The following is a 52,506-nucleotide window of genomic DNA, read 5'->3' on the forward strand; positions in this document are numbered from 1 at the left end:
CCGACCGCGCCGATCTCGACCACACCGTCGCCTGGCACCGCGGCGGGCGAACGGATGCCTCGAACCTCGCCGCCCTGTGCCGACATCATCATCGGCTGAAACACGAGAGCGGTTGGCGCGTCGAACACGAGCCGGGCGGCGTGATGCGATGGCACTCCCCCGCAGGTCATGTGCTGCGCACGCTGCCCGAGCGGCCGTTCGACAGCACCGCGTTCGCGAACACGCCAGAGCCTGCCCGCCTGTCGTGAACACGAGAACCCCCGGCGATCAGTGCCGGGGGTTCTCGGTGACGTGCCTCGGACGCAGCGGAGGCACGTCAGGCTCAGCGGGGGTACTTCGAGACGGTGGTGAACCCGGCCCCCGCAGCGGGCTTCTCCACGTAGCAGCCGGCGTCGTAGGCGGCATTCCACGCAGCCTTCATCTTGGCGGGCGAGTTGTACTCGATGAACGAGCGCACGCCCACGTACCGGCAGAGCTGGTTCCAGGTGATCGGTCCGACGATGCCGTCGGAGACGAGACCGAGGTAGCTCTGGAAACGCTTGACGTTGGTCTTCGTGTTCGCTCCGAAGCTGTTGTCGACGGCGAGCTGGTAGCCGCCGTACGACGAACCCCGGGAGGTCGCGAGTCCGTTGAGCATCGTCTGGATCTTTCCGACGCAGGTCGCGTAGCCGCCGGACGCGTACGTGTACGACGTACATCCGTGGCCGGTCGATCCGGCGGCGTTGGCCGCGGTCGCGGGAATGACGGCACCGAATCCGGCGATCGCGAGCGCGAGCGCTCCCGCAGCGAGCCGGCCCTTGAGTGATTTCACCTGGTGGTTCTCCGATCAGGTCGTGGAGTCGTGCATGGCGTGCACGCGGTCAACCATAGGAGCGGAGAATCGCCTCCGGAATCGGCAGGACTCCCCATTGACCGAGCGTCGCCTTCAGCGCCCGAGCGAGGCGACCGGACGGGGTCCTGGAGCGGGGGGACTTCCAGGCCCGCGCCGCCCGGTCGCGCGCTGCCGAAACCCGTGGGGGGCCGGGAATCGGCGACGCGGGGTCATCCACGACGATGACGGGACCGCAGCACGCCCGATAGGGACGGACGCCGGGGCGTTCCCTTCGGTTCCGACCGCGTCGACTCCCGGAACCCGGGCGGTTCAACGGGAATGCACGGTTCGCAACCTCGTGATTCCACCGTACGACGGCTCGCCCGGGAATGCGAGACGTCTGTGGTCTGACCACAAGGGAGCGCCGAATTCTCGCCGGAACCTGTGGTCTGACCACAAAGCGCGCATCGGCGCGGGCACCGCTACGGCGCGAGCAGGAAGATCGGCGGCCACCCGGTGTGCGCGTACACGATCACCGCGAACACGACCGCGTCGAAGAGCATGTGCACGGTGAACACGTAGCCGAGCGACTTCGTGAGCTTGAACGTGTACCCCTGGATCAGCGCGAACGGGATCGTGAGCAGCGGCCCCCACGACTGGTAGCCGAGCTCCCACAGGAACGACACGAACACGATCGTCTGCAGCAGGTTCGCCTGCCAGGTCGGGAAGTGCCGGCGCAGCAGCACGAACACCGTGCAGATGAAGAACAGCTCATCCCACGTGCCCACGGCGATGACGCCGACGAGCAGCCGCCCGATCTCGTCGGGCTCGGTGACCGTCGGCCAGTTCTGATACACGCCCGACGTGATGAAGTAGAACGGCAGGATGAGCCAGCCGGCGAGCGTCACGAAGATCAGGTAGAGCCACTGCGTGCGGTTCCACCGCCGGCCCGTGCGCCACGGGAACCGGATGGTGCGTTCGCGGTACACGAACCGCGAGATGAGGAACGGCACGAGCACCGCGAGCCCGAGCACCACGGCGAACCGCACCATGCCCGCGTCGCTGAGGTCGGCCTTCATCGAGGCCGTCGAGATGACGACCTGCCCGACGGCGATGAGCGCGAGGTCGGCGAGCAGGCGCTCGGTGCGGCCGGAGCGATCGCAGAGCCACGCGGCCAGCAGGCCCGCGGCGAGCATCGCGTAGCCCGCGATCGGCAGCAGGAACCCGAACAGGAGCACGGCGGCGCCGCAGACGAGCACCGCGGGGATCAGGGCGATCGGATGCGTCCGCAGAGCGGGGGCGTCGGATGCCGCGGCACGGCCGGGCGGCCCCGGATCCTCGTTCGTGCGCGGCATCCGCCGACCTACTCGTCGTCGCCGAGATCGCCGCGACGCGACGCCTCGACCCAGCGCGAGAGGAACACCGCACCCGCGTGATCGTGGATCAGGTCGCCCGCGGTGAGCACGGGGTACCCCGTGTCGGGCACGCCGTCGGCGGGCCGCACGTCGACGTGCCGCACCGCTTCGCCGCGCGCGTGCAGCCAGTCGGCCATGTGGTAGTCGCCCCGCGAATCGCCCATGGTGCGCCAGTGCTGCGGGCGGATGCCGCGGGCCCCGAGCAGTTCGACGGCCCGCGCCGCGCCGAGGTCTTTACCGAGGCGTACCGACTCGACGTCGGTCGAGATGATCGTGGGGTCGATGCGCCAGTGCACGCGCCCCGCGGCATCCGGTCGCTCGGCGCCCTCGCGCACCGTGCCGTACCCGAGGGCGGCGAGCGTCTCGCGGGCGTGCTCGTCGAACCGCGGCTGCGCCTCGAGGTAGTCGGCGGATGCCACGTGCACATGCTGCTCGACCGAGACCATCGCCCGCTTCGTCTCGTCGAAGAACCCGAACTCGTCGAAGTACTCGCCGACGTACGCGCGCATGGCGTCGGAGAACTCGGCCGGCATCGCGAGCGCGTCGTCGACGTGCACCTCGCCGAGGCCGTTCACGTCGATCTCGGCCCAGACCGCGCCCTTCTCGCAGATCGCCCAGACCGGGGCGCCGGGCTCGAGCCCCGCGGCGACGAGCGGCGGAACGACCTGCTCGGCGATGAACGCGTCGGAGCGCCCCGTGTTGAAGACCACGGGGTTGCCCGCGTTCGCGAGGGCCGCGAGATCGCGGGCGATCGACGGGATCGAGATCGAGCGGGTCAGCGGGCTCGCGATGGGCCCGTCGACGTCGAGCAGGAGACCGAGCAGCGGTGCGGCGTTCGGGGACGAGGTCACCGTCCCAGCCTATTCGCCCCCGCGTGCCGCGCGCCGCGCCGCCCGATGTCACCGGCAGGTGCCAGCATCGACGCATGCAGACGATCGTTCCGCCCTACCTGCTCGACCGCATCGCCGAGGCCGCCGACCCGCGGTTCCCGCTCGCCGCCGACGCCGCACGGCGTGCGCTCCTGCGCGAGCCGCCCGCGCGGGTGGGTCCGCTCATCCTGCCCGACGAGCCCGACCAGCCGAGCGCGCTGCCCGACGCCCCGTCGACGCCCGACCGGCGCATCTCCGACGCCCAGGGCCGGGAGACCCTTCCGGGGCGTCTCGTGCGCCGCGAGGGCGAACGAGACACCGGCGACGAGGCCGTCGACGACGCCTACGACGGCCTCGGCGACACGCATCGCCTGTTCGACCGCGTGTTCGGGCGCGACTCGATCGACGGCGCCGGCATGCCGCTCGAGGCCACGGTGCACTTCGGTCGGGCCTACGACAACGCCTTCTGGGACGGCGAGCGCATGGTGTTCGGCGACGGCGACGGCGAGGTGTTCCGGGGCTTCACCGACTCGCTGAGCGTCATCGGCCACGAGCTCGCCCACGGCGTCACCGAGCACACCGCGCGCCTGCGCTACCAGGGCCAGTCGGGGGCGCTCAACGAGCACGTCTCCGACGCGTTCGGCGCGCTCGTCGAGCAGTACGCCCTCGGTCAAGACGCCACGGCCGCGAGCTGGCTCATCGGCGAGGGCATCTTCACCGACGAGGTGCAGGGCCGCGCCCTCCGCTCGATGCTCGAGCCCGGCACCGCCTACGACGACGACGTGCTCGGGCGCGATCCGCAGCCCGCGCACATGCGCGACTACATCGAGACCGACCAGGACAACGGCGGCGTGCACCTGAACTCCGGCATCCCGAACCGGGCGTTCGCGCTCGCAGCGCGGCAGATCGACGGCTTCGCATGGGAGAGCGTGGGGCGCGTCTGGTACGACACGCTCACCTCCGGAAACCTCGACGAGAACGCGACCTTCGAGCAGTTCGCCGCCGAGACCGTGCGGCAGGCCGAACACCGCTTCGGCGCGGGTTCCGGCGAGGCCGCCGCGATCCGAGAGGGCTGGCAGCAGGTGGGGGTGCCGACGGCGGAGTAGCCTTCGCTGCATGGACGTCTTCGTCTCCCGAAGCGGCGGCCTCGCCGGCCTCCGCCTGACCTGGCATGTGCGCGTCGACGAGCAACCCGACGCCGACGACTGGTTCCTGCTCATCGAGCAGATCCCCTGGAACGAGATGCCGCCCGAACCGGCCGAGCCCGACCGCTTCACGTGGGACATCCGGTGCGAGGCGCCGCAGACCGACGGCGCGACGCACCCCGACGGCGCGACGCAGGCCGCGGGCGCGACGCAGGCCGCGGCACCGGCTCCCCCAGCCGCCGAGGTCCAGGAGGCGACGCTCGCCGAACGTCAGCTCACCGGGCCGTGGCGGCGCCTCGTCGATCGGGTGCAGGAGACGGCGGAGCCGCAGCGCGCCGCCCCCGGGTCGGGCCGCACCTGACCGACCTGTCGATGCGTCGAGCACGACGAAGGCCGCCGGCTCTCGCCGACGGCCTTCGCTTCGTGCGCGGGTGTGCCGCCCGGCTCAGCTGACGCCGAGCAGGTCGATCACGAAGATCAGGGTCTGACCCGAGAGGCGGTGTCCGCCGCCGGCGGGGCCGTAGGCCTTGTGCGGGGGCACGATGAGCTTGCGACGACCGCCCACCTTCATGCCGGGAATGCCCTCCTGCCAGCCGGCGATGAGCGCCTGCAGCGGGAAGTTGATGGACTGGTTGCGGCTCCACGAGGAATCGAACTCGTCGCCGGTGTCGTACTCGACGCCGAGGTAGTGCACATCGACCGTGGAGCCGGGCTGCGCCTCGGCGCCGTCGCCCACGACGATGTCCTCGATCACGAGATCTGCGGGGGCGGGGCCCTCGGGCGCGTCGACTTCGGGCTTGCTGTTCGTGTCAGTCATGGTGTCCATCCAACCCGACGGGGATGTCGCGGACAACCGTCCACCGCCCTCTTGCGCTGACCGCGAACATGACGCACGCTGGTCTCCTAAGAAACTCGTCGTCCCGCAGAGTCGTCGGCATTGCCACACCGCAGGGCGGCGAGTTTCTTTGCGTCCGGGCGGCTCTCCGCGGCGTCCTGCAACTGCTCACTCCTCGATGAGCCGCGACCTGATGAGGAACCGCACCCCCTCCGGCGCCTCGACTGAGAAACCGCTCCCCCGACCCTTCACCACGTCGACCGTCAGGTAGGTGTGCCGCCAGTAGGCGAACTGCTCGGCCGACATCCAGAACGGCACGATTCGCGGCGAGCCCGCGACATCCGCCTCACTGGAGGCGCCGGGGTGTCCCGAGACATCCGTTCGCCCTGCGTCCGCCGGCCCGAGGTCGAGTTCGCCGAGCAGCACGTCGGCGTCGCTCGTGATGAAGTCGCCGGCCGGGTAGCACATGGGCGAACTCCCGTCGCAGCATCCGCCCGACTGGTGGAACATGAGCGGCCCGTGCTCGCCCCACAGCATCGCGAGCAGGTCGGATGCCGCGGGCGAGAGTTCCACCCGCGGCATCCGCTCCCCCGCGACCGTGATCGAGCCGACGATCCGGCCGAGCGCCCCCACGCCCGTCCTGTCGATGCTCATCTCGGTCGTCCCCCGGATCAGAAGAACCCGAGCGGGTTCTCGTTGTAGCTGACCAGGAGGTTCTTGGTCTGCTGGTAGTGATCGAGCGCGGCCTTGTTGTTCTCGCGGCCGATGCCCGACGACTTGTAGCCGCCGAAGGCCGCGCCCGCGGGGTACGCGTGGTAGTTGTTCACCCACACGCGACCGGCCTGGATGTCGCGGCCGGCCCGGTACGCCTCGTTGCCGTTGCGGCTCCAGACGCCCGCGCCGAGCCCGTAGAGCGTGTCGTTCGCGATCTCGATGGCGTCGGCGTAGTCGGTGAAACTCGTGACGGCGACCACCGGGCCGAAGATCTCCTCCTGGAAGAGCCGCATGCGGTTCTGGCCCTCGAAGATCGTGGGCTGCACGTAGTAGCCCTCGCTCAGGTCGCCGCCGAGGTCGGCCCGTTCGCCGCCGAGCAGCAGCTTCGCACCCTCCTGCTTGCCGATGTCGATGTAGCTCAGGATCTTCTCGAGCTGGTCGTTCGAGGCCTGCGCGCCGACCTGCGTCTCGGTGTCGAGCGGGTTGCCCTGCTTGGCGAGCTTCGTGCGCTCGATCGCGTCGTCGAGGAACGTGTCGTAGATGGACTTCTGGATGAGCGACCGGCTCGGGCAGGTGCAGACCTCGCCCTGGTTGAACGCGAACAGGCTGAAGCCCTCGAGCGCCTTGTCGTAGAACGTGTCGCGCTTGTCGGCGACGGACTCGAACACGATGTTCGGGCTCTTGCCGCCGAGCTCGACGGTCGACGGGATGATGTTGTTCGACGCGTATTGCAGGATGAGGCGGCCCGTCGTGGTCTCGCCGGTGAACGCGATCTTGCGGATGCGGTTCGACGACGCGAGCGGCTTGCCCGCCTCGACCCCGAAGCCGTTCACGACGTTCAGGACGCCGGGCGGCAGGATGTCGGCGATGAGCTCCATGAGCACGAGGATCGACGTCGGTGTCTGCTCGGCGGGCTTCAGCACGACGGCGTTGCCCGCGGCGAGCGCGGGCGCGAGCTTCCACACGGCCATGAGCAGCGGAAAGTTCCACGGGATGATCTGGCCGACCACGCCGAGCGGCTCATGGAAGTGATAGGCCACCGTGTCCTCGTCGAGCTGCGAGAAGCTGCCCTCCTGCGCGCGGATCAGGCTCGCGAAGTAGCGGAAGTGGTCGCTCGCGAGCGGCAGGTCGGCGTTCAGCGGCTCGCGGATCGACTTGCCGTTGTCCCACGTCTCGGCGACCGCGAGCAGCTCGAGGTTCGCGTCGATGCGGTCGGCGATCGCGTTGAGCACGGCGGCGCGCTTCGCTGCGCTCGTGCGACCCCACGCGGGAGCAGCCCGGTGCGCGGCGTCCAGCGCCGCGTCGATGTCGGCCGCCGTGCCGCGGGCGACCTCGGTGAACGGGCGACCGTTCACGGGCGAGATGTTCTCGAAGTAGGCGCCCTCCTTGGGCTTCACCCACTCGCCGCCGATGAAGTGCTCGTAGCGCGGCTTGAACTCGATCAAAGCGCCGGCGGTGCCTGGCGCGGCGTACACGGTCATCGTGTCTCCTCGTGACGTCGTTGTCTGGTTGCCCTGGTGTCTGGTTCCCCCGCACCGGGCAGGCGCACGGTGCGGGGGTTGCCAGTCACGGTAGGCGCGGGCCCGTTGCGACCCGGTTGCCCGAGGGTTGCAGGTGCGTTGCAACGCACGCATCGAGCAGGGCAGACGTTGGCTCGGGCGAGCGGATGCCCGGCGCCTCAGCGCTGCGCGGCCTCGAGCCGTTCGAGGTGCGCCACGACGGAAGCCCGCCGCGGGGATCGCGGCGGCAGCACGCCGAGGAGGGCGCGCCACACGTCGGCGTCCTGGCGGTTCTCGTCGCGGTCGGCGTAGGCGGCCAGGACGTCGGGCGCGGCATCCGACAGCATGGACTCGCGCAGGCGACCGGCGAGCTCCTCGCGGATCTCGACGATGCCGGGGGCGGTCGATGCCGGCAGCACGGGGCCGGTGTAGCGCTCGGCGGCCCGGCGCAGCGATCCTCGCGCGAGCAGTGCCGCGACCGCACTCGCGTCGAGGTCGACCTCGCGGGCGAGCCGATAGGGGCGCGATTCGAGTGCCGGCTCGCCGGCCGACTCGAGCACGCGACGCAGACGCACGAGCTCGGCGCGGACCGTCACGGGCGAGACGTCCCGCTCGGACAGCAGCGCGGCGAGGCGTTCGGCGCCCAGGCCCCGAGGATGCCACGCGAGCAGGGTCAGGATCTCGGCGTGCCGGGGGCTGAGCACGGTCGCGCCGAGGCGCGGGCGCCGCTCGCCGAGCACGGTGAGGGGTGTCGGCAACGCCTTCGGTGGTGCGACCGCGCGCACGCGGGAGCGACGGAGGGTCGACTTCACGGCGGATTCGAGCCGGGCGATGCGCAACTCGGCCTCGACGGCAGCGACCGTCGCCGACACGAGCGAGAGTGCATGCGGCGCGACCGCGAGGTCGGTGCCCGTGATGTCGATGACCCCCAGCATCTCGCCCGTCGCCGGGTCGTGCACGGGCGCCGCGGTGCAGCTCCACGGGTGCACGATGCGGTTGTAGTGCTCGGCGCCCCGGATCTGCACGGCGCGGTCGAGCGCGAGCGCCGTGCCCGGTGCGCTCGTGCCCACGCTCGCCTCCGACCAGTCGGCGCCTGCGACGAAGAGCATGTCCTCAGCCCGGCGTCGCAGTCCGGCGTCGCCCTCGACCCAGAGCAGCCTGCCGTGAGCGTCGCCGATCGCGATCACGAGCCCCGACTCGTCGGCGCCCTCGACGAGCAGTCGGCGGATGACGGGCATGACGGGCGCCAGGGCGTGCGCGGCACGGTAGTCGCGGAACGCGTCTTCATCGAGATCGACCCGCGGCAGCGCCCGGTCGGGATCGATCGCCCCGCGGATCGCGCGCTCCCACGACTCGCGGACGACGGGCCGCAGCACGGGCGGGACGGATCCGGCCGCGATCGCGTCTTCCTGCAGGTGCAGCAGCCGATCGCGCAGCATCGAACTCTGCGGGTACTGCGGCACGGGCATGCCGACTCCGATCGCCGTCAATCTGGATGCCGCAATCCTACGTCGCGGGTGCCCGGAACGGCAGAGCAGTCAGGCCCACGGTACGGCGGCGTTCAGGCGCCGGGCCCCGCGATCGCGCGCCGGTCGGCCGCCACCAGGTCGAGGAGCTCGCGCTCGTCGGCGAGGCGTCTGGCATCGGCCCGCCCGGTGACGATGGCCTGGCGGGTGAACGCCAGCCTCGTGGCATCCGCGATGAACCGACGAACCTGATCGGTGCGGGGCGGCCGCTGCGCACGACCCCACGCGAGCGCGGCGCTGCGGCCGGCGGGCGACGCGAGCCCCTCGACCTCGTCGGGGTTGAACCATCCGGCCGCCGCGTACTCGAGCAGGCGGGCGCGCGTGATGCTTCGCTCCTGGCGCCGGAGCAGCACGGTGACGACGATCGCGGCGACGAAGATCGGCACCTGCACGAGGAGGTACAGCACGACCGCGTCGGAGGCGAACGTGAGCGATCCGTTCCAGAGCGCGTGCAGTGCGACGGCGCAGACGAGCCCGAGAAGGAACCACCAGAGGATGCCGGGACCACGCGTGCGGCGGGCGCCGAGGCCGATCGCCACGCCGGTGCACGCGGTGAAGAGCACATGCGCGAACGGCGAGAACAGGCCGCGGACGACGAAGGTGGCGCCGAGCGCCGCGCCGCCGCCCTCGAGAAGCGAGGAGCCGAAGTAGAGGATGTTCTCGGTGAACGCGAAGCCCGCCGCGACCGTCGCCGCGTAGACGAGCCCGTCGACCGGGCCGTCGAAGTGGCTTCGCGAGAACGTGAAGAGCAGCAGCACGCCGAGGCCCTTCGCCACCTCCTCGACGAGCGGCGCCTGCACCACGGCCTGCATGGCGTCGTCGGGGCCCGCGGCGATCGCGAACGCCATCGCGAGCTGCACGCCGGTGTCGACGATGAGCGCGATGGCCACCGACACCGCGGCGCCCCACAGGAACGCGAACCAGAGCGCCCAGCGGGGCTCGGGTTCCCAACGGTCGATCCAGCGCACCGCGAGCAGCACGATCGTGAGCGGCACGAGCGCGAGGAGGCTGCCGATGACGAGGGTCGACGTGCCGAGCGCCCACGCGAGGTACGCGAGCACGACCGCCCCGACCAGCGCGGCCGCCGCGATGCCGATCGGGCCGAACAGCCCGACACCCGAGCGGCGGCGCGCTGGTGCGGAGAACTGCGCGAGCACGTGCGGGCTCGGGCCGGGGTTCAGCACCGGGCCGGTCATGCGTCGGTCCCGAACATCACGCCGGGGTTCAGGATTCCGGTCGGATCGAACACGGCCTTGATGCCGCGCTGCAGCGCATAGGAGTCCTCGCCGAGCTCGTCGGCGAGCCAGCGCCGCTTCAGCACTCCGACGCCGTGCTCCCCTGTGAGGGTGCCGCCGAGGGCCACGGCCTCGCGGAACATCGCGTCGGCGGCGGCCCACACGTGCTCGGGCACCTCGCCCGGCTCGCCGTCGAAGACGAAGTTCGGGTGCAGGTTGCCGTCGCCGGCGTGCGCGAGCGTCGGGATCTCGAGGCCGTGCTCGGCGCCGATGCGCTCGATGGCCCGGAACATCTCGGGCAGCCTCGACCTCGGCACGGCGACGTCCTCGATGAGCACCTGCCCCCGTGAGGCGAGCGCCGGGTGCATGCTGCGGCGGATCGCGACGAGGCGGTCGCCCGAGGCGGCATCCGTCGACGTCGAGACCCGCCCGCCGACCCCGGCGAAGATCGCCGCGATCGCCTCGGCCTCGGCGGCCGCGCCGGCGGCATCCGTCTGTGCGAGGAGGAAGGTCTCGCCCGGCGCAAGGGTCGCGAGCGGGGTGCCGGCCAGCGCCGCCGCGCCGAGGAACCCGGCCACCCTCGCGAGGCCGGCCGCGTCGATGAGCTCGAGCATCGCCGGACGCAGTCGGGCGGCCGTGACGGCAGCGGATGCCGCGGCCGCCGTCTCGACGTCGGGGAACATCGCCGCGACCGTGACGACCTCGCCCGTGACGGCGGGCCGAAGCCGCACGGTCGCCTCGACGATGACGCCGAGGGTGCCCTCGGATCCGGTCATGAGGGCCGTGAGGTCGTAGCCCGTGACGCCCTTGACCGTGCGGTGGCCGGTGCGGAGCAGGCGCCCGTCGGCGAGCACCACCTGGAGCCCCAGCACCGACTCGCGCGTCACGCCGTACTTCGCGCACAGCAGGCCGCCCGCGTTCGTGGCGATGTTGCCGCCGATCGACGAGATCGCGCGGCTCGCCGGGTCGGGTGCGAACCACAGGCCGAGCGGGGCGAGCAGGTCGTTGAGGTCGCCGTTCAGCACGCCGGGTTCGACGACCGCGAGCTCGTCGGCCTCGCTGATCTCGAGGACGCGGTCCATGCGCGAGACGTCGAGCACGATCGCGCCGGTGCTCGCGATCGCACCGCCGGCGAGGCCCGTGCCGGCGCCGCGCGGCACGACCGGCGTACCGGTGGCGTGCGCGATGCGCAGCACCGACTGCACGTCGTCGACGGAGGCGGCGTGCACGAGCGCGAGGGGCGCGACGGCGCTGCGCCAGCCCGAGCGGTCCTCGCGCGTGGCGTCGAGCGCGGCGGCATCGGCGGTGACGGCGGTGCCGAGGGCGGCGGTGAGCTGGGCGAGGACGTCGTGCGGCATGCCGCCAGCATATGCGTCCCGGCTCGTGTCCGATTTCCGCTGGTCGCGGTCGGCGGCGCGTGCAAGGGTGGAGGCATGGCCCGCCCCGATGCCCGCACCGCAGACCCCTCGTTCGCCGAGCGCTACCGCGCGATGCAGGCCCGCGACGCCCGGTTCGACGGCCAGTTCATCACGGGCGTGCACTCGACCGGCATCTACTGCCGTCCGAGCTGCCCCGCGGTCTCGCCGAAGCCGTCGAACGTGACGTTCTACCTCACGGCGGCCGCGGCCCACGAGGCCGGCCTGCGGGCCTGCAAGCGCTGCCTGCCCGACGCGGTGCCCGGCTCCCCCGAGTGGAACCTGCGCGACGACCTCGCCGCGCGCGCCATGCGCCTGATCGCCGACGGGCTCGTCGAACGCGAGGGGGTTCCCGGGCTCGCCGCACGTCTCGGCTACACCCCGCGGCATCTCACCCGCGTGCTCACGGCCGAGCTCGGCGCCGGACCGCTCGCGCTCGCCCGAGCGCATCGGGCGCAGACGGCCCGCTCGCTGCTCACGTCGACGACGCTGCCGGTGGCGGATGTCGCGTTCGCCTCGGGTTTCGGCAGCATCCGGCAGTTCAACGACACGATCCGCGAGGTCTACGAGCGCAGTCCCCTCGAGGTGCGCGCTGCTGCCCGTGGCCCGAGACGCGGCGGCGGCCGGGGCGACGCTCCGGGCGAGGCGGATCCGGGCACCGTGCACCTGCGTCTCCCCGCGCGGGCGCCGTTCGACGCCGACGGCGTCTTCGCCTGGCTCGCCGCACGCACCGTCGCGGGCGTCGAGACGACCTCGATCTCCGACGACGGGCGTCCCGTCTTCGTGCGGACGCTGCGGCTCCCCGGCGGGCCGGCGCTCGTCGAGCTGACCCCTGGCGACGACGCCGCCGACCCGAGCATCCTCGTGCGGGCCCGCCTCGCCGACCTCGCCGACCTGCCGCCCCTCGTGGCGCGGGTGCGACGCCTGTTCGACCTCGACGCCGACGCCGTCGCGATCGACGCTTCGCTGGCATCCGATCCGGCGCTCGCGGCCTCGGTCGCCGCCGTGCCGGGAATGCGGGTGCCCGGATGCCTCGACCCGCACGAGCTCGTCTTCCGCGCGCTCATCGGGCAGCAGGTCTCGGTCGCGGCGGCGCGCACGGCGCTCGGGCGGCTCGCGGAGGCCCTCGGCGAGCGCGCGGTGTTCGCCGCGACGGAGGCGTCTCCGACGGTGCTCTTCCCGACGGCCGCCGCCATCGCCGAGCACGGCCACGAGGTGCTCCGCGGCCCCGCCGCCCGCATCCGCACGATCCTCGAGGTCGCGGCGAGGATCGCCGGGGGCGACCTCCCGGTGTCGGCTGACCGCGAACGGCACGACCTCGAGGCGCAGCTGCTCGCCATCCCCGGCATCGGCCCGTGGACGGCCGGCTACGTCGCCATGCGCGTCACCGGCGCCCCCGACGTGCTCCTCACGGGCGATCTCGCGCTCCGCAACGGCGCCGCGAACCTCGGGCTCCCCCGCGCACCGCGCGAACTCGCCGCGCTCGGGCTGCGATGGGCGCCGTGGCGCAGCTACGCGTCGATGCACCTCTGGCGCGCGGCCTGAAAGATCCGATGTCTCCGGCTGCGGGCGCTACGATCACGGTATGGCCGTCACCGACGAAGCGATCCTGAAGATCAAGGACATGATCCTCACCGGCGAGATCGGGCCGGGCGACCGCCTCCCGCCCGAGAAGGAACTCAGCGAACATCTTGGCCTCAGCCGCTCCTCCCTGCGCGAGGCCGTCAAGGCGCTCGAGGTCATCCGGGTGCTCGACGTGCGCCGCGGCGACGGCACCTATGTCACGAGCCTCGAGCCTCGACTCCTGCTCGAGGCCATGTCGTTCGTCGTCGACCTGCACGACGACCAGTCGGTGCTCGAGATCTTCGCGGTCCGACGCATCCTCGAGCCGGCCGCGGCCTCGCTCGCAGCGCGCAACGTCGACCCCGAGATCCTCGAACGCCTGCGCACCGTCGTGACCGGCGTCGACGACGCGACCGACGTCGAGGGGCTCGTGAGCCACGACCTCGAGTTCCACCGCGGCATCGCCGAGGCGACCGGCAACGCGTACCTCGCGAGCCTCATCGACTCGATCTCGGGCCACACGGTCCGCGCCCGGGTGTGGCGCGGCATCACCGAGGAGAACGCGGTGGACCGCACCCTCCACGAGCACCATGCCATCCTCGACGCGATCGCGATCGGCGACGCCGACCTCGCGCACGCGCTCACCCTGACGCATGTGAGTGGCGTCGAGCACTGGCTCCGCTCGGCCCTCTGAGCCCGACGCCGCTCCCGCGCCGGGGCACGACGAAGGGGCGCCGACCGCGTCGACGCCCCTCCGTGCACCTGCGGCCTACTCGTAGAGCACGGCCTGGATCTCCTCGTCGTCGATGTTCGCCCCGTCGTACCAGTAGTAGCCGGTGTCGATCGTCTCGGGCAGGTCCTTGCCGTCGATGGCTTCGACGGCCGCCTTCACGGTCTCGTAGCCGATGCCGACCGGGTTCTGCGTGATCGCGCCGAGCATGAGCCCGTCGCGGATCGCGTCCATCTGCGCCTTGCCCGAGTCGAAGCCCACGACGGCGAGCGACGCCGGGTCGATGCCGAGCTCCTTCACGGCCTGCACGACGCCGATCGCCGAACCCTCGTTCGAGCCGTAGATGCCCTTGAGGTCGGGGTTGGCGGCGATGATCGCCTTCGCGAGGTCGGCCGACTTCGCCTGGTCGCCGCCGCCGTACTGGATGTCGACGATCTCGATGTTCGGCTCGTTGTCCTCCATGTACTGCACGAACCCGTCGCGGCGCTCCTGACCGGTGACCGAGGTCTGGTCGTGCACGACGAGCGCGACCTTGCCCTCGTGGCCGACGGCGTCGGCCATGTGCTTGGCGGCCTCGGCGGCCGCGGCGAGGTTGTCGGTCGCGGCGGTCGTGAGCGGGATGTCGCTGTCGACGCCCGAGTCGAACGCGATCACCGGGATGTTCGAGTCCTTCGCCTGCTGCAGCAGCGGGCCGGCGGCCTGGCTGTCGAGGGCGGCGAAGCCGATGGCGGCCGGGTTCTTGTCGAGGGCCGTCTGCAGCATCTGGATCTGCTGGTCGACGTCGGCCTCGGTGTCGGGCCCCTCGAACGTGATCTCGACGTCGAACTCCTCGGCGGCCTGCTCGGCGCCCGACTTCACGGCCTGCCAGAACTGGTGCTGGAACCCCTTCGAGACGAGGGCGATGTACGGCGTGTCGCCGCTGCCCCCGTCGGAACCGGATCCGCTGTCGCCGCCGTCGCTCGCGCAACCGGCGAGGACGAGTGCGGTGATGGCGGCGCCGACGACGGCTCCGACCATGCGCTTCTTGAACATGTGATCACTCCCTTGTGTCTGTTTCGGTCTGTGTTTCGGGTGGTGCAGGCTCCGGGTGCCCGGAGTGGTCGATGATGCGGGGTGGTGCCGGTCGGTGCGGCGTGCGGCCCGCGGCGTGCGGCCCGCGGCGTGCGGCCCGCGCCTCAGGCTCGCCGGCGGCGGAGCATGTCGAGGTAGACGGCGACGAGGATCACGATGCCGACCGCGACCGACTGCCACTCCTGCGGGACGGAGATGATCCGAAGGCCGTTCGTGAGCACGGCCATGATGAGCGCGCCGATGACGGTGCCGATGATGGAGCCCTTGCCGCCCTGGAGGGACGTGCCGCCGATGACGACCGCCGCGATCGCCTCGAGCTCGAGCCCCATGCCGCCGGTGGGCTGCGCCGACGAGAGTCGCGAGGCGCTCAGCACGCCGGCGAGGCCGACGAACAGCCCGGCGAGCGTGTAGATGATGATCTTCCACCGGCGCACGTTGACGCCGGAGAGCGCGGTGGCCGCTTCGTTCGAGCCGATCGAGAAGGTGTACCGGCCGAGGATCGTCTTCGACAGCAGCACCGCGGCGATCACGATCATCACGATGAAGATCGCGACGCCCATGGGGAACCGGATGCCGGGGATGATCGACAGGTTCATGATCTGCTGGAACTCGGGGGTGTCGTTGAAGTAGATCGGCTTCGTGCCCGAGATCACGAGCGAGAGTCCGGCGGCGATGAGCATCATGCCGAGCGTCGCGATGAACGGCGGGATGCCGAGGACCGAGACGTTGATGCCGTTGATGAGCCCGATGAGTCCGCCGAACAGGATCGTCGCGAGCACGCCCGCCCACAGCGGCCAGCCCAGGTAGGTGAGGAACACGCCCGCCATGACGCCCGAGAGCACCATGCCGGTGCCGATCGAGAGGTCGATGCCGCCGGTGATGATCACGAACGTCGTGCCGAGGGCGAGGATGCCGGTCACGGTCGCCGCCGTGAGGATCGACACCAGATTGTTCGCGGTGAAGAAGTGCGGGCTCGCGAACGAGAACACCACGACGATGAGGATGAGGCTCGCGAACGCGAGGAGCTGCTGCAGCGACCCTCGGAGCCGCGCGAAGCGGGGGGCGCCGCGGTCGATCGCGGCGAATGCCGTCGTGGAGGGGTCCCGGTCCGGCTTCGGCGGCGTCACGGTTGGGCTCGTCATGCGATGGTTCCTTCGCTCGAGAATCGGGTTGCGTAGTCCATGAGGTTCTCCTGCGTGGCATCCGCGTTGTCGAGGATCGCCGTGAGGCGTCCTTCGGCCATCACGGCGATGCGGTCGGAGAGCCGCAGCACCTCGGGCAGTTCGGAGGAGATCATGATGATGGCCTTGCCCTGCTCGGCCAGGCCCTTCAACAGGGTGTAGATCTCCTCCTTCGCGCCGACGTCGATGCCGCGGGTCGGTTCGTCGAAGATGAGCACGTCGCAGTCCTTCGCGAGCCACTTCGCGATGACGACCTTCTGCTGGTTGCCGCCGGAGAGGTTCTGCACGAGCTGCGCGCTCGAGGGCGTCTTGATGCGGAGCTTGTCGATGTAGTCGCGGCCGGTCTTCTCGATGCGGGCGTCGCTCACGAATCCCAGCGCCGAGGTGTAGTCGCGCAGCGCCGAGAGCACGATGTTCTCGCGCACGCTGCGCTCGAGCAGCACGCCGAGGTGCTTGCGGTCCTCGGAGAGGTAGCCGATGCCGTGCTTGGACGCCTCGGCGGGGTTGCCGATGGAGACGGCCCGGCCGTGGACTCGGATCTCGCCCGACTCCCGGGGGTCGGCCCCGACGACGGCCCTCGCGACCTCGGTGCGCCCGGCCCCCATGAGGCCGGCGAAGCCGAGGATCTCGCCGGCGCGCACGTCGAAGCTCACGTCGCGCAGCAGCGACCGGGTCGAGAGGTGCTCGACCGAGAGCACGGGGTCGCCGTCGATCACCCGCGTCGCCGGGCGCTGCTCGCCCGAGATCTCGCGGCCGACCATGAGCGAGATGACCTCGCGCTGGTCGGTGTCGGCGGTCACGCGCGTGCCGACGTTGCGGCCGTCGCGGAGCACCGTGATGCGGTCGGAGATGCGGGTGAGCTCCTCCATGCGGTGCGAGATGTAGATGACCCCGGTGTCGGGGCGGCGGAACCGGCCGATGAGCTCGAACAGCACGTCGACCTCGGCGTCGTTCAGGGCGGCCGTCGGCTCGTCCATGATGAGCACCTTCGCCTCGAACGAGAGCGCCTTCGCGATCTCGGCCATCTGCTGCTTCGCGACGGTGAGGTTCTCGATGCGCTCGGTCGGGTCGAGCGCGAGCCCGAGGCCCTCGAAGAGCTTGCGCGCGCGGCGGTTGAGGCTGCGCTCGTCGAGGAAGAATCCGGCCGCCCGCTGCTCGCGTCCGATGAAGATGTTCTGCGCGACGGTGAGGTCGGGCATCAGGTTGAACTCCTGGTGGATGATCGAGATCCCGAGCTCCTGCGCATGCTTGGGCCCCTCGATCGAGAGCTCCTCGCCGTTGAGGCGGAAGGTCCCGGCGTCGGGCGTGTGGATGCCGGCGAGCAGCTTCATGAGCGTCGACTTGCCTGCGCCGTTCTCGCCGACGAGCGCGAGCACCTCGCCGTGGTGCAGCTCGAGGCTCACGTCGTCGAGCGCCTGCACGCCGGGGAATCCCTTGCTCACGCCACGCAGGTCGAGGAGCGGCGCGGATGCCTCGGGCGCGTCGGTCATGCCGGCACCTCGCCGACGCGGATGCCGCGCCAGGTGTACTCGGCGATCGACGCCGCGTGCATCTCGGTGCCGGCGCCGGGCGCCTCGGGCACGAGGTAGCGACCGTGCTCGACGACCGCGGGGGTCGTGAAGTGCTCGTGGAGGTGGTCGACGAATTCGATCATGCGCCCCTCCATGCTGCCCGAGACGGCGACGAAGTCGAACATCGAGAGGTGCTGCACCGCTTCGCAGAGGCCCACTCCCCCGGCGTGCGGGCAGACGGGGATGCCGAACTTCGCGGCGAGCAGGAGGTTGGCGATGTTCTCGTTGACGCCGCCGACGCGGGTCGCGTCGATCTGCATGACGTGCATGCCGCCGGCCTGGAGCAGCTGCTTGAAGACGACGCGGTTCTGCACGTGCTCACCGGTCGCGACGCGGATCGGGGCGACGCCGCGGGCGATCGCCGCGTGCCCGAGGATATCGTCGGGGCTCGTGGGCTCCTCGATCCAGGCGACGTCGTACTCGGCGAGCGCGTTGACCCAGGCGATCGCGTCGGCCACGTCCCAGCGCTGGTTGGCGTCGATCGCGATCGGGAACCCGGGCCCGACCGCGGCACGCGCGATCGCGAGCCGTCGCCGGTCGTCGTCGACGTCGGCACCGACCTTGAGCTTGATCTGCGGGAATCCGTCGGCGACCGCTTCGCGGCAGAGCCGCTCGAGCTTCTCGTCGGAGTACCCGAGCCAACCGGGCGTCGTCGTGTAGGCCGGGTAGCCGACGGCGAGCAGCTCGGCCTCGCGCTCGATGCGCCCGGGTTCGGCGGCACGCAGGATCTCGAGGGCCTCGTCGCGGGTGAGCGCGTCGGAGAGGTAGCGGAAGTCGACGAGGTCGACGATCTGCTCGGGCGACATGCGCGAGAGCAGGCGCCAGAGCGGAAGGCCGGCGCGCTTGGCCTTGAGGTCCCAGAGCGCGTCGAGCGCGGCGCCGATCGCCATGTGCATGACGCCCTTCTCCGGGCCGAGCCAGCGGAGCTGGGAGTCGTGGGCGAGCAGCCGCCAGGCCGCGCCCATGTCGTCGAGCAGCGCCTCGACGTCCTGCCCGAGCAGGTGGCCCCTGAGCGCGTCGAGTGCGGCGACCTCGACGTCGTTGCCGCGCCCGATCGTGAAGACGAACGCGTGCCCGGCGAGTCCGTCGTCCGAATCCGTGCCGATGGTGATGTACGCGGCGGAGTAGTCGGGGTCGGGGTTCATCGCGTCCGAACCGTCCAACTGCAGGGAGGTCGGGAAGCGGATGTCCGTGGTGTCAACGCTGACGATCGTGCTCATGAGGTCCTTTCGTGGGCATGACGAGCATAAACATCCGATGTCTATGGAGTCAAGCCATGAATCACCCGACTTTTCGCTCTTCGCCGACCCGATCAGGCATCAGAGTTCGGATGTTCGGGCGGCCAGCCCGCGCCTCTGCGGCGCCGGATCGCGCCGATGCCGCGCTCCACGGGCGCGCGCAAGTTCGACATCACGTCGTTCGCGGCATCCGATCTTGTACGTTGTGCACAGCGATCCACCCGAACCCGCAGATAGTCTGAACAGGTGAGATTTGCGCACCTCAGAGTCGAAGGCCAGACGACCCCCCGACTCGCGGTGGTGGAGGGCGAGTCCGCGATCTTCCTCGACGAGGTGATGCCGCAGCCGCCCCGCGACCTGCAGGACCTCATCGAACAGGGCGACGACGGGCTGGCCCGGGTGCGGGCGGCCGTCGGCGACGCGAACGGGGTCGCACCCCCGCGGCATCCGACCGCCGAACTGCGCCACTCCTCCGCGGTGCTCCGACCGGCGCAGGTCATCGCGATCGGCGCCAACTACGCCGCCCACGCCTCCGAGCTGAAACTGCGCTCCGAGACGGCGATGACGATCTTCTCCCTCTGGCCCAACTCGCTCTCCGCCCACGGCGCGACGACGACCTGGCCCGAAGACCTGACCTCGCAGGTCGACTACGAGGCAGAGCTCGGCGTCATCATCGGGCGCCCCGCACGCGGCGTGCACGCCCGCGACGCGCTCGACCACGTGTGGGGCTACACCGTGGTCAACGACATCACCGCCCGCGACATCCAGTTCAGCGAGGCGCAGTGGTCGCGCTGCAAGTCCTTCGACGGCTTCACGCCGACCGGCCCCGTCGTCGTCACCGCCGACGAGATCCCCGACCCGCAGAACCTGTGGCTGACGACCAACCTCGACGGCAGCATCATGCAGGACGCCTCGACGGCCGAGATGGTGCGCAGCGTCGCCGAGATCATCTCGCTGCTCTCGCGGTCGGCGACGATCCCGCCCGGCACGCTCATCTCGACCGGCAGCCCCGGCGGCGCGGGCTACTCGCGCAAGCCGCCGGTGTTCCTGCGCGACGGGTCCACCGTCACCGTGAGCATCGAGGGCATCGGGTCGCTCACGACCCACTGCCGCGTCATCTGAGCTGCGACCGCGGCCGCATCCGCGTCACTCCGAGGGCTCGCCCTGCAGGTCGATCACCGGGATCGCCTGGGTGATCGGGCCGATGCCCGACAGCTTCGACGGCACGAGCTGCGCCTCGACCGCCTCGCGCGTCATGAGCCCCGCCTCGACCACGAGGTCGGCGACCGGCCGCCCGGTCGCGAGCGCGAGCTTCGCCAGCGCGGATGCCTCGGAGTACCCGATGAACGGGATGAGCGCGGTGATCATGCCGACGCTCGACGCCGCCATCAGCGCGAGATGCTCGGTGTTCGCCGTGATGCCGTCGACGCAGTTCACGCGAAGGGTCCAGCAGGCCTGACGCATCCAGGTGATCGACTGCAGGAGCGAGTGCGCGATGACCGGTTCGAACGCGTTCAGCTGGAGCTGGCCGCTCTCGGCCGCCATCGTGACCGTGAGGTCGGCGCCGGCGATGGCGTAGGCGACCTGGCTGACGGCCTCGGGGATGACCGGGTTCACCTTGCCCGGCATGATGCTCGAGCCCGCCTGCCGCGGCGGCAGGTTGATCTCGCCGAAGCCGGCCTGCGGGCCGGAGGAGAGCAGCCGCAGGTCGTTGCAGATCTTGGAGAGCTTGATGGCGCTGCGCTTCAACGCGCTCGAGAACGTCATGAACACGCCGGTGTCGCTCGTGGCCTCGATGAGGTCGGGCGCGGTCACGAGATGGCGACCGGTGATCGCGCTCAGGTGCGACACGACCCGCCCCGCGTAGCCGGGGTCGGCGGTGATGCCCGTGCCGATGGCCGTGGCTCCGAGGTTGACCTCGCCGAGCAGCTTGATGGTCTCGCGGAGCCGCTCGAGGTCTTCGCCGAGGGTCGTGGCGAAGCCGTGGAACTCCTGGCCGAGCGTCATCGGCACGGCATCCTGCAACTGCGTCCGCCCGACCTTCAGCACGCTGTGGAACTCGCGCCCCTTCTCGCTGAACGAGCGCCGCAGCAGCTCGAGCTCGTCGAGCATGGTCGTGAGCGAGAGGGTCATCGCGACCTTCAACGCCGTCGGGTACGTGTCGTTGGTGGACTGGCTGCGGTTGACGTCGTCGATAGGGTGCAGCACGTCGTAGCGGCCCTTGGCGTATCCGGCGGACACGAGCGCGACGTTGGCGATGACCTCGTTCGCGTTCATGTTCGTCGAGGTGCCGGCGCCGCCCTGGATCACGCCGACGACGAACTCCTCGTGGTGCTCGCCGTCGATGATCTGCTGGCACGCGCGGTCGATCCAGTCGGCCTTCTGCTCGCTCAGCACGCCGACGTCGCGGTTCGCCCTGGCCGCGGCCTGCTTGACCGACGCCAACGCCACGATGAGCTCGGGATAGACCGAGATGGGCCGTTTCGAGATCGGGAAGTTCTCGAGGGCGCGCATCGTGTGCACCCCCCAGTACGCGTCGGCCGGGATCTCGACCGAGCCGAGGGAGTCGGTCTCGGTGCGGGTGGGGTATGGGATTGCGGACGTCGTCGTCACGAACACCTCCGGGTCGATAGGCGCTTTCGAGCCTACCGCCGGAGGTGACGAGAGCCCACGGCTCCTAGATGAACGCGAACGGCAGCAGGACGAGCCCGAACGCGAGCGCCGCGAGCGTGGCGATCACGGTGCCGGCGAGCATGACCGCGTTCAGCACGATGCCCCACACGGCCATCGTGCGCGACGCCGGCTCACGCCGCAGCGCCATGATGCCGAGCACGAGGCCGATGACGGGCACGAAGAACGTGAAGCTCGCGAAGATCGACACGATGCCGAGCACGAGGCTCGAGATGCTGAACCCGTTCGTCTCGCTCACGGGGGCGACGTTCGGCGTGGTGGCGGTTGCGGTTGCGGTTGCGGTGGTCATGGAACCAGCTCCTGTCTCAGTGGTGATTCCACGCTACGGACGCCGCGCGCCCCGAGACATCCGGTGAACCCCCGGATACGCTCTCAGGGATCCCCGAATCCCCATCGATCGGAGCCGGGCGCGGCACCGGCTGAGGCCTGTGGGCCTGCACGACGCGAACGGCGGATGCCTCGGGGCCGGCCCCGGGGCATCCGCCGTTCTCGTCCGTGAACGACCGGAGCGGTTCGCTCAGCCGGCGAACAGGCTCTCGATCGGGCCGCGCGCGAAGTACAGCACGAAGCCGGCGGCCACGATCCAGAGCAGGGGGCTGATCTCGCGCGCCTTGCCCGAGAGGGAGCGGAGCACGACCCAGGTGATGAAGCCCGCCCCGATGCCGTTCGCGATCGAGTAGGTGAACGGCATGACCGTGATGGTCACGAACACGGGCAGCATGACCGAGAACGCATCGAGTTCGATGTTGCGGATCTGCGACATCATCATCGCGCCGACGATGACCAGGGCCGCGGACGCGACCTCGGAGGGCACGATCGAGGTCAACGGCGTGATGAACATCGCGAGCAGGAACAGCGCGCCGGTCACGAGGTTCGCGAGCCCGGTGCGGGCGCCCTCGCCGATGCCGGAGCCCGACTCGATGAACACGGTGTTCGACGAGCTCGAGGTGAAGCCGCCGGCGACCGCGCCGACGCCCTCGACGATGAGCGCCGAGCGCAGGCGCGGGAAGTCGCCCTTCGCGTCGGCGAGGCCCGCCTCCTTCGAGAGGCCGGTCATGGTGCCCATGGCGTCGAAGAAGTTGGTGAAGACGAGCGTGAAGATCAACCCGAGGGCGGCGAGGGCGCCGATGCGCTCGAAGCTGCCGAAGCTCACCTGGCCCACGAGCGAGAGGTCGGGCAGGCTGACCCACTGCGCGGGCAGGGTCGGCACGCCGAGGCTCCAGCCGCCCGGGTTCTCGGCCCCCGACCCGAGGTGCCAGATCGCCTCGACGATCACGGCGACGACGGTGCCGGTGAGGAGCCCGATGAGGATGCCGCCGCGCACCTTGCGGGCCACGAGCACGCCGGTGAGGAGCAGGGTCAGCACGAAGATGAGCGTCGGGATCGTGGCGATCGACCCCGCGGCGCCGAGCTGCACCGGCGGGGAGTTGAAGCCGGTGCCGGTGACGAAGCCCGCGTCGACGAACCCGATGAAGGCGATGAACAGGCCGATGCCGACCGTGATCGCGAGCTTGAGCTGCAAGGGCACGGCGTTGAAGATCAGGCGGCGCAGGCCGGTCGCCGCGAGCAGCACGATGATGAGCCCGTTGATGAGCACGAGGCCCATGGCCTCGGGCCAGGTGACCTCGCCGACCACCGCGACCGCGAGGTAGGAGTTGATGCCGAGTCCGGCCGCGAAGGCGAACGGCAGACGGGCGACGACGCCGAAGAGGATCGTCATGACGCCCGCGGTGAGCCCCGTGACCGCCGCGACCTGCTGGAACGCGAGCACGTCGCCCGCGACATCCGGCGCACCCGACAGGATGATCGGGTTCAGGATCACGATGTACGCCATCGTCACGAACGTGACGAGGCCGCCGCGCACCTCGGCGCCGACGGACGACCCGCGCTTGGTGATCTCGAAGAAGCGGTCGATGAACGAGGTCGGCGCCTGCTGCTCGGGCGGAGCCTCGGAGGTGGGGGTATCAGTCATGCGATGAGAGTAGCGGCGCGCGGGTGCCCGGCGCACCTCGTTCGCGAAGGAGCCCTACGAGAAGATCTTGAACAGGTGCTCGCCGATGATGAGGTAGACGCCCACGAGCACCGCGAGCGCGCTCACCGCGAAGCACGCCCACGCGCCGACGAGGGCGGCGCGCTTCTGCCCTTCGCTCAGCGGGCTCTTGCGAGCGGCCTTCGCGGCGCGCTTCTCGGCCTGGCGGATCTCGGCCGGGGAGACGATGGTGATCGCGTCGGTGAACTCGGCAGGGGTGACGATGGGCGTGCGGCCCGAGACGGTGAGCAGGCGGATGCCGAGCGCGTAGGCCGAGACGACGACGCAGGCGCTCACGAGGGCCGCGACCAGCACGAGCAGGAACGAGAGCCAGTCGATCACTTGGACACCTTGCCCTTCTTCGGCTTCGGGTTGCGCTTGATCTTGACCGCCCGACCCGAGTCGGCGACCTCGCTGACGACGTTCGAGGCCGACACCTCGTTGCGCTGCGACAGCAGGAAGATCGTGATGATGACGCCCGCGCCGAGGATCGCGTCGATGATGACGCCGATCGGGCCGAGCCCCGCGATGAGCGCGGCGAGCGCCCCCACGGCGCCCGCGGCCGGCAGGGTGAGCAGCCAGCCCACGCCGATGCGCCCGGCGGTGCGCCAGCGCACCTTCGACCCGCGGCGACCCAGCCCGGAGCCGATGACCGATCCGGAGGCGACCTGCGTGGTCGACAGGGCGAAGCCGACGTGGCTCGAGGCGAGGATGGTCGCGGCCGTCGCCGTCTCGGCGGCGAAGCCCTGCGCGGGCTTGACGTCGGTGAGGCCGGTGCCGAGCGTGCGGATGATGCGCCATCCGCCCATGTACGTGCCGAGCGCGATCGCGACGGCGCAGGTGACGATGACCCACCACTGCACGTCGCTGCTCGAGGACTGGAGCCCGGCGGCGACGAGCGTGAGCGTGATGACGCCCATCGTCTTCTGCGCGTCGTTCGTGCCGTGGGCGAGGGCCACGAGGGAGGAGGAGAAGATCTGGGCGTGCCGGAACCCGTCGCGCCCGTCGGGCTTGCCGTCGTAGCGACGGGTGATCGCGTAGGCGAGCTTGGTCGCGAGGTACGCCACGAGGCCCGCGGTGAGCGGGGCGAGGATGGCCGGCAGCACGACCTTCGAGACGACGACGGCGAAGTCGACGGGGTTCTCGCCCGCCCCCGACAGCAGGGCGCCCATGAGCGCCGCGCCGATGAGCCCGCCGAAGAGCGCGTGGCTCGACGAGGAGGGCAGGCCGAGCAGCCAGGTGACCATGTTCCACACGATCGCGCCGATCAGGCCGGCGAAGATGAGCTCGGGCGTGATCAGGACGCCGCCGTCGCCCTCTTTGATGATGCCGCCCGAGATGGTCTTGGCCACCTCGGTCGACAGGAACGCGCCGACGAGGTTGAGCACCGCCGCGAGGGCGACCGCCACCTTGGGCCGGAGGGCGCCGGTCGCGATGGGCGTGGCCATCGCGTTCGCGGTGTCGTGGAACCCGTTGGTGAAGTCGAAGAAGAGCGCCAGTGCGATGACCAGCACGACGATGAGGGTGAGATCCACCGGCGTCTTTCTTGGTTCGGTCTGGAACGGTGCGGAAACTCACCGGATGAACTGGCATCGAAGGCCGCGTGGACCGGAGACGAACGCCGCGTAAATCCTACGCGACGCTTCCGCGCTCATCCACCACCGTGGCGAGGTCGGCCCCGAAGCTGAACGTGCGGCGCACGGAGCCGCCCGCGAGCACCTGCGGCAACCAGAATCGGGCGTCGTCCCACATGCGCCCGTAGGGCACCTCGTCGACCGCGAACCACTCGGGATCCAGCTCGTCGGATGCCTCGGGCTCGCCGCTCCACGAGCGGCACACGAACACGCTCGACTCCTGGCTCCACGCCTCGCGGTGCGGGAACAGGTAGGTCAGCAGCCCCCTCGGCTCGAGGTCGGCGGCCCGCACGCGCAGGCCCGTCTCCTCGAGCACCTCGCGCACCGCGGCATCCGTCGCCGACTCCCCCGACTCGAGCTTGCCGCCCGGGCCGACGAGGTTTCCCGCGCCGAGCCCGTGCTTCTTGCGCCCGAGGAGCACCTCGGTGCGCCCGCCCCGCTCGCGCAGGAGGTAGCACACGCAGACCTGGGGCAGCACGATCAGCCGAAGAGGATGCGGGCCTCGTCGTAGCGGTCCTGGGGAACGCGGTTCAGGGTGCCCACCGCATCGGCGATGGAGACGGTGTCGATGCCGGTGCCCTGCAGGGTGACCATCGAACCCCATGCGCCGTCGTACACGGCGTCGACCGCGGACATGCCCAGCCGGGTCGCGAGCACGCGGTCGAACGCGGTCGGCTCGCCGCCGCGCTGGATGTGGCCGAGCACGGTCGCGCGCGACTCGATGCCCGTGCGCTCCTCGATCATGGGGGCGATGAGCTCGGCGATGCCGCCGAGGCGCGGGCGGTTGAACGCGTCGAGGCCCTTGTGCGAGTGCGCCTCGCTCATGCCCTCGAACTTGAAGCCCTCGGCGACCACGACGAGCGGTGCGCGGCCGCGATCGCGGACCGACTCGACCCACTCGGTGATCTGCTCGATGGTCTGCGGCTGCTCGGGGATGAGGATCGCGTGCGCGCCGCCGGCCATGCCCGAGTGCAGGGCGATCCAGCCGACGTGGCGGCCCATGACCTCGAGCACCATGCAGCGGCCGTGCGAGTCGGCCGTCGTGCGCAGGCGGTCGATGGCCTCGGTCGCGATCTGCACCGCGGTGTCGAAGCCGAACGAGTAGTCGGTGGCGGCGAGGTCGTTGTCGATGGTCTTCGGCACGCCGATGACCTTGATGCCGCCCTCGTCGTAGAGGCGACGGGCCGCGGTGAGCGTGCCCTCGCCGCCGATCGCGACGATCGCGTCGATGCCGTTGCGGTCGAGCATCGCCTGGATCTTCTCGGGGCCGCCGCCCTCGCCCTCGAACGGGTTCGTCCGGCTCGATCCGAGGATCGTGCCGCCCGTCTTCGCGAGCCCGCGCACGTCGTGGCGGGTGATCGGCATGATGTCTTCCTCGACGACGCCGCGCCAGCCGTTGCGGAAGCCGACGAACTCGGTGTCGTACGAGATGACGCCCTTCAGGACGGAACCGCGGATGACCGCGTTGAGTCCGGGGCAGTCGCCGCCGCTCGTGAGAATGCCGATCTTCATGGTGTGGACGACTCCAGGGTGCTCGTCTGAACAGTTGATGTGCCGGATGCCACAACGGCGGGGCTGCGCGACTGCGGCAGTCTATAGCCTTCCGTCAAACGCAGCCGTGTCGGGGCCCGTCACCGCGACCGTCCGGGCGTGGCGCCCCGACGGTCGCGGTGCGCCTCAGAGCGTGCCGTCGAGCGCCGAGCGCAGCAGGTGCTGGAGCGCGTCGAGCTGCACCGAATCGGCCGAGCCGGGCTCGACGTCCTGGCCGTCGAGGGCGCGCGCCGCGAGGCCCTGCTTGGAGTCGATGAGCTCGGCGATGCGCGCGTCGATCGTGTGCGCGGCGATGATGCGCCACGCGGTGACGGGCTCGTCCTGGCCGATGCGGTGCACCCGGTCGATCGCCTGCGTCTGCTCGGCGGCCGTCCAGCTGAGTTCGGCGAGCACGACGTTCGACGCGGCCTGCAGGTTGACCCCGACGCCCGCGGCCGTGAGCGAGCAGACCGCGACCGCGACCTCGGGATCGTTGTTGAACGCGTCGATGGCGGCCTGCCGCTGCAGGGCGGTCTGGTCGCCGCGGAGCGACACGGTGCGCAGGTCGCGTGCGGCGAGCGCCGCCTCGGCCTGGTCCATGACGTCGATGTGCTTGGCGAAGAAGACGACCTTGCCGACCGAGCGCGCGAGCTGGGCGGCGTAGTCGGCGGCGAGACCCGCCTTGGCCTGGCCGATGCGGCGCACCATGGTGAAGACGTTCTCGCCGGTCTTGGCCGACTTCGACTCCTCGAGCTCGGCGCTCGCGACCGCGCGGATGAACTGGTCGCGCTGGTCGTCGTCGAGATCGCCGATGCGCAGGTGGCGTGCCTCGACGAGCGCGCGGAAGCGGCCGAGGAGGCGGTTGCCGAGCTCGCGCTCGGCGGCGCGCACCGAGCGCCCGAGTTCGTCGTCGAGCTCGACCGGGAGGTCGGCGATGCGCTTGGCCGGCAGGTCGGCCGCGACGTCGACCTTGCGACGTCGCACGATGCCGAGGTCGATGACGGTGCGGCGCGCCGAGGCGTAGAAGCCGGGCTCGGCGGGCGTGAGCCCGTTCTCCTCGAGGAGGCCGAGCAGACGCGGCGACGGCTTGTCGCCTTCGATCCAGCCGAGGAACTGCCAGATCGCGCGGAAGTCGTCGACGTCGTTGATGAGCGGGGTGCCCGTCAGGGCGAGCAGCAGCGGGTCGTTGCCCGGCGCCGCGCGGCGGATGCGGTCGGCGAGCGCGAGCACGTTCTTCGAACGCTGCGACTGCAGGTTCTTGATGAAGTGCGCCTCGTCGACGACCATGCCCTTGAACCCGAGCGTCGAGAGCCACGCCATGTGCCGGTCGAGCACGTCGTAGTTGACGACGACCACGTCGGCGAAGGCGTCGAGGGTGTCGCCGTCGCCGTGGATCACGGTGGCGCGGCGATGCGGGGTCCAGCGCTCGACCTCGCGCGCCCAGTTCATCTTCACGACGTTCGGCACGACCGCGAGCAGCGGGTACGCGTCGGCGACGGATGCCGCAAGCACCGACTGCGCCGTCTTGCCGAGGCCAGGCTCGTCGGCGAGCAGGAACGTGCGGTGCCCGTCGCGGGCCGCCTCGATGAAGCGGGCCTGGTGCATCATCAGCTCGAGCCCGCGGGGCGCGAGCCGGTCGATCTTGGGCGCCTCGGGCAGCTCCATCGAGGCGGCCTGCCCCCCGGAACCCTGCTCGAACGCCTTGAACAGCGGGCCGAGCAGCTCCCAGTTCGCAAGCCGTCGCACCGGCACCGGCGGCGCGGTCGGCTTCGAGAAGTCGGGGGCGAGGAACGGGTTCGCGAGCTGGCGCGACTTCACCGAGGCCGGGATCACCTGGTTCTCGGCGAGCACCGGCTTGGCCTCGGCCTCGCGCGTGATGATGAGCTCGTCGGGGCTGAGTTCGGCGCCCGACTCGAGCAGCCAGTCACGGCGGAACCGCTGCGCGACCGTCGAGATCGAGGCATCCGGTTCGAGCAGCGCGATGAGGCTCGTGTCGCGCGCGGCCGTCTTCGCGAGGATTTGCGCGATGCCGTCGAGTCGCTTGAGCAGCTCGGGCCGCGAGCTGTCGGGAACCTCGGCGTCGGACTTGACCCTGGCGCGCTCCTCGCGCATGAGCAGCGCGATGACCTGGAACTTGGTGCGGTTCGTCGGACCGAGCTTGCCCTTCTGCGCCTTCTGCTCGACCTCGCGCACCTTGCGCGCGAGGATCGGGATGATGGGTGCGTCGTCGTCGCGCGAACGCGTTCGCTGACGCTGCCTCGTCTGGGCCATGATCCTCCGGGGTATCGGGGCTCTTCTCCTGGGCGCCTGCCCGTCACCGATCGCGATGGCCGGGACCGCGCGCCGCACCGGATGCGAGCGGGAGCGGTTCGGGCGAGTCCATGTTCGAGGAGGAACACTGAACCGAGCAGCATGCGGGCGGAGCTCGCATGGTCGGACGAAGAACGGATTCGCCTGGGCGCAGCTCCCAGTCTAGCCGTAGGCGGGCCGCGCCGCGAGATGGCACGTCATCGGCGCGCGTCGGCGGCGGTCTGCTGCGGTCTGCTGCGGGCCGCGGATGCCTCGGGGCTCAGCCCGCGGAGTGCACCGCGTAGCTCAGCAGGAACCCCGACGTCACGAGCAGGCCCGTCAGCGCATGAGCCGTGCGGAACGCCTCGGGGATCATCGTGTCGCAGATCATCGCGAGGATCGCCCCGGCCGCGAGGGCCGTGATGAAGGCCGTCGTGGCCCCGCTCGCGCCGTCGAGCAGCACGAAGCCGAGGAGCGCCGCGATCGCGCTCGCGAGGGCGATGCCGATCCACAGGACGAAGACGTAGCGCGCCGAACGGCCCTCCTGCTTCAGCGACGCCGTGCTCGAGAGCCCCTCCGGCACGTTGGAGATGACGATCGCGAGCAGCACCGGCACGCTCACGCCCGTGCCGCCCACCATGCTGAGGCCGAGCACGGCCGACTCGGGGATGCCGTCGAGCAGCGCGCCGAGCGCGATGCCGATGCCGGTGCCGGCGGACTCCCCCTTGCCGCGGGGGTTGCGCTGGTCGAGGCGGTCGAGCAGGTTGTTGGCCGCGACGTAGACGACCGCGCCCACCGCGAAGCCGCCGACCGTCGGCCAGAAGCCGCCCTCCTCCTGCGCCTCGAGCACGAGGTCGTAGGCGAGCGCCGAGATGAGCACGCCCGCGCCGAACGCCATGACCGAGGCGACGACCTTCGTCGGCACCTCGACTGCCCACGCGATCGCGGCCCCCACCACGAGCGCGCCGCCGGCGACGAGGCCCGCGATCGCCGCCCAGATCCAGTCCGCCATGGTCGGAGCCTAGGCCCCCGGGAACCGCGCGCGCGGTCGGCTCGCGGATGCCGCGCGCACGGCGTCCGCGATCCGGTGCGGCGGCGCCGGAGCAGGCCTACACTGCTGCCATGGACGAGCTGGCGGGGGCGGCCGCGGAGCCCCGAGACGACGAGTTCACCGTGGCGCAGGACACCGAGTTCGACGAGGTCGAACACGCGATCGACGACGAGCATCGCGCGCTCGACGACGACCTCGACGAGGAGATCGTGGGCATCGACGCCGAGCGCAGGGTCGACGTCGGCGACGTCGGCGAGCGGGATCCGGGCGGGTCAGACCCCGCCGCCCCCGCCGCCCCCTCCGCCCCCGCCGGATGACCCGCCGCCGCCGGAGCCCGACGAGGACGAGCTCGACGAGGAGCCCGACCAGGACGTGCTCGAGGCGCTCGTGAACGAGGACACCGCGACCGAGAACCTGGCCGCGTCGAACGCGGCCGAGCCGGCGTACCACCCCGGCTCGCGGCCCGAGTCCGCGTAGAGGTTCGCGAGTTCGTCGAGCCACTCGCGTTCGAGGCCGAAGAGCACCGCGTAGGGCAGCAGCCGCTCGGTGAGCCGCAGCACCTCGGCGGGGTCGGGCCCCGTCTCGGGGGCGACCCGGTCGCGGAGCGCGCCCTCGGGGCTCTGGAGCATGCGGATGCGGTCGGCCTCGGCGAGGCGGATGAAGAGGCGGAGGCCCTCGAGGTGGTCGCGGATGAGACGCCCGTCGGCGGTGAGCGGCCGCACGCCGAGGACGGCGATGCCGGCGCCGACCGCGAAGACCGGCCCGGCGAACATCGGCAGCAGGGGCCAGAGTCCGCCCATCGCGGCGTCGAGCGCGAAGACGGCGGCGATGAACGCGAGCAGGGCGGCCGCGAACGCGACCACCGCGATCAGGATGCGCCCACCGAGCGCAGGGCTGCGCCGGAGGCCCGTCTCCACCGCGCGCCGCGCGACGGCGCTGCGGATCGCGAGCAGCCGCTTGCCGAGGCTCGGGGAACTGCTGGTGAGCGCGCGCTCCTGCCCGACCGCGGGGTGGTCGCCGAAGAGCGCCCGCACGACCGATTGGGCGTCGAGGTCGCCGAGGGGGCCGCCCGTGAACTGCACCGAGTACGCCTTGCGCCCGCGGTCGAGGATGCGCACCTCGCCGGCCACGGCGCGCTCGAGGATCGTGGCGGTGACGCCCCGCGACGGCTGGCCGACGAGGTCGGCCGCCAGGAGCGCGCTCACCCCCTCTGGCGGTTCGTACTGGGCGATGATCGTGCCCCGCTTCGCCGGCCGCCACCTCGTGACCCGCAGGGTGAGCGCGAGCACGGCCATCGCGAGGGCCACGAGGGCGGCGACCGCCGACGCGACGGCGGCCGGCGAGGACCAGAACGCCTCGTCGCGCGGCTCGAAGGTGCCCGCCTCGAAGCCGACGGCGATCGTCAGGTTCTCGTACGGACCGATGCCGACGGCCTCGGCCACGAGCAGCGATTCGCCGCCGGACACCAACGACTCGCACGGCGTGCCCGAACCCGCCGCACCGCGATAGCACGCCGCGTCGTCCGTGAAGGCGACCGCGAGGGCGTCGTCGACGTGCAGCTCGGCCCGCACCCGTGCGAACGGCTGCGCCCATCCGGTTCCGTTGACGTCCCAGTAGAACTCGTCGATCGGGGCGTCGTCGGGCTGCAGCGTCACGTTGTGCTGGCGGTAGCGGATGACGTACGTCTGCTCACCGTGCACGTAGTCGGAGCCCGCGATCGTCACGAGCAGGAACTCGTCGTCCTCGTCGGTCTCGGTCTCGAACGGGCGCGGCTGCCCCGCGGCATCCGTCACCGACTGCACCTGGAGGTCGACCGGGTGGCCGTCGTAGTCGAGCGGGATCGCCCGGCGGATGCCGCGGTTCTGGTCGTACTCGGGGAACACCGCGACGAGGGTCTCGGTCGTGTCGAGCACCGATCGGCCGTCGGCGTCGCGACCGAGTTCGTACACGGCGTCGAACGAGGCGAACGAGAAGTCGTCGACGCCGGCCGGCACGGCGGCGACGGCCGGCGTGCCGGCCGCCGACGTGCCGAATGCGGTGGCGCCGGTCACGGAGGTGCCGGATGCCGCGGATACCGGTGCCGCCGATGCCGGTGCCGCCGCCGAGAGCCCGAACAGGAGCGCCGCGGCGACGACGGCGACGCGGACGGCGGACGTTCTCGGGACGAGGGGCGCGCTCACCGGTTCAGGCTACCGGTCGGAGCCGGCCCCGCAGAGTACCCCTCGGGGGTAAAGCCTCACCGGGCGTAGGATGGGGTGGTGATCGACGACATCAAGAAGCGCGCCCTGCACCGCACCAAGATCATCGAGGGCCAGCTGCGCGGCATCGAGAAGATGATCGAGAACGAGGACTACTGCGTCGACATCATCACGCTGTCGCTCGCCGTGCAGAAGTCGCTCGCGTCGCTCAACAAGCTCCTCGTCGAGAACCACCTGCGCACGCATGTGAGCGAGATGTACGAGGCCGGCGGCGAGCAGCGAGACGCGGCGGTCGCAGAACTGGTGCGCATCTTCGAACTCTCGAACAACCGGGGCTGACCCGCCCCGGCCCGCTCAGGTGCCCGGCGCGGTCACCGCGAGCCACTCGTCGAGCTCGCTCGGCTCGTCGGTGATGATGCCGTCGACGCCGAGCGCCCCGACCTCCTCCCACCGGTCCTCGGTGTTCAGCGTGTAGCACAGCACCGCGACGCCCGCCTCGTGGAGCGCCTCGAGCGCCTGCGGCTGCGCGGTCACCGATTTCGCCGTCGTGCCGAATCCGACGAGCCCGAGCCGTTCGGCCAGCGGCACCGGGTCGGCCGGGAGCTCGCGGATGAGCATGATGCGCGGGGTCGTCGGCGAGACGCGCTGCACCGCGAAGAGCGTCTCGAGGCTGAAGCTCTCGAGCACGACCCTCCCGCGCAGGCCGAAGCGCTCGATGAGCCCCACGACCGTGAGCACCTCGTCGTTCGTCCAGTCGGCCTTGAGCTCGACGAGCGCTCGGGCGTCGGGACGCTCGGCGAGTGCCTCGAGGAAGCGTTCGAGCGTCGGCATCCGCTCGCCCTCGAAGTCGGGCCCGTACCAGGCGCCGACGTCGAGTCGGTCGAGCTGCTCGGCGTCAAGGTCGCCGACCGAGCGCGGATCGCCGGTGATGCGCTCGAGATCGGTGTCGTGGAAGAGCATCGGCACGCCGTCGCGGCTGAGTTGCACGTCGGTCTCGACGTAGGCCAGCCGATCCATCGCGAGCTCGAGCGAGGGCATCGTGTTCTCGGGCGCCTCGGCGCGGTCGCCGCGGTGGCCGATGATGAGCGCGGGTTCGCCGGGCCCGCGCAGAGCGCCGAACACGTCGATCGCCGTGGCGCTCGTCGGGGTTCCGAGGACGAAGATGAGGGTCGAGACCGCGGCGACGCCCACCGCCCCGGCCAGCACGCGCACGATGCGTCGCGGCGGATCGAAGGCGACGCGGCGTCTCGGGCGGGCATCGCGATGAACGTCGGGTGGTGCGATCGTCGGGCCGATCGCGCCGAAAGCGCGGGTCACGGGTTCGGGCCTTTCCACCGTTCGCGCCGCCTTGCGCGAGGGTTCCCGTCACTCTAGCAAAGAGCGTTACCGTTTCGTTATCTCTTTTCGCGGCGCTTTCCCGGCCTCGGCCTCGGCCGTGATCCGGTTCGCCATGCCCGAGAAGATGACCCCGTGGAACGGCAGGATGCCGAACCAGTAGAGCCGTCCGGCCAGTCCCTTCGGGAAGAACACCGCACGCTGCCGGTACTCGGACCGTGCCCCATGCGAGCGCGCCTCGGGTTCGGCCACCGCGAGCTCGAGCCAGGCCCGCCCCGGCACCCGCATCTCGGCGCGCAACCGCAGGAACGAACCGCGATCGATCGCCTCGACGCGCCAGAAGTCCACGGCGTCGCCGACGCGCAGCCGCTCGGGATCGAGCCGCCCGCGACGCAGGCCGACCCCGCCCGTGAGCTTGTCGAGCCACCCCCGCAGCGCCCAGGCCAACGGGAAGGAGTACCAGCCGTTCTCGCCGCCGACGCCCTCCACCACGCGCCAGAGCGCCGCACGATCGGCCGACGAGGTGCGTCGCCGCTCGTCGACGTAGACCGTGTGCCCCGCCCAGTCGGGATCGCTCGGCAGCGGATCGCTCGGCGCTCCGGCGACCTCGGCGTTGCGCCAGCTCGTCTCGACCTCGCCCGCCCGCTCGCGCTCGAGCGCCAACCGCACGGCCGTGCGATACGGGAGCAGCCCTTCGGCCGGCGGCGGGATCACGTCGTCGACGTCGTGGTCGTGCACGACGCAGTCGAACTGGAGGGACTCGATGATCGGCACCGCCAGGCGCCGCGGGATCGGCGTCACGAGGTTCACCCACTGCCCCGCGAGCCACGGCGTGAGCACCGGGAGCGCCGCGATCGGGCGCTGCGGCAGGCCCGCCTCGACCGCGTAGCCGTTCATGAGCTGCCCGTAGCGGTACACGTCGGGCCCGCCGATGTCGAAGGCGCGGTTCACGTTCGACGGCACCTCGAGGGCGCCGATCAGGTAGTGCAGCACATCGCGCACGGCGATCGGCTGGATGAAGCTGCGCACCCAGCGCGGCGCCGGCATGTACGGGAGGACCTCGGTCAGGTGCCGGATCATCTCGAACGAGGTCGACCCCGACCCGATCACGACCCCGGCCTGCAGCACGACCGTCGGCACGCCGGAGGCCAGGAGCACCTCGCCGACCTCGGCCCTCGAGCGGAGGTGGCGCGAGAGACGACCGCGTTCGGGATGCAGCCCGCCCAGGTAGACGATGCGACCCACGCCCTGCGCGGCCGCCGCCTTCGCCACGTTGGCCGCGATCGCGCGCTCGGTCGAGGCGAAGTCGCCCCGGCCGCCCATGGAGTGCACGAGGTAGTACACGGCGTCCACGCCGGCCGTCGCCGCCTCGACCGATGCCGCGTCGCCGAGGTCGCCCTCGACGACGTCGACCTCGGACGCCCACGGCACGTCGCGCAACCGGTCGGGTCGGCGCACGACGACGCGCACCTCGTGGCCCGCCGTGAGCAGCCGCGGCACGAGCCTGCCGCCGATGTAGCCGGTCGCACCGGTCACGAGTACGCGCACGAATCCCCCGTCCAGGGTCGACCCGTCGGGTCAGACCCGTTCGTTGCCTCGACGATAGTTGCCGCTCGCCCTCGCCAGCAGGTGCTGCGCCTGTGAATCGTCGGCACGTTGCAGCGCATCGAGGAGACGTGCCGCGTCACGGCCGCCGACCGTCATCACCGGCCGGCCGCCGCGGAACACGACGACCCCGCCGCGACCGGTCAGCCGGTAGTCGAACGGGTCGGACTCCAGCCGGCCCCGCTCGTCGGAAGCGCCATCGCCGCCCGACACCGTCGTCTACTTCATGCTCTTCGTGTGCCAGACGGTCTTCGTCTCGGTGAACGCGGAGATGCGGCCGAGCGCCGGCGCCGCGGCATCCGGCCCCTGCTCGGGTCGCAGGACCCGCTTCAGCGTGTCGGCGGCGGCGATCTCGAGGTCGATCCAGTCGAGGTCGCCGGCGCCGACGAGGTCGAGCGCGTTCACGTCGGCGTGGCTCGCGAGCCAGGGCGCGATCTCGGCGGGCGACCCGGTGAGCACGTTGACGACGCCCTTCGGCACGTCGCTCGTGGCGAGCACCTCCGAGAGGCTGATCGCCGAGAGCGGGAACCGCTCGCTCGCGACCACGACGACCGCGTTGCCCGCCACGAGCGCGGGCGCGACGACCGAGACGAAGCCGAGGAGCGAAGACTGCTGCGGTGCGACGATCGCGACGACGCCCGTGGGCTCCGGCACCGAGATGTTGAAGTACGGGCCCGCCACCGGGTTCGCGTTTCCGGCGACCTGGGCGAACTTGTCGGCCCAGCCCGCGTACCAGACCCAGCGGTCGATGGCCTCGTCGACCTGGGCGGATGCCGCGGCGCGGGTCGCGCCCTCGGCCTCCTCGATCTCGGCGACGAACTGCGCGCGACGGCCCTCGAGCAGTTCGGCGATGCGGTACAGCACCTGTCCGCGGTTGTAGGCCGTGGCGCCGGCCCATCCGCCGACGGCCGCGCGCGCGGCGACCACGGCGTCACGGGCGTCCTTTCGGGAGGCCTTCGCGGCGTTCGCGAGGAACGCGCCGTCGGCCGAGAGCACCTCGTAGGTGCGCCCGGACTCGCTGCGCGGGAACGCGCCGCCGATGTAGAGCTTGTACGTCTTCGGCACGGCGAGGCGGCTCATCGCTTCGATCCCTTCGTCGCGGACTTGGCTTTCGGGGCGGCCGCCGCCGCACGATCGACGCCGGTCGCGGGCGCGAGATACGCGGCGAGCCCGTGGCGCCCGCCCTCGCGACCGTAGCCCGACTCCTTGTAGCCGCCGAACGGCGAGGCCGGGTCGAAGCGGTTGAAGGTGTTCGCCCAGATGACGCCCGCGCGCAGCTGGTCGGCGACCGCGAGGATGCGGCTGCCCTTGTCGGTCCAGATGCCGGCCGAGAGCCCGTAGGGCGTGTTGTTCGCCTTCGCGACGGCCTCGGCGGGCGTGCGGAACGTGAGCACCGAGAGCACCGGCCCGAAGATCTCGTCGCGCGCGATGCGGCTCGAGGTCTGCACGCCGGTGAAGATCGTCGGCGCGTACCAGAACCCGTTCTCGGGGATCTCGCACGGCGCGCTCCAGCGCTCGGCGCCCTCGGCGACGCCGATGTCGGAGAGCTCGCGGATGCGGTCGAGCTGCTCGCGCGAGTTGATCGCCCCGATGTCGGTGTTCTTGTCGAGCGGGTCGCCGAGCCGAAGCGTCGACAGACGCGCCTTCAGGCGGTCGACGACCTCGTCGTGGATGCTCTCCTGCACGAGCAGGCGCGAGCCCGCGCAGCACACGTGGCCCTGGTTGAAGAAGATGCCGTTGACGATGCCCTCGATCGCCTGGTCGATGGGCGCGTCGTCGAAGACGATGTTCGCGGCCTTGCCGCCGAGCTCGAGCGTGACCTTCTTCTCGGTGCCCGCGATCTGCTTCGCGATGGCACGGCCCACGGCGGTCGAGCCCGTGAAGGCGACCTTGTCGACGCCCTCATGCGCGACGAGCGCGGCGCCCGTGTCGCCCGCGCCGGTGACGATGTTCACGACGCCGGGCGGGAGATCGGCCTGCTGCAGGATATCGGCGAAGATGAGCGCCGTGAGGGGCGTGGTCTCGGCCGGCTTCAGCACGACGGTGTTGCCCGCCGCGAGCGCGGGCGCGATCTTCCACGCGAGCATGAGCAGCGGGAAGTTCCACGGGATGACCTGCGCGGCCACGCCGAGGGCGCGGGGGTTCGCGCCGAGCCCGGCATGGTCGAGCTTGTCGGCCCAGCCCGCGTAGTAGAAGAACCAGGCGGCCACGAGGGGCACGTCGACGTCGCGCGACTCCTTGATGGGCTTGCCGTTGTCGAGCGACTCCGCGACGGCGAGCTCGCGGGCGCGCTCCTGCACGAGCCGCGCGATGCGGAACAGGTACTTGCCGCGGTCGCGCCCGCTCATGCGCGACCAGGTGCGGTCGTAGGCGCGACGGGCGGCCGCGACCGCGTCGGAGACATCCGCCCCGTTCGCGTTCGAGATGCTCGCGATGCGGGCCTCGGTCGCGGGCGAGATCGTCTGGAACGGTTCGCCGCGGCCGTCGACGAACTCGCCGTCGATGAAGAGGCCGTACTGCTCGCGCAGGTTCAGGATCGCCGTCGACTCGGGCGCGGGGGCGTATTCGAGGAAGTTCATATGTCGTGCTCTCGTCTCAGTCGATCGTGACGTAGTCGGGGCCGGAGTAGTGCGAGGTCGCGAGCTTCTGGCGCTGGAGCAGCACGTCGTTCAGCAGGCTCGAGGCGCCGAAGCGGAACAGGTGCGGCACGAGCCACTCCTCGCCGACCGTCTCGGCGACGGTCACGAGGTACTTGATCGCGTCCTTCGAGGTGCGGATGCCGCCCGCGGGCTTGACCCCGATGCGCTGGCCGGTGGCCAGGTGCCAGTCGCGCACGACCTCGAGCATGAGGAGCGTGACGGGCAGCGTCGCGGCCGACGGGACCTTGCCCGTCGAGGTCTTGATGAAGTCGCCGCCCGCGAGGATCGAGAGCCAGGACGCGCGGCGCACGTTGTCGTAGGTCACGAGCTCACCGGTCTCGAGGATCACCTTGAGGCTCGCGCTCGTGCCGTCGGCGCGGCGGCACGCCTCTTTCACGGCCGCGATCTGGTCGAAGACGAGCCCGTACCGGCCGGCCAGGAACGCGCCGCGGTCGATGACCATGTCGATCTCGTCGGCGCCGGCCGCGACCGCCTCGGCGGTGTCGGCGAGCTTGATCTCGAGCGAGGCGCGCCCGCTCGGGAACGCCGTGGCCACCGCCGCGACCGAGATGAGACCGTCGTCGGGGTCGCCGTGGGCGGCGCCGAGCGCGTCGACCGCGGAGGGCACCATGTCGCCGTACACGCACACGGCGGCGACGCGCGGGGTCGTGGCATCCGCCGGGTCGGGGTTCAGCGCCTTCGCCGCGAGCGAGCGGACCTTGCCGGGCGTATCGGCGCCCTCGAGCGTGGTGAGGTCGATGAGCGAGATGATGCGGTCGAGCGCCCACGCCTTCGAGGCGGTCTTGATGCTGCGGGTGCCGAGGCCGGCCGCGCGCTGCTCGAGTCCGACGGCGTCGACGCCCGGGATGCCGTGCAGGTACCTGCGCAGCGTCGCGTCGTCGGGCTCGCCGCCGAGCACCGCGAGCGCGCGCTCCCTGGCGGTGATGAGAGAGGTTCCTGTCATGGGATCGACCTGGCTTTCGAGTCGGTTGGCGACGACGGGCGTCAGCCGTCGAGAAGGTGGAGGGCGGTCGCCTCGTCGGTGACGAGCACCGAGCAGAGTCCGCTGCGCACGACCGCGTCGGCGACCGCGTGCTTGGCGCGACCGGCGATCACGGCGACGCCGAGGGACGCCGCGCGCAGTTCGTCGAGGGTCAGCCCGACGGTGCGCGCGTCGAGCGCCGGGTCGACGATGTTGCCGTCGGAGTCGATGTACCGGCCGACGACGTCGCCGACGGCGCCCTTCGCGACGAGCAGGTCGACGTCGGACTCCGAGAGGTAGCCGCTCTCGACGTGCACGGAGGTGTGGTCGGCGGCGCCGGCGCTGAAGAGGTAGGCGTCGGCCGAGCGCGCGAGGTCGATGACGCCCGCGACGACCCGGTCGGCCTCGATGGCGTGCTTCGTCTCGAGCCGCTCGAGGATGGCGGGGCTCGGCAGGAGCGTGGCGCTGCCGCCGGCCTTCTGCGCGATGCCGACCGCCGTGGCCGCGGCCGTGCCCGGTCGGCGGTTCAGGCTCACGCCGCCGTTGATCTGCACGACGTTGACGCCCGAGGCCCAGCCGTTGCGCAGGTGCTGCGAGATCTCGAAGAGGGTTCGGCCCCAGCTGACGCCGAGGGTGCGCGGCACCGGGCGGAGGGAGGTGAGGTAGTCGGCCGCCGCCTGGGCGGTGCGCGCCTGGAGCTCTTCGGCCGACGTCACGCCGGCGGAGGAGACGACCACGGCGTCGGCGAGGCCGCGCTCGTCGCGGAGGCGACGCTCGATCGGCAGGCGCCTGGCACGCGGATGCAGGATCTCGATGCGGATGAACCCCTGCTGCTTCGCCTGCGCGAGGAGCCGGCCGACCTTCCATCGGGTGAGGCGGAGCGCCTGCCCGATCTCGTCCTGCGTCTTGTTCTCCTCGTAGTAGAGCTCGGCCGCTCGGATCGAGAGGAGTTCGTCGATCTCGTCCACACGTTTCCTTCCGCCGTTCCCAGCGTAGGCACGTGCTCGCGCATCGGCAACACTCGCGGCGGATCGTGCTCATATGAGCAGCATCGGGCGTTGGATGCGCACCCGGTGCTGGCGGCCCGCTGATCGGCGCCGCCGCCCTCGTGCACCGACGGGCCCTCGCCGGCTGAGCGCGAGCCGGCCGCCTACGCCCCTCGTGAGCGGCGGTCGTCTTCGAGGTAGCCGGGCCGTGCGGCGAGGAACCCGGCGATCGCCGCGGGCACGGCGGTCGCCCCGAGGATCACGAGCGGCACCGTCCACCCGCCGGTGGCCTCGTGCACGAGCCCGATGCCGATCGGGGCCACGGCGGCGATCAGGTACCCGACCGACTGCACGACGCCGCTCAACGCGATCGATCCCTCATGGGTGCGCGTGCGCAGGTTGATGAGCACGAGCGCGAGCGGGAACAGCAACGGGCCCGTGCCGATGAGGGCGACCCACAGCCAGATCGCGGCGTCGGGCGCGAGCAGGAGCCCGCCGTAGCCGAGCAGGAACGCGACCACCGACACCGAGACGAGCGTGCGCACCCGGTCGTAGCGCGCCGCGACGATCGGCACGAGCAGGGCCGCGGGCAGTCCCATCGCGGCGAAGAGCGAGAGCAGGGCGCCGGCCTGGGCGCTCGTGACCCCCGCGACGTCGGTGACGATGCTCGCCAGCCACGCGAACATGACGTACGCGTTCACCGAGGACACCGCGAAGATGGTCGCGAGCGCCCACGCGATCGGGGAACCCAGCGCCCGCCGGACCTGCCCGCCGCCCACCTCCTCGGGCAACGCCTCCGCGCCGATCGCACGCGGGCGGATGAGCAGGGCCGCCCACGGCACGAGCGCGACGAGCGCGACGAGCGCCCACTCCCCGAGCGAGACGCGCCACCCCGCGGCATCCGCCACCGGCACCGCGACCAGCGGGGGCACGAACGTGCTCACCGAGATGATCGACACGTACAGCGTGGTCACGAGACCGACCCGATCGGCGAAGTAGCGCTTCACGAGCGGCGGCAGCAGCACGTTGCCGACGCCGACCGCCGCGAACACGAGCACGCTCGCGACGATCAGCGACACCGCCTCGGGAGCGAGCCCCCGCCCGGCCAATCCGATCGCGAGCACGCCGAGCGCGACCACGACCGTGCGCTCCAACCCCAGGCGCTTCGCGATGGCCGGGGTCAGGAAGGCGAACACCGCGAAGCACAACGGCGGGAGCATGCCGAGCAGGCCGACCAGCGCCGGCGGCAACGGGATGTCGGCGTCGATGCGGGAGATGATCGGCGACAGCGACGCGACGCCCGTGCGCAGGCTCGACGCCACGAGCAGGATGCCGACGAGCGCCAACGCGCGCCCGGACCAGAGCGGGCGCGCGGGTTCATCCGACGGGATCGCCGGGATGGCGCCCGTCACGCGAGGATCTGCTTCACGCGGTCGACGTCGCCGCGCATCGTCTGGATGAGGTCGGGAATGCTCGTGAACGCCACCATGCCCCGGATGCGCTCGACGAACTCGACGTCGACCACGTGGTCGTAGAGGTCGAGGTCGCGATCGAGCACGTACGCCTCGACCTGCTTCGCCGCGACCCCCTCGAACGTCGGGTTGTCGCCGACCGAGATCGCCGCCGGATACCGGGTGCCGGCGTCGGTCAGCCAGCCCGCGTAGACGCCGTCGGCCGGGATGAGCCCCTCGGACTCGGGCGTGAGGTTCGCCGTCGGGAACCCGAGCTCCCGACCGCGCTTCGCACCGTGCACGACGATGCCCGAGACCGTGGGCGCGTGGCCGAGCAGCTTCGTGGCGTGACGCACGTCGCCCTCGGCGAGGATCTCGCGGATCCACGTGGACGAGACCCGGCGCTCGTTCTCGGGGCGCACGTCGTCGACGACCTCGACCGCGAAGCCGAACCCGGCGCCCAGCTCGATGAGCAGGTCGACGTCGCCCGCTCCCCTGGCGCCGTAGCGGAAGTCGCGGCCCACGAGCACGACGCGCGCGTCGAGCGCCTCGACGAGCACGCGCTCGACGAACTCGGCCGCGGGCACCGAGGCGAGCGCCCGGTCGAACGGCAGCATCAGGGTCGCGTCGACCCCGGTCGTGGCGAGCAGCTCGAGCTTCTGCCGCACGCTCACGAGCGGCTCGGGGCACTTGTCGGGCGCGAGCAGCGCGAGCGGGTTGCGGTCGAACGTCACGACGGCGGTCGCCAGCGCGTCGGCGGCGCCGATCGCCCGGATGCGCTCGATGAGCGCTCGGTGGCCCATGTGCACGCCGTCGAACTTGCCGATCGTGACCGCGCTCGGCCCGAAGCCGGCCGGAACGCCGTCGATGCCCTTGAACGTCTTCACGCGGCATCCGCCCCGTCGGCGGCCTCGTCGTCGCGACCGGGCCGGTGGCGCGCGAGCCACCACATGCCGAGCGCCGGCAGCACCAGCGGGATGAACACGTAGCCGCGGCCGAAGTAGGACCACACCGTGTCGTGCGGGAACAGCTCGGGGTCGAGCACGCTGAGCACGCCGACCACGACGACGCCCGTGAACTCGAAGACCAGCGTCGCCCACGCGATGCGATACCAGACCCGACCACGACGCACGAGGGCGATCGTCGCCACGACGTAGACGACCGCCGCGAGCGCCGACAGCGAGTACGCCACCGGCGCCTCGTCGAACTTCGTCGCGATCTGGTAGAACGAGCGCCCGGTCGCGGCGACCGCGAGCACGGCGTAGACCGCGACGAGCACCCGCCCGACCCCGCTCATGCGCGAGCGACCGGCCGAACCGCCGGCCGGGGTCGCCGCGGATTCGGCGACGCCGCCGGCGTTCGCGGTGTTCACGGGGGGCGCGGGCGATTCAGACATGTCGTTCGATTCTCTCAGACCGCGCTCAACCGACCTGCACGGTCCAGATCTGGAACATGCGGTACAGCATGACGGCGACGGACAGCGCCCCGACGCCGAGCACGACCGTGCTCCACCTGCTGCGCTCGAGCAGGGCCCAGAAGATCGCCGCCGGCGGGATGAGCAGCGCGGCGAAGAGGTAGATGCCGAACTCGAGCGGGTTGCCGGTCGGGGTGTTGCCGAAGGCCGGCGCGAGAACGGCGACGACGACCTGCACCACGAGCAGCAGCTCGACGAGCGCGAGCGCCCCGTTCGACAGGTCGCTCGGCACGCGGCCCGCGAACCCGAGGCCGAGGCACAGGAGCCCGGCCGCGACCGCGACCCCGAGCTGCACCCACATGAACCACTCGATCACGATGCGGCCTCGTCGGCCGGGAACCCGACGACCACCTTCAGGGCCTCGCCGCGACGCTCGACGATCGCGACGAGACGACGGACCCCGCCGTTCTCGACGACCGCCGCGATGGGCTCGCCCTTCGACGTCGCGGGAGCTCCGGTCGCGTCGATGCGCTTGCCGTGGCCGAGGTCGACGGCCTGCTGCTCGCTCAGCCGCACGACCGGCAACGCCAGCTCCGCGGCATCCGCGGCACCGATGAGCGCCGACGCGACGTCGAGGTCTTCGAGCGCGGATGCCTCGGCCACCGGGAACCGTCCGATGCGCGTGCGGCGCAGCGCCGTGAGGTGCCCGCCGACGCCGAGATCGGAGCCGAGATCGCGGGCGAGCGCCCGGATGTAGGTGCCCGAGGAGCACTCGACCCGGACGTCCAGGTCGACGAACGCGGGATCGTCGCCGGATGCGGCGACGTGCCGCATCGCGAGCACCTCGAACGCCGAGATCGTAACCGTTCGGGCCTTCAACTCGACCTGCTCGCCGTCGCGCACGCGCTGATAGGCCCGCTTGCCGTCGACCTTGATCGCGCTGACCGCGCTCGGGACCTGGTCGATCTCGCCCGTGAGCTTCGCGATGCCGGCCGTGATGCGCGGCTCGTCGACCGCGCCGACGAGCGCGGCGGATGCCGCATCGAGGCGTTCGCCCTCGGCATCGTCGGTCGTCGTGGTCGCGCCGAGGCGGATCGTCGCGACGTACTCCTTGTCGAGCCCCACCAGGTAGGTGAGGAGTCGGGTCGCGGAGTTCACGCCGAGCACGAGCAGCCCGGTGGCCATCGGATCGAGCGTGCCCGCGTGGCCGATCTTGCGCGTGCCGGCGAGGCGCCGCGTTCGAGCGACCACGTCGTGGCTGGTGATCCCCTGCGGCTTGTCGACGAGGAGGATGCCGCTGTTCACGCGGTACAGGCTAACAGCCGCGTGCGACCGGGCCCGCCGCGGCCGCCCTACGCTGGAGTCGTGGAGATCGGCATCATCGGCGCAGGCGCGCTCGGCGGCACGTTCGCGGCCCTGCTCGACCGGGTCGGGCACCGGGTCGAGGTCACCGCGCGCGGCGACGGGCTGGCCGCGATCCGATCGGCCGGCATCCGCCTGACCGGCGCCTACGGCGACGTGACCGCCCGGGTCACCGCGAACGAGCGGCTGACGCGACGACCCGAGCTCGTGCTCGTGTGCACCAAGGCGCAGGACGCCGAGGCCGCCGTCGCCGCGAACCGGGCACTCGTCGACGGCGCGACCGTGGTGGTCGTCCAGAACGGGCTCGAAGGCGTCGACACCGCCGAGCGTCTCCTGCCGTCCTCGACCTGCCTCGGCCTGCTCTCGCTCATCGCCGCCGACCACTCCGGCCCAGGGCTCGTGCACGTGACGGCCGCCGCGGAGAGCGGGCTCGGCCGCGGCGACGGGCCGGCCGGGCAGACCGCCGTGCGCATCGCCGAGGTGCTCTCCGAGGCGGTGCCGGTGCGCGCGATCGACGATTTCCGCGGCGCGCAGTGGACCAAGCTCGTCGTCAACATGGTCAACGCCGTGCCCGCGATCGTCGGCGTCACGCTCGGCGAGGTCGTCGCGCATCCCGGCCTCCTCCGGACCCTGACCGCGTCGATGCACGAATGCGTGCGCGTCGGCATCGCTCGCGGGGTGCGCTTCGGCAGTCTGAACGGCCTCGACGACACCGGCCTGCGGGCCTTCGCGTCGTCGTCGCTCGAGGACGCGACCTCGGTTCCGTCGGACCTCGTGGCGCGCATGGGCTGGGAGACGAACCGGGGCTCCACCCAGCAGAGCCTCCGCCGCGGGCAGCCGACCGAGATCGACTTCCTGAACGGCGCGGTGGTCCGCGAGGCGACCGCCGCCGGGCTCGCCGCCCCCGTGAACGCGGCGCTCGTCGGCCTCGTGCACGAGGTCGAGTCGCTCGGGCATCCGTTGCCGGCCGACCGGGTGATCGACCTGCGCTGACCGGCTCGCCGGCGGGTCGGGTCTCGGCGGGCCGGGTCTCGGCCGGCCCCCTCTTCGCAGCGCGGAAGAGGGGGCCCGGCGAACCGGACCCCCTCTTCGTGCAACGGTGGACGCTACGCGCGCTTGCGGCGGATGCGGGCGATCGCGAGGAACGCCGCACCGGCCAGCACGATGATGCCGGCGACGATCGCGATCGTCGTGCCCGCGAAGCCGGTGCTCGCGAGCCCGGTGCCGCCGGCCTCGGCCGTGACGGAACCGTCGCCGTCGCCGTCACCGGACACGGGCGGAGCCGGAGGCACTTCGCCGCCGCCGACCCCGCCGGGCTCGGCGCACTCGGGCGTCGCGTCGGGGTATGCGAGGTCGATCGCGAGCTCGGGGTTGACCTTCAGCACGGCCGTGTCGATGTCACGGGTCCAGGCGAAGTTGCCGTCGGTCTCCTGCCAAGTGCCGTCGGCGAGCTGTTCCCAGCCCGGCCATCCGGTGGCCGTGACGCCGTCGTCTCCGACGGACGCACCGGGCCAGAGGTGCTGGCCGGACAGCTTCCCGTCCACCAGTTCACCGAGCTCGATCGTCTCGGTGTCGGTGCCGTCGCTCAGCACGAGCGACACGACGTTGCCGGTCGACTGCTGGTCGGGGTCGATCAGCTCGACGTCGTAGAAGATCCACGGCGCGTCGGCGACGCACTGCCCCACCGCGGTCGAACCCGTCAGCGTGGGCTCGATGCAGTCGGCGTCGTCGACCGCGTAGGCCCACTCGGTCGTCGTGCCCTCGGCGAAGGCGTAGCCCGGCTTCGCGGCGGCCGTCACCGTGATGACGCCGTCGGCCTCGCTCTCGGTCCACTCGGCCGTCTCGGTGCTCTCGGGGACCACGAGGGTCTCGTTGTCGGGTCCGCAGACGTCGGCGAACGTCGGAGCGCCGACGAGCTCGACGACGCAGGGCTCATCGTCGACGGTGAAGGTCCAGGATGCCTGGAGCCCGCCCTCGAACGTGGAGCCGGGCTTCGCGGTCGCCGTGACCGTGATGACGCCGTTCTCCTCGGTCGAGGACCATTCGATCGTCTCGGTGCTCTCGGGAACGGTCAGCTCGTCGTTGTCGGGACCGCAGGCGTCGGTGAAGCTCGGCGCGCCGACGAGCTCGATGATGCACGGCTCGTCGTCGACGGTGAACTCCCACGACGTCTTCGTGCCCGCCGGGAAGACGAAGCCGGGCTTCGCGGTCGCCGTCACCGTGATGACACCGCCCTCTTCAGTCGAGGCCCAGGCGACCGAGTCGGTGCTCTCGGGAACGCTCAGCTCGTCGTTGTCGGGACCGCAGGCGTCGGTGAACGAGGGCGCACCCTCGAGGCCCACCACGCACGGCGCGTCGTCGACGGTGAACTCCCACGACGTCTTCGTGCCCGCCGGGAACGCGAAGCCGGCCTTCGCGGTCGCCGTCACCGTGACGACCGCACCTTCACGCGACGAAGCCCAGAGCACCTTGTCGGTGCTCGACGGAACCGTCAGCGACTCGTTCTGGGGCCCGCACTGGTCGGCGAACGACGGCACGCCCTCGAGCACCACCACGCACGGCTCGTCGTCGACCGGGTAGGTCCATTCGGTCTGCGCTCCGACCGGCAACGCGAAGCCGGGCTTCGCCGTCAACGTGACCTCGATGAAGCCCGCGCCGTACGTGGTCGTCCAGTCGAGCGAGTCGGTGTCGACCGGCTCGGTGAACACCTCGTTGTCGGGTCCGCACGTGTCGGAGAACGCCGGGGCCGGCGGTGCGGGCACCTCGGTCGGCGGCTTCACGCAATCGGGGTACTGGAGCAGCGACTGGTCGCCCTGCTCGGGCTGCGTCTTCTGGATCGGGAAGAAGATCCACCAGTCGGTCCACGTGAACGTGGGGAAGATGTCCTTCTCGTGCGCGTCGTGCCGGCCCGAGAAGAACTTCTTGACCGCGAGGGTCTCCCGCTCGTAGCCGCCCGTGCTCGCGTCCCAGTGGCAGACCGTCACGGCGTCGCCGCAGTCGACCTTGCCCTCCCAGTGGTAGTTGGTTCCGGCGACCTGCACCCAGACGACGGACCAGACATCGGGATCGGTCCAGGCACGGTGATCGGCGAAGACGAATCGCTGCTCGCCCGACCAGGTGCCGCGCTCCTTGTGGAAGTTGAGCGTGAGCTCCTTGCCGTCGGCGATGATGCGCACGTTGACGTCATTGGCCTGACCCGACGGGATGTCGGTCGGGTAGACCACGGTCAGCGCCTTGCAGGTGGGGGCCGCGTACTCCCAGTTCCAGTCGAACGGCTTCGCGCAGTCCTCGTAGGCGAGCAGGCTCTGGTCGCCCTGCTTCGGCACGGTGATCGTCTTGCCCTGCTTCTCGTAGGTGAATGCGGGGTAGATGTCGCCCTTGCCCTGGTGGTCGTCGTGACCGGCCGTGAAGAAGGCGTTCACCGAGACGGTGATGCGGACGTACGGATTGGTCGCGCTGCCGGTCGCGTGGCAGATCGTGACCTTCTTGACGTTCGGGGCGCCGTCGCACTGGCCGGCGGTGACCGTGACGCTGCCGGAGTCGGTGCTGGTCGCACCCGACGACGGCCAGCTGCCGCTGAGGGTCAGCTTCACCGTTCCGACCGCGACGTCGTCCTGGACGAACGTGGCCGACTTCGCCTTCTTGATCTCGGTGCCCACCGGCACGAGCGCCGTGTCGGAGGAGGCGGTGATCGTCTCGTCGCGGTTCGACTCGGAGTTCTTGACGGTCCACTCGATCGACGCGCTGCCGTCGGCGGCGCAGACGACCTTCCCGGTGATCGTGTTGTGGTGCGCGCTCGCCGGCGCGGCGGCGCCGACGACGGCGAGCCCGCCGGCGAGGGCCAGGGTGGTCAGCACGGCTGCGGCGCGTCGCCACAGGCCGGGGGAATCGGAATTCGCGCGCGTACGCCGCAGGCGCTGGGCAGCGCGCACCGAACCACTGGGGTTGGGCATTCGGGGGTCTCCATCGATCGGATGGCGGCGAACCTGCGTGAAGCCGGGGTCGCGCATGCGCGACGGCTCGAGGCGCCACGTGGGCGCACCGAGAGGCGGGTCTTCGGGTGGGGCTGGGGGTTCGCACGGCCGGGGGAAAAGGGCTGTGAACCTTCAGTATGGCGGTGGTGGAGGCAACACGTCCACCGCTTTCGAGCCCGAGATCGATCTGTCCCCCGAATTGGGGACGTTCCGTCTGATCGGGCTCGTTCAGCGCCCGCGCGCCGGACCCTACGACCGGGCCTGATCGGCCCTCTCGGCGCGTACGAATCGCGGGTTCGACGGGTCGCGGTCGTCGACGACGACGGATGCCTCGGCGCGCGGGTCCCGTTCGTCGTAGGCGAGGCGGTCGGCGGCGTCGACGGGTTCGCCCTCGAGGGCGATGCGCACGTCCCACAGTTGCGCGAGCCGCGGCCGCAGCACGAACCGGCCGTCGATCACGAGGATCGCGTCGGCGGGCCCGGTGACCCACTTCGGCTCGATCCATGCGTCGCGTGCGGGGTCGAAGACCGCGGTCACGAACGCCGTGGAGCCGCCCATGCGGAACGGCTCGACGAGCACCCGCCGCAGCGCCGATTCGTCGAACGCGTAGCGGAAGTACCGCTCGGCGGTGTCGGGGCCGTAGACGTCCTGCGCCTCGCGCGAGCGGTGGAAGTCCTCCATGCTCGCGCGGAACACGCGGTGCCCGCGTTCGCGGAGCACGGCCGCGAGGTCGTCGCCGAATACCGTCTTGCCGCTGCGCACCGGTCCGTCGATCGCGACGATCATGCGGCCGAGGCCGTATTGCCGCAGGATCTCGTCGGCGAGTTCGCGGAGGAAGCTCACACGCGGCGTCGTCACCAGTTCCATGCGCCCATGCTAGCCGCGCGGGCCGTGCGCGGCATCCGTGCTCGTAGGCTTGGAGGATGCCCGCAGACCCCCCAGCGACCGACCTCGCCGAGGCCGTGAACGACTGGTTCGCGGATGCCGCGCGGCCGCTGCCGTGGCGCGCCGTCGACGTCTCGCCGTGGGGCGTGCTCGTGAGCGAGTTCATGCTGCAGCAGACCCAGGTCGCCCGCGTGATCCCCCGCTGGCACGCCTGGCTCGAGCGATGGCCCACGCCGGCCGACCTCGCCTCCGCTCCCCCGTCCGAGGCCGTGCGGGCCTGGGACCGGCTGGGGTATCCGCGGCGCGCGCTGTGGCTGCACCGCGCGGCGACCGCGATCGTCGAGCGCCACGGCGGCGAGGTCCCCCGCGATCTCGACGACCTGCTCGCGCTGCCGGGCGTCGGCCCCTACACGGCTCGCGCCGTCGCCGCCTTCGCGTTCGGCGCGAGGCATCCGGTGGTCGATACCAACACGCGTCGCGTGATCGCGAGGGCCGTGCTCGGCCAGGAGCACCCCGGTCCGCCGTCGACGACACGCGATCTGGCGGCGATGGGCGCCCTGCTGCCTGCGGCGGATGCCGCGGCGCGCACGTTCAACGCGGCCGCGATGGAGCTCGGAGCGACCGTGTGCACCGCCCGCGCTCCCGCCTGCGAGTCGTGCCCGATCGCGGCCGGATGCGCGTGGTTGATCGCCGGGCGCCCCGAGTACGACGGCCCTCGCAGCGCGAAGCAGGCACGGTTCGAGGGTTCCGACCGGCAGATCCGGGGGCTCGTGATGCGCGAGTTGCGGGCCGCGCATCGGCCGCTCACGCGGGCCGAACTCGACGCGACGTGGCCTGATGCGTCCCGGCTCGATCGCGTGATCGCGACGCTCGTACACGACGGGCTCGCGGTCGCGGGCCCCGACGGGTTCGCGCTGCCCGAGTCCTGACCGGTCAGGCGAGCAGCCGCCCATCGCCCCGTAACGCGCGAAGAGCGCACGCCCTGACGACGTGCGCTCTTCGCGCGTTACGGGGAGACCCGATCAGCTCGCGGTCGTCGACCCGTCGTCGTCGTCGTCGAGGTCGTCGTCGTCGAGGTCGTCGTCCTCGTCGTACTCGCGGGGCTTCACGTACGGATCGGCGTCGCCCGCGTACTCGGCGGTGCTCGCCGCCGCCTCGGTCTCGGCGTCGCGTTCGCGCGCCTCGCGAAGCAGTGCCGCGATGTGGTCGGCGTTCTCGGGGATCGCGTCGAGGATGAACTCGAGCGACGGGGTGAGACGGGCGGTGATGTTGCGGCCCACCTCGCTGCGGAGCATGCCGGTGGCCGCCTTCAGTGCGAGCGCCGAGTCGCGGCGCTCCTCATCGGTGCCGTAGACGGTGTAGAAGATGCTCGCGTGCTGGAGGTCGCCGGTGACGCGGACGTCGGTGATCGTGACGAAGCCGAGTCTCGGGTCGCGGAGGCCCTTGTCGAGTCGCCGGGCGACGATCTCCTTGATGCGGTCGGCCATCTTCCTGGCGCGTGCCGGATCTGCCATTGCAGTGTCTCCTCTCGTGGCAGGGTCGACCATGCTGGGCCGGCCCGACCGCCTCGAACGTGGATCGGGGCAGGGTCCCCTCCGTCACCGGGGTGACGGAGGGGACCCGTTGCTCGACCTACGCGCGGGGCTTCTCCCGCATCTCGGTGGTCTCGATCTCGTCGCCGACCTGGATGTCGTTGAACTTGCCGAGCCCGATGCCGGCCTCGAAGTCCGTGCGCACCTCGGTGACGTCGTCCTTGAAGCGACGCAGCGACTCGATCGCGAGGTTGTCGCCGACGACGACGCCATCGCGGATGACGCGTGCCTTGGCGTTTCGCGTGATCGTTCCGGACCGCACGATGACACCGGCGATGTTGCCGAACTTCGAGGAGCGGAACACCTCGCGGATCTCGGCGACACCCGACTGGACCTCTTCGAACTCGGGCTTGAGCATGCCCTTCAGCGAGTCCTCGATCTCGTCGATCGCGTTGTAGATGACCGAGTAGAAGCGGATGTCGACGCCCTCGCGAGCGGCGCGCTCGCGCGCCTTCGTGTCGGGTCGCACGTTGAAGCCCACGATGATCGCGTTGTCGATCGTCGCGAGGTTGACGTCGCTCTCGGTGATGGCGCCCACACCGCGGTGGAGGATGCGCAGCTGCACCGAGTCGTCGACCTCGATCTTGAGGAGCGATTCCTCGAGCGCCTCGACGGCACCCGAGACGTCACCCTTGATGATGAGGTTGAGCGATTCGACCTTGCCCTCTTCGAGTGCACGGGTGAAGTCCTCGAGCGAGATGCGCTTGCGGGCCTTGGCCAGCTGGGCGTTGCGCTCGGCGGCTTCGCGCTTCTCGGCGATCTGACGCGCGGTGCGGTCCTCCTCGGTGACGAGGAAGGTGTCGCCGGCGCGGGGCACGCTCGAGAGGCCCTGCACCTGCACCGGACGCGACGGGGTCGCGGCCTGCACGGCGTCGCCGTTCTCGTCGGTCATCGCGCGGACGCGGCCGTAGGCCGTGCCGGCGACGATCGCGTCGCCGACGCGCAGCGTTCCCGACTGGATGAGCACGGTCGCGACCGCGCCGCGGCCCTTGTCGAGCTTCGCCTCGATCGCGACGCCGCGCGCGTCCTTGTTGGGGTTCGCGCGGAGGTCGAGACCGGCGTCGGCGGTCAGGAGCACTGCGTCGAGCAGGTCCTGGATGCCGATGTCGTTGCGGGCCGACACGTCGACGAACATGACGTCGCCGCCGTACTCCTCGGCGACCAGCCCGAACTCGGTGAGCTGCTGGCGCACCTTCTGCGGGTTCGCGTCTTCCTTGTCGATCTTGTTGACCGCCACGACGACGGGCACGTTCGCCGACTGCGCGTGGTTCAACGCCTCGATCGTCTGCGGCATGATGCCGTCGTCGGCCGCCACCACGAGGATCGCGATGTCGGTGACCTGGGCACCACGGGCTCGCATGGCGGTGAACGCCTCGTGACCGGGGGTGTCGATGAAGGTGATGGCGCGCTCGATGCCCTCGTGCTCGGTGTGCACCTGGTAGGCACCGATGTGCTGGGTGATGCCGCCGGCCTCGCCCGCGACGACGTTCGCGTTGCGGATCGCGTCGAGCAGGCGGGTCTTTCCGTGGTCGACGTGGCCCATGACGGTCACGACCGGCGGCCGCTGCTCGAGCACGTCGTCGCCCTCGTCCTCGAGTTCGGCGTCGAGGTCGATGTCGAAGCCCTCGAGGAGCTCCTTGTCCTCGTCTTCGGGCGAGACGACCTGGATCTTGTAGCCGAGCTCGGCGCCGAGCACCTCGAAGGTGGCCTCGTCGAGCGACTCCGTCGCCGTGGCCATCTCACCGAGGTGGAACAGCACGGTCACGAGCGAACCCGGGTTGGCGTCGATCTTGTCGGCGAAGTCGGAGATCGAGGAGCCGCGACGAAGTCGGATGACGGTGTTGCCGTCGCCGCGCGGGACGCTGACGCCGCCGAGCGACGGGGCCTCCCGCATCTCGAATTCCTGACGCTTCGTGCGCTTCGACTTGCGGGCCTTGCTCTTGCCGCCGCCGCGACCGAACGCACCGGCCGTGCCGCCGCCGGGTCCACGGCCGCGACCGCCGCCGCCGGGACGCGGGCCGCCGAAGCCGCCGGCACCGGG

At 71.2% G+C, this 52,506-nt stretch carries 49 protein-coding genes (1 of these 49 cut by a window edge); 10 read left to right on the forward strand and 39 right to left on the reverse strand.

Translation table 11 applies throughout. The annotated features are described in order from the left end of the window. Positions 1-248: the final stretch of an HNH endonuclease signature motif containing protein gene (locus GQQ92_RS12600; RefSeq protein WP_156999650.1), read on the forward strand. 1,057 nt of this gene lie to the left of the window's left edge; 248 of the gene's 1,305 nt are visible here — the last part of the coding sequence; its start codon lies beyond the left edge, outside the window; it ends in the stop codon at positions 246-248. 74 nt (positions 249-322) lie between these two features. Here the strand turns inward: GQQ92_RS12600 and GQQ92_RS16610 are convergent, their stop codons facing one another. The 3 genes from GQQ92_RS16610 to GQQ92_RS12615 form a co-directional block, all read right to left on the reverse strand. After that, complete coding sequence (locus GQQ92_RS16610; protein WP_197738245.1) at positions 323-811, reverse strand: peptidoglycan-binding domain-containing protein; 489 nt, start codon at positions 809-811, stop codon at positions 323-325. Between the two features lie 482 nt (positions 812-1,293). After that, on the reverse strand, positions 1,294-2,166 hold the full coding sequence (locus GQQ92_RS12610; RefSeq protein WP_232057675.1) for a CPBP family intramembrane glutamic endopeptidase: 873 nt from the start codon (positions 2,164-2,166) through the stop codon (positions 1,294-1,296). An 8-nt stretch (positions 2,167-2,174) separates the two neighbouring features. After that, entirely contained in the window at positions 2,175-3,077 is a 903-nt protein-coding gene (locus tag GQQ92_RS12615) for a hypothetical protein (RefSeq protein WP_156999651.1), read from the reverse strand. Between the two features lie 74 nt (positions 3,078-3,151). Between GQQ92_RS12615 and GQQ92_RS12620 the strand changes: the two genes are divergently transcribed. Together GQQ92_RS12620 and GQQ92_RS12625 are read left to right on the forward strand one after the other, a co-directional pair. Beyond that, complete coding sequence (locus GQQ92_RS12620; protein ID WP_156999652.1) at positions 3,152-4,201, forward strand: M4 family metallopeptidase; 1,050 nt, start codon at positions 3,152-3,154, stop codon at positions 4,199-4,201. A 10-nt stretch (positions 4,202-4,211) separates the two neighbouring features. Further along, positions 4,212-4,601, forward strand: a complete 390-nt coding sequence (locus GQQ92_RS12625) for a protealysin inhibitor emfourin (RefSeq protein WP_156999653.1) — start codon at positions 4,212-4,214, stop codon at positions 4,599-4,601. A gap of 84 nt (positions 4,602-4,685) precedes the next feature. Here GQQ92_RS12625 and GQQ92_RS12630 read toward each other — a convergent pair whose 3' ends face one another. The 6 genes from GQQ92_RS12630 to GQQ92_RS12655 form a co-directional block, all read right to left on the reverse strand. Continuing rightward, positions 4,686-5,057 carry an FKBP-type peptidyl-prolyl cis-trans isomerase gene (locus GQQ92_RS12630; RefSeq protein WP_156999654.1) on the reverse strand — a complete coding sequence of 124 codons (372 nt, stop codon included), beginning with the start codon at positions 5,055-5,057 and terminating at the stop codon, positions 4,686-4,688. Positions 5,058-5,243: 186 nt separating this feature from the next. Further along, entirely contained in the window at positions 5,244-5,657 is a 414-nt protein-coding gene (locus GQQ92_RS12635; protein ID WP_372493422.1) for a DUF779 domain-containing protein, read from the reverse strand. Between the two features lie 89 nt (positions 5,658-5,746). Next, the gene (gene exaC, locus GQQ92_RS12640; protein WP_156999656.1) at positions 5,747-7,270 is read right to left on the reverse strand and encodes an acetaldehyde dehydrogenase ExaC; all 1,524 of its coding nucleotides are present in this window, start codon (positions 7,268-7,270) and stop codon (positions 5,747-5,749) included. A 197-nt stretch (positions 7,271-7,467) separates the two neighbouring features. Next, positions 7,468-8,757 carry a GAF domain-containing protein gene (locus tag GQQ92_RS12645; protein ID WP_156999657.1) on the reverse strand — a complete coding sequence of 430 codons (1,290 nt, stop codon included), beginning with the start codon at positions 8,755-8,757 and terminating at the stop codon, positions 7,468-7,470. A gap of 92 nt (positions 8,758-8,849) precedes the next feature. Further along, on the reverse strand, positions 8,850-10,010 hold the full coding sequence (locus GQQ92_RS12650; protein ID WP_156999658.1) for a PrsW family intramembrane metalloprotease: 1,161 nt from the start codon (positions 10,008-10,010) through the stop codon (positions 8,850-8,852). Then, positions 10,007-11,407: an FAD-binding oxidoreductase gene (locus GQQ92_RS12655; RefSeq protein ID WP_156999659.1), complete on the reverse strand. Its 1,401-nt coding sequence runs from the start codon at positions 11,405-11,407 to the stop codon at positions 10,007-10,009. Before GQQ92_RS12655 ends, GQQ92_RS12650 begins: the two co-directional genes overlap by 4 nt. A gap of 75 nt (positions 11,408-11,482) precedes the next feature. Here GQQ92_RS12655 and GQQ92_RS12660 point away from each other — a divergent pair, with 75 nt between their 5' ends. Both GQQ92_RS12660 and GQQ92_RS12665 read left to right on the forward strand, forming a co-directional pair. Next, positions 11,483-13,009, forward strand: a complete 1,527-nt coding sequence (locus tag GQQ92_RS12660; RefSeq protein WP_156999660.1) for an AlkA N-terminal domain-containing protein — start codon at positions 11,483-11,485, stop codon at positions 13,007-13,009. A gap of 40 nt (positions 13,010-13,049) precedes the next feature. Further along, positions 13,050-13,721: a FadR/GntR family transcriptional regulator gene (locus GQQ92_RS12665; RefSeq protein WP_156999661.1), complete on the forward strand. Its 672-nt coding sequence runs from the start codon at positions 13,050-13,052 to the stop codon at positions 13,719-13,721. A 75-nt stretch (positions 13,722-13,796) separates the two neighbouring features. Here the strand turns inward: GQQ92_RS12665 and GQQ92_RS12670 are convergent, their stop codons facing one another. From GQQ92_RS12670 to GQQ92_RS12685, 4 genes are all read right to left on the reverse strand, one after another. Beyond that, a complete protein-coding gene (locus GQQ92_RS12670; RefSeq protein WP_156999662.1) occupies positions 13,797-14,789 on the reverse strand; it encodes an ABC transporter substrate-binding protein in 993 nt (330 codons plus the stop codon). A 143-nt stretch (positions 14,790-14,932) separates the two neighbouring features. After that, a complete protein-coding gene (locus GQQ92_RS12675) occupies positions 14,933-15,970 on the reverse strand; it encodes an ABC transporter permease (RefSeq protein WP_156999663.1) in 1,038 nt (345 codons plus the stop codon). Next, a complete protein-coding gene (locus GQQ92_RS12680; RefSeq protein ID WP_156999664.1) occupies positions 15,967-17,499 on the reverse strand; it encodes a sugar ABC transporter ATP-binding protein in 1,533 nt (510 codons plus the stop codon). Before GQQ92_RS12680 ends, GQQ92_RS12675 begins: the two co-directional genes overlap by 4 nt. Next, complete coding sequence (locus tag GQQ92_RS12685; protein ID WP_156999665.1) at positions 17,496-18,800, reverse strand: enolase C-terminal domain-like protein; 1,305 nt, start codon at positions 18,798-18,800, stop codon at positions 17,496-17,498. Before GQQ92_RS12685 ends, GQQ92_RS12680 begins: the two co-directional genes overlap by 4 nt. Before the next feature lie 264 nt (positions 18,801-19,064). On the opposite strand from GQQ92_RS12685, the gene GQQ92_RS12690 reads away from it, so the two are divergent. Beyond that, positions 19,065-19,940, forward strand: coding sequence for a fumarylacetoacetate hydrolase family protein (locus GQQ92_RS12690; RefSeq protein WP_232057676.1), 876 nt, complete (start codon positions 19,065-19,067; stop codon positions 19,938-19,940). A gap of 24 nt (positions 19,941-19,964) precedes the next feature. Here GQQ92_RS12690 and GQQ92_RS12695 read toward each other — a convergent pair whose 3' ends face one another. The 9 genes from GQQ92_RS12695 to GQQ92_RS12735 all read right to left on the reverse strand — a co-directional run bounded on the left by GQQ92_RS12695 (position 19,965) and on the right by GQQ92_RS12735 (position 30,003). Next, on the reverse strand, positions 19,965-21,431 hold the full coding sequence (locus tag GQQ92_RS12695) for an aspartate ammonia-lyase (RefSeq protein ID WP_197738246.1): 1,467 nt from the start codon (positions 21,429-21,431) through the stop codon (positions 19,965-19,967). 64 nt (positions 21,432-21,495) lie between these two features. Next, on the reverse strand, positions 21,496-21,798 hold the full coding sequence (locus GQQ92_RS12700) for a DUF4190 domain-containing protein (RefSeq protein WP_156999667.1): 303 nt from the start codon (positions 21,796-21,798) through the stop codon (positions 21,496-21,498). Between the two features lie 228 nt (positions 21,799-22,026). Continuing rightward, positions 22,027-23,481, reverse strand: coding sequence for an NCS2 family permease (locus tag GQQ92_RS12705; protein ID WP_156999668.1), 1,455 nt, complete (start codon positions 23,479-23,481; stop codon positions 22,027-22,029). Between the two features lie 54 nt (positions 23,482-23,535). Further along, positions 23,536-23,880 (reverse strand): peptidase, encoded by a 345-nt coding sequence (locus GQQ92_RS12710; protein ID WP_156999669.1) that lies wholly within the window; start codon positions 23,878-23,880, stop codon positions 23,536-23,538. Then, positions 23,877-25,073 (reverse strand): inorganic phosphate transporter, encoded by a 1,197-nt coding sequence (locus tag GQQ92_RS12715; protein ID WP_156999670.1) that lies wholly within the window; start codon positions 25,071-25,073, stop codon positions 23,877-23,879. Before GQQ92_RS12715 ends, GQQ92_RS12710 begins: the two co-directional genes overlap by 4 nt. 97 nt (positions 25,074-25,170) lie before the next feature. Next, entirely contained in the window at positions 25,171-25,650 is a 480-nt protein-coding gene (locus tag GQQ92_RS12720; RefSeq protein WP_197738247.1) for an 8-oxo-dGTP diphosphatase, read from the reverse strand. Positions 25,651-25,652: 2 nt separating this feature from the next. Further along, positions 25,653-26,684, reverse strand: coding sequence for a 6-phosphofructokinase (locus tag GQQ92_RS12725; protein WP_156999672.1), 1,032 nt, complete (start codon positions 26,682-26,684; stop codon positions 25,653-25,655). A gap of 165 nt (positions 26,685-26,849) precedes the next feature. Continuing rightward, positions 26,850-28,973: a DEAD/DEAH box helicase gene (locus GQQ92_RS12730; protein WP_156999673.1), complete on the reverse strand. Its 2,124-nt coding sequence runs from the start codon at positions 28,971-28,973 to the stop codon at positions 26,850-26,852. Between the two features lie 298 nt (positions 28,974-29,271). Further along, on the reverse strand, positions 29,272-30,003 hold the full coding sequence (locus tag GQQ92_RS12735) for a ZIP family metal transporter (protein WP_156999674.1): 732 nt from the start codon (positions 30,001-30,003) through the stop codon (positions 29,272-29,274). 110 nt (positions 30,004-30,113) lie between these two features. On the opposite strand from GQQ92_RS12735, the gene GQQ92_RS12740 reads away from it, so the two are divergent. After that, the gene (locus tag GQQ92_RS12740; RefSeq protein WP_156999675.1) at positions 30,114-30,359 is read left to right on the forward strand and encodes a hypothetical protein; all 246 of its coding nucleotides are present in this window, start codon (positions 30,114-30,116) and stop codon (positions 30,357-30,359) included. Here the strand turns inward: GQQ92_RS12740 and GQQ92_RS12745 are convergent. After that, positions 30,315-32,222: a DUF2207 family protein gene (locus GQQ92_RS12745; RefSeq protein WP_156999676.1), complete on the reverse strand. Its 1,908-nt coding sequence runs from the start codon at positions 32,220-32,222 to the stop codon at positions 30,315-30,317. The two genes, GQQ92_RS12740 and GQQ92_RS12745, sit on opposite strands and share 45 nt — an antisense overlap. Before the next feature lie 78 nt (positions 32,223-32,300). Between GQQ92_RS12745 and GQQ92_RS12750 the strand changes: the two genes are divergently transcribed. Beyond that, positions 32,301-32,579, forward strand: a complete 279-nt coding sequence (locus GQQ92_RS12750; RefSeq protein WP_156999677.1) for a metal-sensitive transcriptional regulator — start codon at positions 32,301-32,303, stop codon at positions 32,577-32,579. Between the two features lie 15 nt (positions 32,580-32,594). On the opposite strand, the gene GQQ92_RS12755 is transcribed toward GQQ92_RS12750, so the two are convergent. From GQQ92_RS12755 to truB, 12 genes are all read right to left on the reverse strand, one after another. Next, entirely contained in the window at positions 32,595-33,557 is a 963-nt protein-coding gene (locus GQQ92_RS12755; RefSeq protein WP_156999678.1) for a glycerophosphodiester phosphodiesterase, read from the reverse strand. A gap of 66 nt (positions 33,558-33,623) precedes the next feature. Next, positions 33,624-35,123 (reverse strand): SDR family oxidoreductase, encoded by a 1,500-nt coding sequence (locus GQQ92_RS12760; RefSeq protein WP_156999679.1) that lies wholly within the window; start codon positions 35,121-35,123, stop codon positions 33,624-33,626. 30 nt (positions 35,124-35,153) lie between these two features. After that, the gene (locus GQQ92_RS12765; RefSeq protein WP_232057677.1) at positions 35,154-35,393 is read right to left on the reverse strand and encodes a hypothetical protein; all 240 of its coding nucleotides are present in this window, start codon (positions 35,391-35,393) and stop codon (positions 35,154-35,156) included. A 6-nt stretch (positions 35,394-35,399) separates the two neighbouring features. Next, on the reverse strand, positions 35,400-36,260 hold the full coding sequence (locus GQQ92_RS12770) for an aldehyde dehydrogenase family protein (RefSeq protein WP_156999680.1): 861 nt from the start codon (positions 36,258-36,260) through the stop codon (positions 35,400-35,402). Further along, the gene (locus GQQ92_RS12775; RefSeq protein WP_156999681.1) at positions 36,257-37,759 is read right to left on the reverse strand and encodes an aldehyde dehydrogenase family protein; all 1,503 of its coding nucleotides are present in this window, start codon (positions 37,757-37,759) and stop codon (positions 36,257-36,259) included. The genes GQQ92_RS12770 and GQQ92_RS12775 overlap by 4 nt, the downstream gene beginning before the upstream one ends. Positions 37,760-37,775: 16 nt before the next feature. Further along, positions 37,776-38,783: a deoxyribose-phosphate aldolase gene (deoC, locus tag GQQ92_RS12780; protein WP_156999682.1), complete on the reverse strand. Its 1,008-nt coding sequence runs from the start codon at positions 38,781-38,783 to the stop codon at positions 37,776-37,778. 41 nt (positions 38,784-38,824) lie between these two features. After that, entirely contained in the window at positions 38,825-39,769 is a 945-nt protein-coding gene (locus GQQ92_RS12785; RefSeq protein WP_156999683.1) for a sugar-binding transcriptional regulator, read from the reverse strand. Positions 39,770-39,951: 182 nt separating this feature from the next. After that, positions 39,952-41,199: an MFS transporter gene (locus tag GQQ92_RS12790; RefSeq protein ID WP_232057678.1), complete on the reverse strand. Its 1,248-nt coding sequence runs from the start codon at positions 41,197-41,199 to the stop codon at positions 39,952-39,954. Next, complete coding sequence (locus GQQ92_RS12795) at positions 41,196-42,125, reverse strand: bifunctional riboflavin kinase/FAD synthetase (RefSeq protein ID WP_156999684.1); 930 nt, start codon at positions 42,123-42,125, stop codon at positions 41,196-41,198. Before GQQ92_RS12795 ends, GQQ92_RS12790 begins: the two co-directional genes overlap by 4 nt. Further along, complete coding sequence (locus GQQ92_RS12800; RefSeq protein ID WP_156999704.1) at positions 42,122-42,535, reverse strand: hypothetical protein; 414 nt, start codon at positions 42,533-42,535, stop codon at positions 42,122-42,124. The genes GQQ92_RS12795 and GQQ92_RS12800 overlap by 4 nt, the downstream gene beginning before the upstream one ends. Before the next feature lie 124 nt (positions 42,536-42,659). Then, positions 42,660-43,028 carry a hypothetical protein gene (locus GQQ92_RS12805; RefSeq protein ID WP_156999685.1) on the reverse strand — a complete coding sequence of 123 codons (369 nt, stop codon included), beginning with the start codon at positions 43,026-43,028 and terminating at the stop codon, positions 42,660-42,662. After that, positions 43,025-43,966: a tRNA pseudouridine(55) synthase TruB gene (gene truB, locus GQQ92_RS12810; RefSeq protein WP_156999705.1), complete on the reverse strand. Its 942-nt coding sequence runs from the start codon at positions 43,964-43,966 to the stop codon at positions 43,025-43,027. Before truB ends, GQQ92_RS12805 begins: the two co-directional genes overlap by 4 nt. A gap of 51 nt (positions 43,967-44,017) precedes the next feature. Here truB and GQQ92_RS12815 point away from each other — a divergent pair, with 51 nt between their 5' ends. Continuing rightward, positions 44,018-45,007, forward strand: a complete 990-nt coding sequence (locus GQQ92_RS12815) for a ketopantoate reductase family protein (RefSeq protein ID WP_156999686.1) — start codon at positions 44,018-44,020, stop codon at positions 45,005-45,007. Positions 45,008-45,120: 113 nt separating this feature from the next. On the opposite strand, the gene GQQ92_RS16840 is transcribed toward GQQ92_RS12815, so the two are convergent. Continuing rightward, positions 45,121-47,871, reverse strand: coding sequence for a hypothetical protein (locus GQQ92_RS16840; RefSeq protein WP_232057679.1), 2,751 nt, complete (start codon positions 47,869-47,871; stop codon positions 45,121-45,123). Between the two features lie 366 nt (positions 47,872-48,237). After that, positions 48,238-48,855 carry a nucleoside/nucleotide kinase family protein gene (locus GQQ92_RS12825; protein ID WP_156999687.1) on the reverse strand — a complete coding sequence of 206 codons (618 nt, stop codon included), beginning with the start codon at positions 48,853-48,855 and terminating at the stop codon, positions 48,238-48,240. 56 nt (positions 48,856-48,911) lie between these two features. Between GQQ92_RS12825 and GQQ92_RS12830 the strand changes: the two genes are divergently transcribed. Further along, the gene (locus tag GQQ92_RS12830; protein ID WP_156999688.1) at positions 48,912-49,802 is read left to right on the forward strand and encodes an HhH-GPD family protein; all 891 of its coding nucleotides are present in this window, start codon (positions 48,912-48,914) and stop codon (positions 49,800-49,802) included. Between the two features lie 93 nt (positions 49,803-49,895). On the opposite strand, the gene rbfA is transcribed toward GQQ92_RS12830, so the two are convergent. Then, positions 49,896-50,387 carry a 30S ribosome-binding factor RbfA gene (gene rbfA / locus GQQ92_RS12835; protein WP_156999689.1) on the reverse strand — a complete coding sequence of 164 codons (492 nt, stop codon included), beginning with the start codon at positions 50,385-50,387 and terminating at the stop codon, positions 49,896-49,898. A gap of 118 nt (positions 50,388-50,505) precedes the next feature. Further along, positions 50,506-52,506: translation initiation factor IF-2 (gene infB / locus GQQ92_RS12840; protein ID WP_156999690.1), on the reverse strand; the 2,001-nt coding region annotated here is incomplete at its 5' end.

This window comes from Agromyces terreus, assembly GCF_009749465.1.
In the GTDB taxonomy this organism is placed as follows: Bacteria; Actinomycetota; Actinomycetes; order Actinomycetales; family Microbacteriaceae; genus Agromyces; species Agromyces terreus.

What these genes read in the sequence shown, in the direction of transcription:
- GQQ92_RS12610 (WP_232057675.1), bottom strand. Translation starts at nt 2,166, where the DNA reads ATGCCGCGCACGAACGAGGATCCGGGGCCGCCCGGCCGTGCCGCGGCA.
- GQQ92_RS12620 (WP_156999652.1), top strand. Translation starts at nt 3,152, where the DNA reads ATGCAGACGATCGTTCCGCCCTACCTGCTCGACCGCATCGCCGAGGCC.
- GQQ92_RS12625 (WP_156999653.1), top strand. Translation starts at nt 4,212, where the DNA reads ATGGACGTCTTCGTCTCCCGAAGCGGCGGCCTCGCCGGCCTCCGCCTG.
- GQQ92_RS12630 (WP_156999654.1), bottom strand. Translation starts at nt 5,057, where the DNA reads ATGACTGACACGAACAGCAAGCCCGAAGTCGACGCGCCCGAGGGCCCC.
- GQQ92_RS12635 (WP_372493422.1), bottom strand. Translation starts at nt 5,657, where the DNA reads ATGCCGCGGGTGGAACTCTCGCCCGCGGCATCCGACCTGCTCGCGATG.
- exaC (WP_156999656.1), bottom strand. Translation starts at nt 7,270, where the DNA reads ATGACCGTGTACGCCGCGCCAGGCACCGCCGGCGCTTTGATCGAGTTC.
- GQQ92_RS12645 (WP_156999657.1), bottom strand. Translation starts at nt 8,757, where the DNA reads ATGCCCGTGCCGCAGTACCCGCAGAGTTCGATGCTGCGCGATCGGCTG.
- GQQ92_RS12650 (WP_156999658.1), bottom strand. Translation starts at nt 10,010, where the DNA reads ATGACCGGCCCGGTGCTGAACCCCGGCCCGAGCCCGCACGTGCTCGCG.
- GQQ92_RS12655 (WP_156999659.1), bottom strand. Translation starts at nt 11,407, where the DNA reads ATGCCGCACGACGTCCTCGCCCAGCTCACCGCCGCCCTCGGCACCGCC.
- GQQ92_RS12660 (WP_156999660.1), top strand. Translation starts at nt 11,483, where the DNA reads ATGGCCCGCCCCGATGCCCGCACCGCAGACCCCTCGTTCGCCGAGCGC.
- GQQ92_RS12665 (WP_156999661.1), top strand. Translation starts at nt 13,050, where the DNA reads ATGGCCGTCACCGACGAAGCGATCCTGAAGATCAAGGACATGATCCTC.
- GQQ92_RS12670 (WP_156999662.1), bottom strand. Translation starts at nt 14,789, where the DNA reads ATGTTCAAGAAGCGCATGGTCGGAGCCGTCGTCGGCGCCGCCATCACC.
- GQQ92_RS12675 (WP_156999663.1), bottom strand. Translation starts at nt 15,970, where the DNA reads ATGACGAGCCCAACCGTGACGCCGCCGAAGCCGGACCGGGACCCCTCC.
- GQQ92_RS12680 (WP_156999664.1), bottom strand. Translation starts at nt 17,499, where the DNA reads ATGACCGACGCGCCCGAGGCATCCGCGCCGCTCCTCGACCTGCGTGGC.
- GQQ92_RS12685 (WP_156999665.1), bottom strand. Translation starts at nt 18,800, where the DNA reads ATGAGCACGATCGTCAGCGTTGACACCACGGACATCCGCTTCCCGACC.
- GQQ92_RS12700 (WP_156999667.1), bottom strand. Translation starts at nt 21,798, where the DNA reads ATGACCACCGCAACCGCAACCGCAACCGCCACCACGCCGAACGTCGCC.
- GQQ92_RS12705 (WP_156999668.1), bottom strand. Translation starts at nt 23,481, where the DNA reads ATGACTGATACCCCCACCTCCGAGGCTCCGCCCGAGCAGCAGGCGCCG.
- GQQ92_RS12725 (WP_156999672.1), bottom strand. Translation starts at nt 26,684, where the DNA reads ATGAAGATCGGCATTCTCACGAGCGGCGGCGACTGCCCCGGACTCAAC.
- GQQ92_RS12730 (WP_156999673.1), bottom strand. Translation starts at nt 28,973, where the DNA reads ATGGCCCAGACGAGGCAGCGTCAGCGAACGCGTTCGCGCGACGACGAC.
- GQQ92_RS12735 (WP_156999674.1), bottom strand. Translation starts at nt 30,003, where the DNA reads ATGGCGGACTGGATCTGGGCGGCGATCGCGGGCCTCGTCGCCGGCGGC.
- GQQ92_RS12740 (WP_156999675.1), top strand. Translation starts at nt 30,114, where the DNA reads ATGGACGAGCTGGCGGGGGCGGCCGCGGAGCCCCGAGACGACGAGTTC.
- GQQ92_RS12770 (WP_156999680.1), bottom strand. Translation starts at nt 36,260, where the DNA reads ATGAGCCGCCTCGCCGTGCCGAAGACGTACAAGCTCTACATCGGCGGC.
- GQQ92_RS12775 (WP_156999681.1), bottom strand. Translation starts at nt 37,759, where the DNA reads ATGAACTTCCTCGAATACGCCCCCGCGCCCGAGTCGACGGCGATCCTG.
- deoC (WP_156999682.1), bottom strand. Translation starts at nt 38,783, where the DNA reads ATGACAGGAACCTCTCTCATCACCGCCAGGGAGCGCGCGCTCGCGGTG.
- GQQ92_RS12800 (WP_156999704.1), bottom strand. Translation starts at nt 42,535, where the DNA reads ATGAGCGGGGTCGGGCGGGTGCTCGTCGCGGTCTACGCCGTGCTCGCG.
- GQQ92_RS12825 (WP_156999687.1), bottom strand. Translation starts at nt 48,855, where the DNA reads ATGGAACTGGTGACGACGCCGCGTGTGAGCTTCCTCCGCGAACTCGCC.
- GQQ92_RS12830 (WP_156999688.1), top strand. Translation starts at nt 48,912, where the DNA reads ATGCCCGCAGACCCCCCAGCGACCGACCTCGCCGAGGCCGTGAACGAC.
- rbfA (WP_156999689.1), bottom strand. Translation starts at nt 50,387, where the DNA reads ATGGCAGATCCGGCACGCGCCAGGAAGATGGCCGACCGCATCAAGGAG.